The organism is Stenotrophomonas sp. Br8 (assembly GCF_014763005.1).
GTDB classification, from domain to species: domain Bacteria; phylum Pseudomonadota; class Gammaproteobacteria; order Xanthomonadales; family Xanthomonadaceae; genus Stenotrophomonas; species Stenotrophomonas lactitubi.
In genome coordinates, this window is sequence record NZ_JACGTN010000014.1 from 57,532 (window position 1) to 115,202 (window position 57,671).

At 62.3% G+C, this 57,671-nt stretch carries 45 protein-coding genes and 3 pseudogenes (1 of these 48 running past the window's edge); 12 read left to right on the forward strand and 36 right to left on the reverse strand.

Annotation, left to right across the window (positions count from 1 at the left end):
* The first annotated feature begins 93 nt into the window (after nucleotides 1–93).
* Nucleotides 94–801 carry a 2OG-Fe(II) oxygenase gene (locus H3005_RS12470; protein ID WP_100554280.1) on the forward strand — a complete coding sequence of 236 codons (708 nt, stop codon included), beginning with the start codon at nucleotides 94–96 and terminating at the stop codon, nucleotides 799–801.
* Nucleotides 802–861: 60 nt separating this feature from the next.
* On the opposite strand, the gene H3005_RS21070 is transcribed toward H3005_RS12470, so the two are convergent.
* The 28 genes and pseudogenes from H3005_RS21070 to dnaA all read right to left on the reverse strand — a co-directional run bounded on the left by H3005_RS21070 (nucleotide 862) and on the right by dnaA (nucleotide 35,696).
* On the reverse strand, nucleotides 862–996 hold the full coding sequence (locus tag H3005_RS21070; protein WP_263407398.1) for a hypothetical protein: 135 nt from the start codon (nucleotides 994–996) through the stop codon (nucleotides 862–864).
* 57 nt (nucleotides 997–1,053) lie between these two features.
* Nucleotides 1,054–1,383, reverse strand: a complete 330-nt coding sequence (locus H3005_RS12480; protein ID WP_133120124.1) for a hypothetical protein — start codon at nucleotides 1,381–1,383, stop codon at nucleotides 1,054–1,056.
* Nucleotides 1,355–3,562 carry an RHS repeat-associated core domain-containing protein gene (locus H3005_RS12485; protein WP_165781028.1) on the reverse strand — a complete coding sequence of 736 codons (2,208 nt, stop codon included), beginning with the start codon at nucleotides 3,560–3,562 and terminating at the stop codon, nucleotides 1,355–1,357. The genes H3005_RS12480 and H3005_RS12485 overlap by 29 nt, the downstream gene beginning before the upstream one ends.
* Nucleotides 3,563–3,577: 15 nt before the next feature.
* The gene (locus H3005_RS12490) at nucleotides 3,578–6,796 is read right to left on the reverse strand and encodes a DUF6531 domain-containing protein (protein WP_223880222.1); all 3,219 of its coding nucleotides are present in this window, start codon (nucleotides 6,794–6,796) and stop codon (nucleotides 3,578–3,580) included.
* A gap of 193 nt (nucleotides 6,797–6,989) precedes the next feature.
* A pseudogene (locus tag H3005_RS12495) lies at nucleotides 6,990–7,844 on the reverse strand (PA0069 family radical SAM protein); the annotation flags it as partial.
* Nucleotides 7,845–8,560: 716 nt separating this feature from the next.
* A complete protein-coding gene (locus tag H3005_RS12500) occupies nucleotides 8,561–10,189 on the reverse strand; it encodes a DUF2326 domain-containing protein (protein ID WP_191078309.1) in 1,629 nt (542 codons plus the stop codon).
* A 214-nt stretch (nucleotides 10,190–10,403) separates the two neighbouring features.
* The gene (locus tag H3005_RS12505) at nucleotides 10,404–11,165 is read right to left on the reverse strand and encodes an ABC-three component system protein (protein ID WP_191078310.1); all 762 of its coding nucleotides are present in this window, start codon (nucleotides 11,163–11,165) and stop codon (nucleotides 10,404–10,406) included.
* A 292-nt stretch (nucleotides 11,166–11,457) separates the two neighbouring features.
* Nucleotides 11,458–12,957 carry a hypothetical protein gene (locus H3005_RS12510; protein ID WP_191078311.1) on the reverse strand — a complete coding sequence of 500 codons (1,500 nt, stop codon included), beginning with the start codon at nucleotides 12,955–12,957 and terminating at the stop codon, nucleotides 11,458–11,460.
* Nucleotides 12,958–13,337: 380 nt separating this feature from the next.
* The gene (locus tag H3005_RS12515) at nucleotides 13,338–13,733 is read right to left on the reverse strand and encodes a hypothetical protein (RefSeq protein ID WP_191078312.1); all 396 of its coding nucleotides are present in this window, start codon (nucleotides 13,731–13,733) and stop codon (nucleotides 13,338–13,340) included.
* A 236-nt stretch (nucleotides 13,734–13,969) separates the two neighbouring features.
* Entirely contained in the window at nucleotides 13,970–14,245 is a 276-nt protein-coding gene (locus tag H3005_RS12520; RefSeq protein WP_191078313.1) for a helix-turn-helix transcriptional regulator, read from the reverse strand.
* Nucleotides 14,246–14,609: 364 nt separating this feature from the next.
* Nucleotides 14,610–15,947, reverse strand: coding sequence for a hypothetical protein (locus H3005_RS12525; protein ID WP_191078314.1), 1,338 nt, complete (start codon nucleotides 15,945–15,947; stop codon nucleotides 14,610–14,612).
* A 253-nt stretch (nucleotides 15,948–16,200) separates the two neighbouring features.
* Nucleotides 16,201–17,184 (reverse strand): site-specific integrase, encoded by a 984-nt coding sequence (locus H3005_RS12530; protein WP_191078315.1) that lies wholly within the window; start codon nucleotides 17,182–17,184, stop codon nucleotides 16,201–16,203.
* Nucleotides 17,185–18,028: 844 nt separating this feature from the next.
* Nucleotides 18,029–19,120 carry a PA0069 family radical SAM protein gene (locus H3005_RS12535; RefSeq protein WP_019658807.1) on the reverse strand — a complete coding sequence of 364 codons (1,092 nt, stop codon included), beginning with the start codon at nucleotides 19,118–19,120 and terminating at the stop codon, nucleotides 18,029–18,031.
* A gap of 321 nt (nucleotides 19,121–19,441) precedes the next feature.
* Nucleotides 19,442–19,699: pseudogene (locus H3005_RS12540) on the reverse strand (hypothetical protein); the annotation flags it as partial.
* Nucleotides 19,700–20,001: 302 nt separating this feature from the next.
* The gene (locus H3005_RS12545; RefSeq protein WP_100554277.1) at nucleotides 20,002–20,745 is read right to left on the reverse strand and encodes a pyridoxine 5'-phosphate synthase; all 744 of its coding nucleotides are present in this window, start codon (nucleotides 20,743–20,745) and stop codon (nucleotides 20,002–20,004) included.
* Nucleotides 20,746–20,754: 9 nt separating this feature from the next.
* Nucleotides 20,755–21,015: a hypothetical protein gene (locus H3005_RS12550; RefSeq protein WP_100554276.1), complete on the reverse strand. Its 261-nt coding sequence runs from the start codon at nucleotides 21,013–21,015 to the stop codon at nucleotides 20,755–20,757.
* 40 nt (nucleotides 21,016–21,055) lie between these two features.
* Nucleotides 21,056–22,516, reverse strand: coding sequence for a cardiolipin synthase (gene cls / locus H3005_RS12555; RefSeq protein WP_100554508.1), 1,461 nt, complete (start codon nucleotides 22,514–22,516; stop codon nucleotides 21,056–21,058).
* Nucleotides 22,517–22,722: 206 nt separating this feature from the next.
* Nucleotides 22,723–23,136 (reverse strand): biopolymer transporter ExbD, encoded by a 414-nt coding sequence (locus H3005_RS12560; protein ID WP_004132666.1) that lies wholly within the window; start codon nucleotides 23,134–23,136, stop codon nucleotides 22,723–22,725.
* Nucleotides 23,137–23,139: 3 nt separating this feature from the next.
* On the reverse strand, nucleotides 23,140–23,565 hold the full coding sequence (locus tag H3005_RS12565; protein ID WP_012509603.1) for a biopolymer transporter ExbD: 426 nt from the start codon (nucleotides 23,563–23,565) through the stop codon (nucleotides 23,140–23,142).
* A 56-nt stretch (nucleotides 23,566–23,621) separates the two neighbouring features.
* Nucleotides 23,622–24,383, reverse strand: coding sequence for a TonB-system energizer ExbB (exbB, locus tag H3005_RS12570; RefSeq protein WP_025875552.1), 762 nt, complete (start codon nucleotides 24,381–24,383; stop codon nucleotides 23,622–23,624).
* 94 nt (nucleotides 24,384–24,477) lie between these two features.
* Nucleotides 24,478–25,035, reverse strand: coding sequence for an energy transducer TonB (locus H3005_RS12575; protein WP_176429902.1), 558 nt, complete (start codon nucleotides 25,033–25,035; stop codon nucleotides 24,478–24,480).
* Nucleotides 25,036–25,289: 254 nt separating this feature from the next.
* Entirely contained in the window at nucleotides 25,290–26,477 is a 1,188-nt protein-coding gene (locus tag H3005_RS12580; RefSeq protein ID WP_099819422.1) for a tetratricopeptide repeat protein, read from the reverse strand.
* Between the two features lie 131 nt (nucleotides 26,478–26,608).
* The gene (locus H3005_RS12585) at nucleotides 26,609–27,415 is read right to left on the reverse strand and encodes a M48 family metallopeptidase (RefSeq protein ID WP_100554275.1); all 807 of its coding nucleotides are present in this window, start codon (nucleotides 27,413–27,415) and stop codon (nucleotides 26,609–26,611) included.
* 71 nt (nucleotides 27,416–27,486) lie between these two features.
* The gene (locus H3005_RS12590) at nucleotides 27,487–28,332 is read right to left on the reverse strand and encodes a CPBP family intramembrane glutamic endopeptidase (protein ID WP_191078317.1); all 846 of its coding nucleotides are present in this window, start codon (nucleotides 28,330–28,332) and stop codon (nucleotides 27,487–27,489) included.
* 67 nt (nucleotides 28,333–28,399) lie between these two features.
* Complete coding sequence (gene gyrB, locus H3005_RS12595) at nucleotides 28,400–30,859, reverse strand: DNA topoisomerase (ATP-hydrolyzing) subunit B (RefSeq protein ID WP_191078318.1); 2,460 nt, start codon at nucleotides 30,857–30,859, stop codon at nucleotides 28,400–28,402.
* Between the two features lie 112 nt (nucleotides 30,860–30,971).
* Nucleotides 30,972–32,066, reverse strand: a complete 1,095-nt coding sequence (gene recF / locus H3005_RS12600) for a DNA replication/repair protein RecF (RefSeq protein ID WP_100554272.1) — start codon at nucleotides 32,064–32,066, stop codon at nucleotides 30,972–30,974.
* A gap of 921 nt (nucleotides 32,067–32,987) precedes the next feature.
* The gene (gene dnaN, locus H3005_RS12605; RefSeq protein WP_100554271.1) at nucleotides 32,988–34,088 is read right to left on the reverse strand and encodes a DNA polymerase III subunit beta; all 1,101 of its coding nucleotides are present in this window, start codon (nucleotides 34,086–34,088) and stop codon (nucleotides 32,988–32,990) included.
* Between the two features lie 276 nt (nucleotides 34,089–34,364).
* Entirely contained in the window at nucleotides 34,365–35,696 is a 1,332-nt protein-coding gene (gene dnaA, locus H3005_RS12610) for a chromosomal replication initiator protein DnaA (protein ID WP_089241915.1), read from the reverse strand.
* A 254-nt stretch (nucleotides 35,697–35,950) separates the two neighbouring features.
* Between dnaA and rpmH the strand changes: the two genes are divergently transcribed.
* From rpmH to H3005_RS12640, 6 genes are all read left to right on the forward strand, one after another.
* The gene (rpmH, locus tag H3005_RS12615) at nucleotides 35,951–36,091 is read left to right on the forward strand and encodes a 50S ribosomal protein L34 (RefSeq protein WP_006404565.1); all 141 of its coding nucleotides are present in this window, start codon (nucleotides 35,951–35,953) and stop codon (nucleotides 36,089–36,091) included.
* Between the two features lie 5 nt (nucleotides 36,092–36,096).
* A complete protein-coding gene (rnpA, locus tag H3005_RS12620) occupies nucleotides 36,097–36,591 on the forward strand; it encodes a ribonuclease P protein component (RefSeq protein ID WP_025875580.1) in 495 nt (164 codons plus the stop codon).
* Entirely contained in the window at nucleotides 36,591–38,306 is a 1,716-nt protein-coding gene (yidC, locus tag H3005_RS12625) for a membrane protein insertase YidC (RefSeq protein ID WP_191078319.1), read from the forward strand. Before rnpA ends, yidC begins: the two co-directional genes overlap by 1 nt.
* Before the next feature lie 130 nt (nucleotides 38,307–38,436).
* A complete protein-coding gene (locus tag H3005_RS12630; RefSeq protein WP_191078320.1) occupies nucleotides 38,437–41,106 on the forward strand; it encodes a polysaccharide deacetylase family protein in 2,670 nt (889 codons plus the stop codon).
* A gap of 3 nt (nucleotides 41,107–41,109) precedes the next feature.
* On the forward strand, nucleotides 41,110–42,459 hold the full coding sequence (gene mnmE, locus H3005_RS12635) for a tRNA uridine-5-carboxymethylaminomethyl(34) synthesis GTPase MnmE (RefSeq protein ID WP_191078321.1): 1,350 nt from the start codon (nucleotides 41,110–41,112) through the stop codon (nucleotides 42,457–42,459).
* A gap of 277 nt (nucleotides 42,460–42,736) precedes the next feature.
* Nucleotides 42,737–43,852, forward strand: a complete 1,116-nt coding sequence (locus H3005_RS12640; protein WP_191078322.1) for a glycerophosphodiester phosphodiesterase — start codon at nucleotides 42,737–42,739, stop codon at nucleotides 43,850–43,852.
* Nucleotides 43,853–44,006: 154 nt separating this feature from the next.
* Here H3005_RS12640 and H3005_RS12645 read toward each other — a convergent pair.
* Both H3005_RS12645 and H3005_RS12650 read right to left on the reverse strand, forming a co-directional pair.
* Nucleotides 44,007–44,771 (reverse strand): annotated as a pseudogene (locus tag H3005_RS12645) (rhomboid family intramembrane serine protease); the annotation flags it as partial.
* Nucleotides 44,772–44,877: 106 nt separating this feature from the next.
* Nucleotides 44,878–45,834, reverse strand: a complete 957-nt coding sequence (locus H3005_RS12650) for a TerC family protein (RefSeq protein ID WP_025875596.1) — start codon at nucleotides 45,832–45,834, stop codon at nucleotides 44,878–44,880.
* Between the two features lie 352 nt (nucleotides 45,835–46,186).
* Here H3005_RS12650 and H3005_RS12655 point away from each other — a divergent pair, with 352 nt between their 5' ends.
* Together H3005_RS12655 and H3005_RS12660 are read left to right on the forward strand one after the other, a co-directional pair.
* Nucleotides 46,187–47,356 (forward strand): class I SAM-dependent rRNA methyltransferase, encoded by a 1,170-nt coding sequence (locus H3005_RS12655; RefSeq protein WP_180164790.1) that lies wholly within the window; start codon nucleotides 46,187–46,189, stop codon nucleotides 47,354–47,356.
* Nucleotides 47,357–47,478: 122 nt separating this feature from the next.
* A complete protein-coding gene (locus tag H3005_RS12660; RefSeq protein ID WP_191078323.1) occupies nucleotides 47,479–48,720 on the forward strand; it encodes a dipeptidase in 1,242 nt (413 codons plus the stop codon).
* 70 nt (nucleotides 48,721–48,790) lie between these two features.
* On the opposite strand, the gene H3005_RS12665 is transcribed toward H3005_RS12660, so the two are convergent.
* Both H3005_RS12665 and H3005_RS12670 read right to left on the reverse strand, forming a co-directional pair.
* On the reverse strand, nucleotides 48,791–50,218 hold the full coding sequence (locus H3005_RS12665) for an amino acid permease (protein ID WP_100554265.1): 1,428 nt from the start codon (nucleotides 50,216–50,218) through the stop codon (nucleotides 48,791–48,793).
* 175 nt (nucleotides 50,219–50,393) lie between these two features.
* Nucleotides 50,394–51,389: an aldo/keto reductase gene (locus H3005_RS12670; RefSeq protein WP_100554264.1), complete on the reverse strand. Its 996-nt coding sequence runs from the start codon at nucleotides 51,387–51,389 to the stop codon at nucleotides 50,394–50,396.
* A gap of 103 nt (nucleotides 51,390–51,492) precedes the next feature.
* Between H3005_RS12670 and H3005_RS12675 the strand changes: the two genes are divergently transcribed.
* A complete protein-coding gene (locus tag H3005_RS12675; RefSeq protein ID WP_223880224.1) occupies nucleotides 51,493–52,422 on the forward strand; it encodes a LysR family transcriptional regulator in 930 nt (309 codons plus the stop codon).
* Nucleotides 52,423–52,455: 33 nt separating this feature from the next.
* Here H3005_RS12675 and H3005_RS12680 read toward each other — a convergent pair whose 3' ends face one another.
* The 3 genes from H3005_RS12680 to H3005_RS12690 are packed head-to-tail and all read right to left on the reverse strand — an operon-like array spanning nucleotide 52,456 to nucleotide 54,515.
* Nucleotides 52,456–52,863, reverse strand: a complete 408-nt coding sequence (locus H3005_RS12680) for a hypothetical protein (protein ID WP_165781027.1) — start codon at nucleotides 52,861–52,863, stop codon at nucleotides 52,456–52,458.
* A 35-nt stretch (nucleotides 52,864–52,898) separates the two neighbouring features.
* Complete coding sequence (leuE, locus tag H3005_RS12685) at nucleotides 52,899–53,528, reverse strand: leucine efflux protein LeuE (protein WP_089241943.1); 630 nt, start codon at nucleotides 53,526–53,528, stop codon at nucleotides 52,899–52,901.
* 12 nt (nucleotides 53,529–53,540) lie between these two features.
* The gene (locus tag H3005_RS12690; protein ID WP_100554261.1) at nucleotides 53,541–54,515 is read right to left on the reverse strand and encodes a LysR family transcriptional regulator; all 975 of its coding nucleotides are present in this window, start codon (nucleotides 54,513–54,515) and stop codon (nucleotides 53,541–53,543) included.
* A gap of 89 nt (nucleotides 54,516–54,604) precedes the next feature.
* Between H3005_RS12690 and H3005_RS12695 the strand changes: the two genes are divergently transcribed.
* The gene (locus H3005_RS12695) at nucleotides 54,605–55,612 is read left to right on the forward strand and encodes a zinc-binding alcohol dehydrogenase family protein (RefSeq protein WP_100554260.1); all 1,008 of its coding nucleotides are present in this window, start codon (nucleotides 54,605–54,607) and stop codon (nucleotides 55,610–55,612) included.
* 276 nt (nucleotides 55,613–55,888) lie between these two features.
* Here the strand turns inward: H3005_RS12695 and H3005_RS12700 are convergent, their stop codons facing one another.
* On the reverse strand, nucleotides 55,889–56,494 hold the full coding sequence (locus tag H3005_RS12700; RefSeq protein WP_100554259.1) for a glutathione S-transferase N-terminal domain-containing protein: 606 nt from the start codon (nucleotides 56,492–56,494) through the stop codon (nucleotides 55,889–55,891).
* A gap of 55 nt (nucleotides 56,495–56,549) precedes the next feature.
* On the opposite strand from H3005_RS12700, the gene rmuC reads away from it, so the two are divergent.
* Nucleotides 56,550–57,671: the 5' portion of a DNA recombination protein RmuC gene (gene rmuC, locus H3005_RS12705; protein ID WP_100554258.1), read on the forward strand. The gene runs 447 nt beyond the window's last position; the window shows 1,122 of its 1,569 coding nt (coding positions 1–1,122); its start codon is at nucleotides 56,550–56,552; its stop codon lies beyond the right edge, outside the window.

The following is a 57,671-nucleotide window of genomic DNA, read 5'->3' on the forward strand; positions in this document are numbered from 1 at the left end:
CAGCGGTCATGGCAGATTGATGACATGACCGCAGGGTGACAGCAGCGGCTGCAAACGGCACCATCAAGCCCTTGCCGTCGAAGGAATGCACGCATGCACGAGCCGGGCCCTGTCGATTTCATCGAGGTCATCCACAACGCCGTCCCCAGCGACGTGTGCGCTGCGATCGTCGCCCGCATGCGTGCAAGTCAGGGCCTGAAACCCGGTGCAGTGGGCAGCGGCGTGTTCCCGGAACTCAAGCACAGCAAGGATCTGCGGATCAGCGGCCTGGACGGATGGCAGGATGTCGACCAGCAGCTGCAGCAGGCGGTTTTTGCCGGTCTGCAGACTTATCTACGCCGTTATCCACAGGCATTGATCGCGCCGCTGATGTTGCAGATCCAGGACAGCAACGGCCAGCCGCGACGTCTGTCGGCCGAGGATTTTCCCGACATGGCACCGGAGCAGCTTGCGGATCTGGCGCGCACCTGCCTGCGCCCGGGCGCGATCAACCTGCAGTGGTACGCAGCGGGCGAGGGCGGCTACCCGTACTGGCACTGCGAGCTGTACCCGAAGGATGCGCAGGCCGACACGCTGCACCGCCACCTGCTGTGGACGCTGTACCTCAACGACGACTTCGAAGAAGGCGAAACCGAGTTCCTGTTCCAGGGCCGGAAGATCGCGCCGCGCACCGGCAGCCTGTTGATCGCACCGACGGCGTTCACCCATACCCATCGCGGCAACCGCCCGCAGGGCGGCGACAAATTCATCGCCACCAGCTGGATTTTGTTCCAGAGTGCGCAGAAGTTGTTTGGGGGGTAGCGTCCTCGTAGAGTCGAGCTTGCTCGACTTCGCTCCAGGTTCCGTCGAGCAAGCTCGACGCTATCGAGGGCGGCGGCGATAGAGAATCCCGCCCGCCAAAGCGCCGAACACCGCCACACCGAAGCCAACGAGCTCTTCTTCTCCAAGCGCGTCGCCCGACATCAGCTTGCCGGCCGTCAGCAGCAGAACGTTCAATGGAAGCATCCACAGGAACGCGATGCGCAGCCAGTAGATGATCTTCAGGTCACGTGCTCACTGGTCCGGATACATCGACTTGAACCAGTAGGCGGATCTGTTCCGCATCCAAGTGCTGAACTCTTTCGTCTCGAGCTCCCGCAACTGGTGCATATCGATTCCATAGCGTTGGAACAGCGAAATCAGCTCTCTCATACCGTCCTCATCCACAGCCGACGGATCAACAGAGACGTTGATCGTTCTGAGAAAGCCCTCAACAGACACCACGCCCGATGTTTTACTCAACCTGGAGAAGAACGCATCCTCGTCCAGTCGTGAATAGAACCTCAAGGATTCAATTTCCAGCTTCAGCATAGAATCAGCGCCTTCTTCCACCAGGGTAGACATTGATGTAGTCCCCATTGGGGGATTGAACGTCCCAATGAGGTCCACCATGGGCACCCCCTCCTTGGCCAGAGGGAACCCAAACATCTCCGGATTTGTCGAGCCATCCACTCCCTCTGCCATTCGGGCTCTTAACCCACTGAGGCCCCTTCTTGGGTGCACAGTATCCCTCAACCTCGCCAGGGAGACCCGGAGCCTTCGCACCGTTGGGATCTGTTGCGTCGGCTGGTGGCTTGTTGTAGAGCGCTCTCGCAAGCTGAGGGAGTGAAGGAGAAACAAGCACGATAGTTCCGAAGATGCCAAAACTCCCAGCATCCAATCGAGGACCACCGTACTCTTCAGAACCACCTGTGGCGTAGTTGCCTGGATAGTAGGTCGGACGCAGTGCGCGAGCCTGAAGCCCGAGGGGGTCAACCGAATTGATTGGGTTGCCGCCAACATAGGCGTACGTATTGGTTCCTCCGACCAACCCGATCGGATCACTCTGCACATACCGGCCAATGCTTGCGTCATAGTCACGGAAGCCGTTGTACCAAAGCCCGCTTTCTGCATCGTAGTACTGGCCCGGGAAGCCAATGTTCAACCCACCGATTTCATCCTTCTGCACGCTGCGCCCATAGGCGTAGTTGTATGCCTTCCAGACAGTGTGCTGGTCCGGGCTGGTCACGAACTCCGGGCGTCCGAGATGATCGGTATGCACGTAATTGTGCTGACCACTGCGCGCCAGCCCCACCAGTTCACCTTCGAACCAGAAGTAGTTGGTCCACACGCCGTTGTTCAGCTCGGTCATGAGCTGGTTCTGACCGGCGTAGAAGTAGCGGCTGTTGGTGCTCTGGTTGATCTTCGCAACGCGCTGTCCCTGCGCATTCAGCACGTAGTCGGTCGTTGCGCCTCCGATGTTGCTGCGGCTCATGCGATTGAAGGCGTCGTACTCGAAGGTGCTGATCCGGCTGCCCGCAGTCTCGCTGATACGATTTCCCAGTGCGTCGTACTGGTACTGGCGGCTGCCGTCCTGGTTGGTGTAGTTCAGCACCCGATTGCTCCCCGGGTCGATGCTGTACTGGGTCAACTGATTGCCGGCCTGATAGCGGTCGTGATTGCCGCCGGCGTCGTAGGAAAGCGTGTTGGTGACGCCAAAGCGTGTCAGCTGGGTCAGGCGACTCAGCGAGTCATAACCGATCATCTGGGTCATGTTCGGGTCGACAGCGTCGACGATGGCGGTGATTTCTCCATCGCCACTGTACTGGTAGTCCCAATAGCTGACCTTGCTGCTGTTGGGTCCCCAGACCGACATTGCCGTCAGCCGTCCCTCCTGATCGTGGTTATAGCCACGGACGAGGCCATTGCCATAGGCCAGCTGCTCATGCGCTCCGGTGACCTTCCAGTTGGCCTGCGAGATGATTGAGCGCTGAGTACCGTCGACGGTTGCCATCAACGCGCTTGGCTTTCCCTGGGAACCATAGGTGTAGGTCGCCTTGTCACCATTGGGATAGGTGATCTGGCTCAGGCGATTGATGCTATCGTAGCCATACGTCGTGCTGTGATCCGTCTTCTGACCAGACAGATCTGTGAAGTCGCGGCGTATCTGCAGTTCGCCGTTCGGCGTGTAGGCGAAATGTGTCGCTGTTCCCGGCCCCGAGGTGCCGCACAACAGTCCCTTGCCATTACCGCACCAATCGTAGCTGTAGCCCAACGTCTGGTCTTCGGCGCTCGCAGAAGTCATTCGTCCCAGGCCGTCATAGCCGAAGGAAACGACGCTGCCATCTGCACGCGTCGTCGCGGTCCGCAAACCAGCAGCATCATACTGATGCTGCGTCGTTCCCGTATCCGGGCTCACCTGCTTCCACATCTGGCCGAAGCCATCGAATTCATAGGTGGTGACTAGTTTTCGCGGATCGCTCACCTGGATCGGACGATCTGCAAGATCGTAGGCGATCTGGGTCGTGCCCCCGGCAGCGTCGATTGATTGGATCAGGCGCCCACGCGGGTCGTAGTTCATCCGGGTAACCCGATTCTGCGAATCGGTGACCTGGGTGACGCGCCCTTCAGCGTCATAGGCATAGCGCACGTTCTGCACGCCGTTTCCGCGTTCGACAATCACACGTCCCAGTTCGTCGTACTCATATGTATTGACAGAGACAATAGCGTTCAGCCCCATCAGGGCAAGCGTCAGTGCTGGCATTTGGACAGTCCTTTGTTACCGAGGCCGTTCGCAGGTAACGCGGCCACAGCTTCCCTTGTTGTTCTCAACAGACAATGTCGCCCTCCCTTCCGTGCCCCACGCAGCACCACCAGAGGCCATTTGCGCCTTGTAGATGAAGGTGACGTTGCCATTGCCGGTGTTCTTCGGACCAACGCTTCTGGTAAAGGTTGCAACTGCCCCAGGAGGCACCGGTCCAGCCAGGCCCATGCTTTCATTGAGCTGAAGGATTCCGAATGCCAGATAGGTGTCACCAGGGTTCCACACGACGTTGCCGGTATTGCGGAACTGGAACGTCAGATTCGACGAGCCCCCATTGAATATCTGCCGGGGTGATGCCGATGCGCTGACCAGTTCTGCATTGCGGACGACGGCGGGTATGGTGAAGGCTCCTGATCGATTGATCGTCAGATGATCGCCGCCCCATGGCGAGATGCCATGAACATACAGCGCCTTGTCACCATGCGCTGATCGTAGATTGGCATCGAGCGGGATCTTGAACCAGTACGCATTGCCGTGCGCTTGGCAAGCGTTGGCGACGTTGCCGTCCGTTGCCAGGTTGGCACGGCCACTGGCTACGAAGGTGCCCCCCGTCCATGCGGAGCTTCCTGCATAGACGTGCACATCGATCGACGCGTCCACGCCCATCGAGCAAGCCCAACCTTCGACGAAGAAGTTCCAGTTGCCGTCCTGGGTCACCCCACCGATGTCGCCGACGATGTTTGCCGATGGAATCGCGAATGCACCTGAGTTCGCAAGCGGTCGATCCTGATTTCGACCTTGCGGAGACTGGGCATAGATGGAGAACTTGCGTCCGCCCAATTGCTGCCTCTGAGCTAGCGAGATCGGCAACTGATATCGATAAGAACTACCTGAGGCTTGGCAGGCTGCAGCAACCCCTGGCTCACTGGCGAGGTTGGCTTGAGTGCTTCCCAGATAGATGTTGCCATCGGCGTAGCCATCTACCTGGATCGACCCAGCCGATCCAGTGGAGCAGGCCCAGCCACGCACGAACCAGTTCCACTGCCCGTCATGGGTGATCTCGTCAATCGTTCCTGTGACCACCGTATCGATCGGATAGTCGGTGTGCGAGACCTCGGTACGCGTGCGATTGGAAGCGTTGTTGTAACTATGGCGCGTCCACGCCCACTTGCCGTCTCCCATTGAACGGACTTCCTGTATCAGGCGACGTCCGGCATCGTAGCTGTAACGGATGGTCACTCCATCGGGCTGCGTGAGCGAGGCAATATCGCCTGCAGGGGTGTAGCCAATGGTCGTGGTGGCCCAGCCTGTTGCGGAACTGGTTCTGTCGGACACAACACGGCCACGTCCATCGTACGTCAGCTCCCTCACGCCACCGTTCGCATTGACGATGCGTCCCGGTAAGCCCAGTCCGTTGAAGTTGGAGTAGCTGACCGTATGACCGAGTGCGTTGGTGACGCTGGCCAGATCGCCTTGGCTGTTGAAGACGGAGGTAACGTCATCCTGTGCAAGCGGTCCGTCGACCTTGATGGAGGCCTTCAATCCATTGGGATGGTAGGTATAGACGCTCCGGGTCACCCGCGTCTGGCTGGGCACCCCGCGTGCCGTCAAATTGCGCTCGGTTACACTGGCTACGTTTCCACGATCGTCATAGGTGTAGGCAGCTTCGAGATCACCCACGACCGTTGTCTTGAGCAGTCGGTTCCGCGTGGTATCCCACTCCTGCAGCGTGGTGCGTTCGGCAGAGCTGCCAACAGCTTCCACCCGCTTGAGCAGGTAGCCCTGTGCGCTGTAGTCAAAGTTGGTCAGATTGTCCTGGAAGTCATGAACCAGGTCGGGGTAACCGTTCGCGTCATAGCTCTGCTCCTTGTAGCTTGCCGGGCAGTTCGGCGATGGATCGCCCTTAGTCGACACCATCTTTCCGTCCTTGAACGTGTAGGTGGTGCTACGGCCGAGGGGATTGACCACGGTGACGTCAATGTCCACCGGACGCGTCAGGCCAGGCGATGCGGCGGCCGTCATACCCAGAGCACTCTCCATCGGCAGCGAATCGACAGGCAGCGAGCGTGGCTGGTAGCAGATGCGTGAGCCTCCGGGGCGCTGTTCGCACCATCCACGCTCTTCGTCGGTGCGGAAACCACCTGGCCGAGTCGGTGCGGGGGGCGGAAGCACCGGTTCGGTGCTGCGAACCGCGTAGCTGAAGCGGAACCGTTCAACGCCACCATTGTGCTCCGTGCTGATGGCGCGCCGCTCCGCATCGTAGGCAAAAGTGGAATAGCGCACGCCATCAAAAGACTTGCCGGTCAGGGCTCCCGGGAAGCGGGCATCTTCGTAGTGGTAGCTGATCGTCGTTGCAGGTGTGCCTGGCAGCGTCGAGCTGGCGAGCCGGCCACGTCCGTTCCCGAACACACTGGGGGTATAGGTGTAGCGATAGATGTTGCCGGCCGGATCGGTCACCTGGGTAACCTGCCCGTTGGCCCAGCCAAAGCTGATGCTACGTCCAGAGGAGTGGGTCACCTTCTGCAGGTAGCGGTCAACATAGGAGAATGTCCAGCTCACACCCTGCTCATTGCTGAGTCGGGTGATGTAGCCCTCGGCGTTGTAGGTCTCCGCCCCATTGTTTTCGTTTCGAAGCGTAAACGTGCCATCGCCGTTCGCGGAGAGGTACGCGATGGGCTGGGCCTTGTCCTCATACCAACGACCGCTGGCCGCATCCTTGAGGTACTTGATGCGGCGACCGTCGGGCCGTTGCACCCACGCCAGCTGATTTGCATCGGTGAATGCGAGCGAATAGTCGAAGTTGCTCAGCCAGTGATTGCCGAACAGTCCAGTCGCGCTCCAGTAATGATTGTAATTGCGCTGCAGGAACAGGCCCATTTCGCCCTGACTGGCGAAATCGAGTTCCGGCTCGACCTTGTTACCGCTGTAGAGAACGACAGGATTGCCCTTGCGACCATTGCAGTCCTTCTCTTTGTCATCGGTCGGCTGCTCCTTCGCGGTTTCGGTCGGAATCGCACCGCCGCCGCCATTGTCCATCTGTGATTCGGACAGGTGGACGCCACTGCCGCCACCAAATCCAAAACCGCCTACACCGCCACCTCCAGCAGGGCGCGTGGCGACGACTTGAACGGTTTCGAGAGTGTTTGCCGCGGTTGCCAACGTCATCGGCAGGGAAAGCAGCGGCAAAAGAAGAAGACGGGACTGCAGGGTGTTCCTTGTTGCAACGTGCGTCATGCGCTTGCCTAGCTCCTCATCCGAGACCGACTCATTCAGTCATCGGGAATTCATGTTTGTAACGAGTGTATGACGGCGTGATGCAACGGTGCAATGGACACAGGTAATGTTTTTTCATGCATTGCCCATCAACCAGCTGAGCACAGCACGGCGCGACGGACCGCTGATGCATTCGACAGCAGATGTACACGCCTTAGAAGAGCGAACCCTGCGGCGTATCCACCTTCGGTGGCAGCGGCTTCTCGAACCGGCTGCGATCCAGTTTCGGCCAGTGGCTGTTCTGCGCGTTGAAGCCCAGGCGCTTGCGCGCCAGCTTGAAGCGGTTGCTCAACAGCTCCGCATATACGCCCTGGCCACGCATGCGCGTGCCGAACTGGCTGTCGTAATCCTTGCCGCCACGCAGCTGCTGGATCGTGCTCATCACATGCGCGGCACGATCCGGATGATGGGTATCCAGCCAATCGCGGAACAGCGGCGCCACTTCCAGCGGCAAGCGCAGCAGTACGTAGCCTGCGGTGCTGGCGCCGGCATCGTGCGCAGCCTCCAGAACGGCTTCCAGTTCGCTGTCGTTGATCCAGGGAATCACCGGCGCCACCATCACACCGACGGGAATGCCCGCTTCATGCAGGCGCTTCATCGCACGCAGGCGCGCATGGGGTGCCGAGGCACGCGGCTCCAGTTTTGCCGACAGGTGCGGATCCAACGATGTCACCGAGAAATGCACGCTGACCAGGTTCTCCGCCGCCAGTGGTGCGAGCAGATCGATGTCGCGCTCGACCAGCGCGTTCTTGGTGATCAGCGAGAACGGGTGTTTGGTTTCGAGCATCACCTCGATCAGCTGACGGGTCAGCTTGAACTTGCGCTCGATCGGCTGGTACGCGTCGGTGTTGATGCCCAGCGCGATCGGTTGCGGCACGTAGCCCGGCTTCGACAGTTCCTTGCGCAGCAGCTGCGGCGCGTTGGTCTTGGCAAACAGCTTGGTCTCGAAGTCGAGCCCGGGCGACAGGTTCAGATAGGCATGCGAGGGGCGCGCGAAGCAGTACGAGCAGCAGCACTATATGTGCTTGAAACAAAGTGCTCACTTAGCCCTTCATTTCGCTCAAAGACTAAAGACTACGTGACTCCACCACGAAGCGGGCACTCCAACCGACTGCCTAGACTGGTCGGTTAGCCACTCAGCAGCCACGTGGCCTCGTGGAGGTCGGATGCTTGCGCGCTCTGCTTTGGCTCTCCACACCTGCGATCGCCCCATACTGGCCATCCGCCCCACTACGGCATCTCGGATGTCCGCAACTAGAGGCGTCGAACCATTCGCAGAATAGGCACCTACGCGGCACTGAGTCACCATCTCACTCCTTCAACTATCGAAGAAACTCTACCGGCGCAGGAAAATCCTCATAGCCGGCATACATCACATATCCGGCATAGTTAACGTATGGCACGCGACTCATGCTTCTGGCCCGAGGTGTGAACGAACTCCACCGCCGCCCCTTCTTTGCAAGCGATGTAATTAAGCGATTTTCATTCTTAATCTCACCCAGATATCTTCCGTCGGCCGCATAGATCTCGGCGCCATGAATAATTCCAGCGTGAACTCCATCATGCGTTATAAGGTGGTCGTTCTCGATCCAACCAAAAGACTTGCCGCTCCAAGTCCATACCCATTTCATAAGATGCCCCTTTTTAAGGATGCTTCAGCTTTTTCATAGACTATATGGCGGCCTGGAGGGAGTTTCATGACCGCACTGATTAGACGTATTTCCGTCAGTTCAGGATGGTACTTCCAGTAGGCCGCCAATCTTTAATGTAAAGGACTGACATATCTGAAAGCTGTAGCACTGAGAGCTCTCGCAGGAGCTTGGCCGCATCTGCGCCATACCTATCAACATCATCTAAAGCAATGAACGATTGCTTGGAAACGAGCGTATATTGCCGTATCAATTTTGCAACCGTATCGTTTGAGATGTTCTTGAAAAGCACGGAATCATGTGCAATGACCGGAAGCTTCGTGCTCTCAAAGACGGAAAGATCAAAAAGAATCATTCCAAGGTAGGCAGTTCCCGTCCCCGTGTCTTCAAAGGTCTCGAATTTGTAGCCTGTCTCGCTTAGCCAGAGTTCCGGAGCCCTTCTGGTCTCACCCAGGGCCGCAGCTGTCAGCCGTAGCATCCCCGCGTTGACTATTTTTTGTACATCCCACACGATTCCCTGTTTAACGCTCGTAAGGTTCTCTCTGGCCAGCTGTACAGCTTCCTTCGTGGTGGTCGCCAGTTCATATGACTGCCTGCTGGCTTTCGCCTCCTCCAATGACCTTGCCACGCCATAGATGTGCTCAACGAGCGCTTCTGGCTGGTCCACTGTGCGCATAGCGTCTGAGACCTTGCTGTCTATTTCTTTGACCTCAGCATCGATGGCATCAACCTCCTGCCGTAACCCTTCCATCGATTGCAGCAGCTGCTCCTGGAGGATTCCTGCGACTCCATCGTGAAAATGCTCGACTTCAGCCAGACGTTCCACGTTGACCTCCGGGAAGTACCTCTGCAAATCTCGGAAGTTGTGGGCCCCCAATCTACGACGTCCGGCTATATTCAGCTCAAGTCTCTGAAGCCTTCCTGCCAGTATTGTTCTCCGGGCAAGAAGGATCTCCTTTCGCTTTCGGAGGTCCAGGACTTCTCTATTAACTATCGTCTCAAGGCTTACAGCATAGCTTGCTAGACTTTCGCGAACGCTCGCGAGGTCCCGTTCCAAGTTGGCGACGGCAATGCCTGCCTGTTTGTAGGCTGTTTTGGTCAGCTTTGGAATTAATTCATCAGCCTGCGCCGCTCTGAGAGTCTTCAGCTGCTTTTCGGCCTTCTTGGACTCCGCATCACTTTGCTCAATAGGCTCGAACATGCCATAGGTTTTGATCAAGTTGTCAACGCAGTCCCGGCCACTGCTATTTGGTGACGCATGCAATGGCAGGTCGGGAATCAGGTTGTCTTTGCCCCAAACACGCAGGTGTAGTCCAACGGCCGACCGGAACGACTGTTTTGGAGAAGGCAACTCATAGAGTTTCTTGAGACGAGCATTGAACTCTGAGAGAGAGAGCGAAGTCGTTGGATCATAGTTTTGATCGCATGCATATACGCTATCAGGAGTGAGAGTCTCGCGTCTGAATCGATACTCCAACCCATCAAACTCAAACATAAAATCGTAATGGTGATGCCCCAGCTCCCTAACAACATCCTTGTTCCAGGTGAGGAAAGTGCTTCCTCCAAAAACGAAGTCAACTACCATCAGAAGCGTTGACTTCCCGATAGAATTAGTGGCCTTGTCGTCCCCTAGGACAACATTCAGCCCTGAGTGGAACCTCACCACTTCTTTTCGGAAAATTTTGCAGCGAATCTCACGAAGCAAGAGAGATCTCCCCGGTGCCAAAGTCAACATTTATTCGGCCTAACACGTAAAGAACGTCGATAGCCAGAAGGAACTGATCAATGCTCTCGAAGCTCCCCTCTACGTCTCGCAGTAGATCAGCCAATGACCGCTTGATCTGGATGCGGTCAATGATGGTCGCTAGATGCGCGAGCGCCGACTCTTGATACGGAACAACTTTGTTAGGTGTAATCACTCAGAACACCTCACAGTTCTGGATGAAGAATGATGCGACAGCCTCTGCGGACTCGAGTGACTCAGCGTTCGAACGGAGTGATATCCAATGAACCAGCCCCTGAAAGATCTTCGCCTGCGACCACTGCTGCTTCTTCATTGTTAGGTAGTACGACCTAACCTGTGCAAGGATTTGATCTGAGCTACCTGGATCAGTCCGCTCGATTTCCAGAAGTGCGGTTTGTACGTAGCCGAAGTAGTCCTCGACTGCGTACCTGACCTTGTTTCTCGTCACCCTGGGTAAGGCAGAGTCCAGCTTCTGGTCAAGAGTTTTCGGGTCGTAGGAGAGACGTACCCCCGTCTCTTCACTTGCCGGTAGATTGTGCAGTCTTCCCACAATCTTTGAGATATGACTTTCGAGCGGATACTTTGAGGCTATCTCGCGGCTACGTTCGAGCTGAATAGCCTCCTTCTTTACCGCGTAGAGCTCTTGGTACTCGGATTCGGTCCTAGGATGGTCGAACCTTCGATGACATCGCTCGCAGAGCGGGATCATATTGTCTACATGATTGTCATCATCAGAGAGTCGCTCTACGGAAGCTAACTCCACCCTCTCTGCAGGTGTTGGGTTCAGAGGATATATGTGGGCGAGATCGTAGGATTTGTGGAGTCTTCCATTCTTTTCGTTGAAAAGACTTTGGTGGCAGACAGGGCATCGGCTACCGACCTGGGTTAGCAGGGCAGCGGTCTCCGCGTCGTTATACTTACGCCTATCCTTTGCCACTAAGCGCCCCCTTTCTCCATTTGCGCTTGGTCCTCTGGTTCAGGCCAGCGCCATACGCAATTCTAGACTGAAACCGGTCCCCAGCGCTCTAAGCGTCTACACCCCAAGCTGGCTGATTGAAGCGCACGTGAAGCGAGGCAGGAGCCCGGAAATCTCAGATTTTTGAGTGCACCGCACTAACCAGACGTTGGCTACTAATTTTGACTAACTGGATCTTGGCATCGAAATAAATTTTCTGAAATTTCGGCGCGATGTCAATCTTTAAAGAAACGGGTGACGGTCCGACAATTGGTCAACTTGCCGCTTGGGGTAAAAAGTGCTGCTCAAATGTCTTCAGCAGCGGTGCATCGTTTAGCTCCTTAACGCGCGCGCGCAGATCGCCGGCCTCAAGCACTCTGAGCTCGAACTTGCTTGCGTTCGCATTCTTCGTTTTCTCAACTCGAGTTCTGGCTTCTTCTGATAAGGTTCCGCTGGTCCAAAGCTCGAACTTCGGGAGAGGCCCAGGCCAACCGATCTGCTCAAGATGGTGGCGGACTCGCTTGATTCTAGTAGTAAGCCAAAGGCCAACCTCTTCGTCGTCCACTTTTGTTCCTGGCGCGATTCCTTTGCATTCAATCATTATGGCCTCTACACCTTCATTGGCAGTGTAGACGTCTACTTCGGCAATACCATCTTCACCTTTGCAGATTTTGTTAAGTTTTACCTGAGCTCCTGCCTTCCTTCTCACGACCTCAGCTACCAGCAACTCGAAGAGGGCTCCTCTCATGTTGCCAACAGCCCCTTCGAGCTTGCCCAGCTTCGAGAACAGCTGATCAAATTTCTCTGGATCAACGACACCCTTAGCTGCCTTCTGCAGTGTATGGGCTAATTCTCGGAATCCTTCGGCAGCATCTTTGCCGAAGAGAGAGGCAGGGGTGGCGGGAATGATCCCAGCCCCACGCAATGCCTTGAATGCATCTGCCTCATAGCCATGGGCCACAAGCATGTACATCGTACGTCCGATGTTCTTTAGAGCTTCGGTTGATTGAACCTTATGCAAGAATGGTTCGATGTGGGCAGCTTGAACCCTTTCGATCAACAGAACATCGCAGACCATCCAACCGGGCCTTACTCCCTTATCCTTCTGCCTCATGATCGTTGACGTCAGATAGCTCGGCGCTGCTAGATCCCACGCAAACGTTCCTACACGAGGCATCTGCGGTCCCCTAGTGTGCACCTTGTTGTAGCTGACCAGGGCGAGTCTGCGTAGCCACTCCTTGACGCTTTCGAGGAGAATTCCTTCGGCAACCAAGCGCGCCTGGACCTCTGCGGCTAGATCATCGAAGCTCCGATGTTGATGCAGTTCGTACGTCTTCTTCGACATTACGCACATGCCTAGGCCTGGCACCTTGGCTATTGCCAGAACATTCGCGTCGATCAGACGCCGTAGTAGCGTCGTGGCTGATATGTGCTTCTTCTGAGCAAGTGGCGCTCCACACACGGCCTGGAACTGGGCCTCCGGCACCAGCTCGCGTGCCTGAACAGCGCCCAGCGCTCGCGCGTACGGGCCGTTCGCAGCGTGGATGGCATCGTAGAGTCGCTCCCAGTATCGTGGGGAGGCGTAGTCGTCCTGATGATAGACAAAGCGCGCTTTCCGCGCGAACGGCAAGTGAGCCAACCGCTTAACTTTAGGATCGCCTCGGCTTACACGTTGACGAGCTGCGCCCGGCGTCATGCCACGCTTGCTGACGAGGAACTCGGTGAGCTCAGTGCTCAAACAAGGACCAATGGCCTTAACGAGGTCGGCTAACACGCTGGAGCACTCCTGTCACAGAGCGCTATTTATAACATTCCACTACGTGGCCGGGCCCTTTTTCTCGCGGCCTCGCATTATTCCTTTACAATCAAATGCTTACGTAAGCTTTTTTCTGAGAATTAGCGCTCTTGTCACAGTGGTGTTGTCACTGGACCGTGGACGTAGCCTTCCAGCACCTGTCGTAGAGCCTGTTCGACAGACAGACTGCCGATTGCGAATTGCGTGAGCGCGCTGCGGCGCTCCAAGCGATCAAGCTAGTCGTCACCGGTGTCCGGACACTTCACACGTTCTCAATGATCTGGAATCTATGCGGCCCCCATCATTTCGATTGTCGCTTGTAGGGCAGTGGTTAGTTTGCAGCAAAGCTTGAAGGGCGCTCACTGGAGGGACTGCTGGAACAAGCCGTCAACATGAGGTTGCGAGATTTGAAATAGCTCAAGATCAGCTGGTAGACGTCCGTAGTTCTGATCTACTACATCACGAGGCACAAGGAATATATCTGACTGATCTAGCAGCACATCGCCATCGATAACCTCCAGATACACCAGCGCGACGATGTGGTAGTGAGCCGGCAAGCATACCCGGCTAATGCGCGTACCTGTCGTTGTCTTGACCTGGACCCCTCGAAATGCTTCCCCCTTGACCGCAATCAGATCATTGCCGGAGTCCCTGATCGGCGGAGCTGCCTGAACGCCATACTGAAGCAGACGGGTTTGGACGAGCAGTTCGCCCATAGTCCCAATGATCACGCGATCCGTCAGCACGTTGCCCATGGCGCTCCATTAGTCATGTCTTTGGTCTCGACTGTGGATACTTGACTGAGGTGATCATTGGGCGGAGGACCCAGTTCCATCAGACGGAACGACCAAGTCTCCTGCGCGCCACTAAACCATATCCACCTCAACTCCAGGACCGATGTTTTTGCCGGCCTAGGTAAGCTGTCCAGCTAAGCTAGACCCTATCAATCATAGGATTTTTTTTATTCCCTGCGACGACTGCGCGCTACCTACTACTTGTCCTTAATCTGGCTGGCGCGGACATTCTTCACTAGCTTCGATACTTGCTCAGAGACCTCAGTTGAGGAGAACCCCAAGGCAGATGCGATGAGACAGAACTCCAGAACATCCAAGCGCCTTGCGCCGGACTCAACCGAAGAAATTCTCTGCTGGGGCCATCCCAGATGGGAAGCCAGCTTGGCTTGACTGACCCCCAGCGACTCACGTCGCTCGCGAAGCTGGCTGACCAACCGAAGGTACGCACTTTGGTAGATCGTTTTAGTAGCCATCGGGTCCGCCTGTAGGGGCGGAATGGAATCTATGGCCGAGGCAGCGGATACATGAAAATTGTGTAGACGGGTTCCCGGCAGCTTGCTAGCATCGGAGCTGGTTGAAGTGCCGGGGATCGAGTGATCTATGGACGTGACCAACAGACCCTCATCTCCCCGTGGCCAGACCTCGATGCGCTACTGGTATCGCTTGGGCCGTTCTACGCATGCGCGTGGTGTGCGCTTGAGCGCTCAACTTCGATCTCCGCACCTGTAGCCGCTGACCCAGCTACTGCGCAGCACCTGCTGCTATTCCTTAAGGCAGCGGGTGTTCTGGCTGAGACGGGCTCGTCAAACGGTTCTACAAGGCGCTCTCTTTACGACCCTATAAGCTGGAGCTATCGGGAAAGCAGTCGGCTGCCAGGCGATCTGGGTGCTTCACTAACCCATGCACTGAGAGCCTGGTGCCCCTCGCTTGGAGCACACGACCGTCAGTGGCTTTGGCGTCAGCTCTCCGACCGAGAAGTTGCCGCCTATCTCGTGTCACTGCTTCGCAAGCATCGAATCGGGATTCAGCACGCCGAGGAGATCTTACGCGTGCAGGAAGAAGGCTGGCTTCAGCTGAGCTTGGGACGCAAGCGATATGTGCTTTGGTCATCAATTCGAGGAGCCGCCAGTCACTTCTTGAGCACCGGCGGCGACGAATCCGCGGCAGTCCGCGACGATTGTTCTTCCCACCCTCAGAGGTGACGTGCATGAACAGGTCATCTTGGATCTGAGGAATTGCGAAGCCTCGAATTCGAGCAGTCCAATCTCTCACGAACTGGATAAGGCGTTCGGGTGCCAACTCGTAGTCGCTGGCAGGAATGGCGCGCCTTTGCGGGGCGCCAATCTGGCTTGGGCCGGCCCTTCTTTTGGACGATTTGATTAGAAGCCTGGCTTCTCCGAGGAACTCGATGGGGACAATCCCACTCAACGTCAGCTCTCGCAGAGTCTGCTCATTGAATCCCGTGTGCATGCTCAACAGCAGAAAGAATGGCACTAGGTCAATGCCGATGGGATGGGCGATTCGGCGTAGCTCGAAGTACTCATCCTCCTTCATGTCCCTCAGGCCCGGCAGGGTTCTGACTGTCTTGAGCAGCGGATAGTTGCCGCCGAATTCATCGAGTATCCAGGCTACCTTCGCTTCGGGACCGGAAGTTCTCGGCTTTCCACCGTCCATCAGCGCCGCTAGCTCCTCATGCAGCCTGGGTAGGGATGACCAGACATCATCCATGGTCTCCTTCGCCTGTTTGGCAGCTGCGGTCATCACCACCCCAAGCCTTTCGGTCGGGTCTTCCTTGGGCATGCTGACGGCCGGTTTCCCGGCAAACGGCTGGTGAGCTACTGATAGGCGTTTCCAAGCCGAGTCCAGCTTGTGTAGCGCCTCAGCCACTTTCTTGTAGGTCTTGTGATAGTTCAGCTGTGTGTTGATCGAGAACCGCTTTTTGCCTTCCTCGGTTGCATCGAGGAATTCGACGAAGGCGTTTCCGATGCCCTCGGGAACGTCGCCTGGGGAGTTGATCTCTATTTGATTCTCCCGCGCAAATTTCACGAAGCCGCTGATGAAGTTGTTTGCTGAACTACTTCTGGTAGACCTAGCGTCGTATCGAAAGGCGAGGCAGTAGGCTTGGGCAAAGATTGGCGCTGCGGCGCCGATTTGCTTCCAGCGGGTGAGGTTCACGATGTTCGGCTCTAGGCCGGCTTCTCTATCGAAAACCGCCACCATCTTCTGATCGGTAGTATCAACCCTCCACCCATACTCAGTTGTGCTCTGAGCATCCTGCTGTGGTGAGGCTTGGCGCTTGCAATCTTGCTGCGGAGTGTGCCTTGCGTGAGAGATTCGTTTACCAGCCATAGATCTCAGTTGGTTCAGCGATAGGAGTGTCCACTCGTACTCTGAGTGGCGGTACTGCACGGAGGGCTTAGGCCTGTGTTCATTTCATGCTGGCGTTGATTCTTTGCAGGATCTCGCTCTCCAGCTCGCTGTAGTGGGCCTCGCAGCTTCGGAGGTAGATGGACTCAGTGGTCTGACGCATGGCGTGACCGAGAACCAGCTGGATGTACTTGATGGGGTCTGGATCGCCAGCTATCTGTCGCGCCACATAGGTGTGTAGGGCGAACGTGTGCCGGAGCGCGTGGACCGTGATTCGCTCGCGGGATGCACGCTCATAAGCTACATCGTCTTCGCTTGCTAGTTTCTTCAGATACCCGTCTCGCGCTCTGGCGAAAACGCGATTGAGTGTTTCGGGAGTGACTGGTTCGCCTTTGTAGCGCGAGCTCTTGGTCCTTTGAACGAAGAGGAAGCCGTGATCCATTCCGCGCCTGGCTGTCCTCGCCCCAAGCAGGCGAGCTCTCTCCTCCACGGCATATCTTTTGAGCGCGTTGAGCAGCCAAACGGGAACTGGCACCTTCCGCTTCTTCGATCCCTTACCCATTACCTGGATGGCGACTTGAACAAAGTTGTCCTTTCCATTCGTGATCGCGTTCAGGACTGTCTGAGCTTTCAGATCGCAGACTTCTGCTCTTCTAAGTCCAGCATGCCTGCAGAGCTCTGCCATGAGGCGTGGGCCGGTCAGGCCATCGCTGATGATGAGTTCCCCGTCCTCCACATGGGTGGGAGTAGGGCCAAGCTGGTCGAACACACCATTGAGTGTGTCTATGTGCAGCGCGGTAACGTGTTCGTCCGCCTCATTGAGACCCGGAAGCTTCACTCCAACGTCGAGGTTGAGAGCCGTGCCCTGTGGCGTCTGCACCTCCACGATAGCGAAGCGGTTTTTCAGGTAGCCACGGCTCTGGCAGAACCGGATGGCCTTGGTCAATGTTGACCAGCGGCGACGTATCGTACTTGCCGCAAACTTTCTAAAGGTCACAGGCGAGATGCTGTTGTTTAGATCGTATGCATAGCGGTATGCCGTCATCTCCGGATCGTTTTGAATGTGTGCGCTTCCCAGCGCATTGATCCTTTGCTTTGGGTGCTTTTACGCGCCGGATTTCAGCGTCATAGATCGTCATGGCGCGAGAACATAGTCGCACCATTGTTCCGAGTTCAAGGCTGGAAAAATTCTTGTCGGAGATCGCTCGGACAGCCTCAATCTTCGAACAGTTAGTTGTGGGAACTCAATGCGTTACGCTCAGAGGGAAGGATGCGCTGCAGTTCTTAGACCGATTTCACAGAACGAAGTTTGTGCGACTCACGTCGCATTTTCTCCAAGGCCAGTGCGCAGCTTGTGCGCTCGCTGCGGAGCTGACTCGGTGCTGCAGCATGCAACGCTTCAAATTTTTTGCCTGTAGGCAACCATGTCCGAGGTCCTTTGACCTCTACCTACCGTTAGTGGTAGTGGCGCTCATTTGCATGCTTGCCGCAAGCCATACATGTGCGATGCAAGCTGTATCGGCCTTGTTTCTCGGGACCAAGGGGGCCGCCACAGTAGGGGCAGATAGGACCATGTCCGAGTTCAGCTTGCCTGAAGCGATAGGTTGTCCAAGCGCCGAGAATAAAGGCACAAACCATTCCGGCCACTGGGAGCCAGATCATCGCCTGATAGAACCCTCTGATCATGCTATTGCCGCTTAGCGAGGACACTATGAGCGCGCAGATCAAGGACAAGAAAGCGGCCAGCAGGGCAGGGAAGTACAAGCGCAGTAGCTTCAGCCAGTTCATAGGTTTGCTCTCCGTCGTCGTGGGAAGGCTAGGCTCAGCCTGTCTCACGGCGTGAGACCGTTTCGTTCCTAGTTGCCTGCAGCGATCGCTCTTTTTCGGCGTTAGAAGAGTTGGCCTTGTGGGGAGTACTCCCTAGGAGGCTGGAATAGTTCTGTGTTTAGAGGCGGGAGCTTTGTGAAGCCAAGCTGCCGGTGTGCCTTCTTGAAACGCTGCGCCAGGAGGTCTGCGAAGGGCCCGGTACCACGCATGCGCGTTCCGAAAGTGGAGTCGTATTCCTTCCCACCATGCAGTTGGCGCATCAGGCTCAGCACATGTTCCGCTCGATCCGGATAGTGCAGCTCCAGCCATTCTTTCCAGATTTCCTTGATCTCGTTGGGTAGACGCAGCAACACATACCCTGCAGCCCGCGCTCCATGGGCATGAGCTGCTTCGAGGATCGCCTCGAGCTCGTTGTCAGTGATGCGGGGAATTACTGGGGCAACCAGTACTCCGACCGGAACGCCGGCTCTATGCAGTGCATCCATCGCCCTCAGTCTCGCATGCGGTGCCGCTGCCCTGGGCTCGAGCTTGGCTGACAGCTTTCGATCAAGTGTGGTCACGGAGAAGTAGACCGTGACCAGACGATCCTTCGCCATCGCTGCGAGCAGGTTGATGTCGCGGGTGATCAGCGCACTCTTGGTGACGAAGCTCACAGGGTGGCGCGTCTCGGCCAGGAGCTCAAGGCATTGGCGGGTAATCTGATAACTCCTTTCGATAGGCTGGTAACCATCCGTGTTGATGCCTAGCGCGATTGCTGCACATTTGTAACTCGGACGGCTTAGCTCACTACGCAATCGCTCTGCGGCATTCGTCTTGGCAAAGAGCTTCGTCTCAAAGTCCAAACCCGGCGATAGGCTCAGGTAAGCGTGCGAGGGTCTGGCGAAGCAGTAGACACATCCATGTTCACATCCCCTGTAGGGATTGACCGATGCGCTGAAGCCAACATCAGGTGAAGTGTTCCGGCTGATCACACTCCTCGCCCGCTCTTCAGTTACCTCGGTCCTCAGCGGGGGCATCTCGCGAAGATCTTCATAGACTGATTCCCAGCCATCATCGATTCCGACTGTCGCTGTCGTATCGAACCTGCTCGGTACGCGTGAGGCGGAGCCTCGGCCTTTGATTGGCGCCTGGACCTTGCGGGCGTCTTGTTCCATATCTCCCCCAAGCCCTTCAGCGAGCAATTAGTATTATTGCTAACCACAGGCAGTGCAACTGGCGGGGATTCATGTAGCTGTAGGGACTGAGCTGAATTCGACGTCCCACTGCCCCCAGAGTTATCCACACCTTCAATGGTAGGCGCCGTTGAGCCTGGCGGCTCGGTTGGGTTCTTCGAAGTACGGGCACGAACCAGGAGTCGTTCCATTGGCCCTGGCAGAGAGGCGCGGGCTGCATTCCGTGTGCAAAGTGCTCATCAGAACTCGTGTATGTAATTGTTTTATATAAATAATTGCCGTGAGCACTTACGGCACGTTCGCACCGTGCTCGCAGCCTCGATACGGATTCACCGACTGGCTGAAGCCAACGTCCGGCGAGTTGTTGCGGCTGATGATGCTGCGCGCGGTCTCGGCACGCACTTCGGTGCGCAGGCGAGGGGCGAGGAATTCTTCGCTCTCGTCCATCGCCCAGCCGTCGTCCACCGCCTCGCTGACGGTGCTTTCGAAGCGCCCGGCAAGGTGGGACGTGGAACCTCGGCCCTTGATGGCGGCCTGGGCGTTGCGAGGGGGGTGCTGCATGTTGCCCTCCGGCCGTTACGAGATATTAGTGTTATTGCTAACCACAGGCGGCGCAAGCGGGCAGGATTCACGTAGCTGTAGGGGCGGAGGCGTATGGGACCGCACGTTGACCCCAGACTTGTCCACAGGGTTGCGTGGCTTGCGACCGGGCGCGCGCCATCGCCGCGGCAGGCCAGCATGGGCCACGGGTGTCTCAACAGCTGCGATGGGAAGATCGGCTACAGGGACGCACGCCAGGCCGGAATACGGCGACCTGCCGCACGTCCTCCGGCTTCAATCTGCCGGGGAAGTCCCATGCACTGCTACAGCAGTGCCAGGTAACCCTTCACCGTGGCATCCAGGCCGTCGTACAGCGCCTCGCCGATCAGCGCGTGGCCGATCGAGACCTCCAGCACCTCCGGCACATCGGCCAGGAAGTCACGCAGGTTGTCCTGCGACAGGTCGTGTCCGGCATTCACACCCAGGCCGACGGCCTGTGCACGGCGTGCGGCGGTGGCAAACAGTTCAAGCATTGCCCGTACGTCGCCAGCAGCATGGGCCTCGGCATACGGGCCGGTGTACAGCTCGATGCGGTCGGCGCCGACCTCGGCCGCCTGTTCCAGCAGCGGGTTGCCGGCATCCACGAACAGGCTCACCCGGCAGCCCATCGCCTTCAGTTCGGCCACCAGCGGGCGCAGTCGCTGCGCGTCGCGCTCGAAGTCGAAACCATGGTCGGAGGTGATCTGGCCATCGCCATCGGGAACCAGCGTGGCCTGTGCCGGGCGCGTCTGCGCGCACAGCGGCAGCAGCCCGGGGTAGCCCTCACGCGGCGGCGCGAACGGGTTGCCTTCGATGTTGAACTCGACGCCCCGCGCACGGGTCAGCGCCGACAGTGCCAGCACGTCCTCGGCGGTGATGTGGCGGCGGTCCGGCCGCGGGTGCACGGTGATGCCATGCGCGCCTGCATCCAGGCAGGCCTGGGCGGCACGCACCACGTCCGGTTCGGCACCGCCACGCGAGTTGCGCAGGACGGCGATCTTGTTGACGTTGACGCTGAGCTGGGTCATGGAACGGGACTACGGGGAGTAAGAGGGAGGGTCGCTGCCGTCGGCCGGAGTCACCTTGGCCTGTTCGCGCAGACGCCGCAGTTCGTCGCTGTCCACCAGTGTCGCCGGATCGCGCTGAAGGTCGCCAAAGCGTGCGACGTAACGGCCACGCACCCACGCCAGCAGGAAGGCGAGGGCGCCCAGCAGGGCCAGTGACATCAGCCCCATGTTCGGTGTTTTCAACGCAAAGGCGAAGCAGCCCAGCGCCAGCAGCAGGTACAGCCAGTACATTGTCAGTCTCCCCGGGCCACCGCCGCAGTGTAGCGCTGCCTCACAGCAGCGGCGAGGCCAATCGCGCGAAGGCCTCGGGCAACCGATGCAGCCACAGCGAGCGTCCTGCCTGGTCGTGTACGCGGGTGGCACGCTCGAACTCGGACTGCAGCAACAGGGACAGTTCCGCCACCCGGCCACGGTCGCTGATCATCATCGACAGCTCGAAGTTCAGGCGGAAGCTGCGGTGGTCGAAGTTGGCGCTGCCAACGATGCAGACATCATCGTCGGCGATGAAGGCCTTGGTATGCAGCATGCGCGGACCGTACTCGTAGATCTTCACTCCCGCATGCAGCAGTTCGTCGAAGTACGAGCGGGCGGCCTGGGTGACGAACCAGGAGTCGCTCATCTTCGGCACCAGCAGGCGCACGTCCAGGCCGCCGAGTGCCGCCGACGTCAGCGCCATCCGCGCCGCCTCGCCAGGTACGAAGTAAGGCGTCACCAGCCAGACCCGCTCACGTGCTTCCTGGATGGCGGCCACATGCAGTCTGTGGATCGTCTCCCATCCCGAATCCGGGCCGGAGACCAGCACCTGCGCGTCGATCGCGCCGTCGCCGCGCAGGGCCATATCGCTCGGCCACAGCCGGGCGATGTCGAACCGCGAGTGATCCTGGCCACTGGCGTACAACCAGTCCTCGGCAAACACCAACTGCAGGCTGCGCACCACGTGCCCGCGCAGGCGCATGTGCAGATCGCGATAGGCATTCGGGTTGCGACTTTCGTCTTCGTCGTCGGTGATATTGATGCCGCCGGTGAACGCCAGCCGGCCATCGACGATCACCAGCTTGCGGTGCGTGCGCAGGTTCAACCAGGGGCGTTTGAACGGCTTCAGCAGCTGCCGCGGATGGAACCAGACCACGTCCGCGCCGGCATCCAGCAGGGGCTGCAGGAAGCGCTGGCGCACGGCGGAGGAGCCCACCGCGTCCAGCAGCAGCCGTACCTGCACACCGGCGCTCGCCCGTTCCAGCAAGGCATCCCGCAACGCGGTGCCGGCGCGGTCGGGATTGAAGATGTAGTACTCCAGATGCACATGGTCACGGGCCTGCGCCACCGCTTCCAGCAGCGCAGCATAGGTGGCTGCGCCGTCGACCAGCCAGGTCACTTCGGTGGCGGTGCTTGGCGCCAGCCCAGTCGTCGCCTGCGCGATCTTGGCCAGCTCGGTGCAGTCGGCATCGGGTGGGCAGACATCGCTGTAGTGCTCCATGCCCGAGCGCGCGCGACCGCGTCGCAGCCGTTGCCGCTTCACCTTCTGCGGCCCCAGCAGGTAGTAGATGAAGAGGCCGAGGTAGGGCAGCAGCGCCAGCGACAGGATCCAGCTCAGCGTGGCCACCGGCTCGCGCTTCTGCAGCATGATCCAGCCGGTCAGGGCGAGCAGGTACAGCAGATAGGCCACCGCCAGGATCGTTCCCAGGTGGGCGATGCCATCAAGCCAATGGCGCACGGAATCGAAGAGGGCGAGCATCCGCCGATCATAGCGGGCACACGCACCGGTCAGCGGCATTTGTTCCCAGACGCGTTCCCGGCAAGACGCATCCACGCATGGCGTGGATCCACGTGTCGACCAAGGTCGACACCTACCAAGAGCAGGCATGTCATTCAAAAAAAGACGCCCCTGTTTCCAGGGGCGTCTGCAGTCGCGTCATGACTGATGTATTGCGGTGTAGCGATTTACTGCTGCACGAAGCCGATCTTCTTCATCTGAGCATTCTTCGCGGCGGCCAGAACCTTGGCCATCACGTCGTACTCCGAATCCGGGCTGGCATCGATCCGCAGTTCCGGCTGGTTGGTCGGGTCACGCTGGACCTCCTGCTCCATCCGCTGCTGCAGTTCGCTTGCGTTGATCGGGCTGTTGTTCCACGAGACCTGGTTGCTGGCGTCGATCTTCAACTCGATCGGCGGCGGCGGTTCGACCAGCTGCGGCGGTGGGTTGAGCACGCGCTGCGGCAGGTCCACGGCGATCGGGTACGTCATGATCGGCGCGGTGACGATGAAGATGATCAGCAGCACCAGCATCACGTCCACGAGGGGCGTGACGTTGATGTCTGCCATGGGGCCTTTGCCACCACCACTACTGAATGCCATGGCTTATTGCCCCTTCTCTTTGGTCGCCACGAAGCCGACGTCCAGCATGCCCTGTTCCTGCGCGATCTTGGTCATCTCGTTGATGACACGCATCTTGGTGGTGCGGTCACCACGCAGGTTCAACGGCGGCTGCGGGGTCTGCTGGGCGGCGGTCGCCAAGCGCGACTCGAGAGTCTGCTTGTTGATCTCTTCGTCGTTCCAGTAGATCGAACCGTCTTCCTTGACTGCCAGGGTGATGGGACCCTTGCGGTCGTTGGTGTCGTCCGGCTTCTGGACCAGATTGGCCTCCGGCAGATCCACCTTGACCTTGTGGGACATCAGCGGCGCCGTGATGATGAAGATGATCAGCAGCACCAGCATCACGTCCACGAGGGGCGTAACGTTGATGTCGGCCATGGGGCCGCCGCTGTTACCACTACTGAAAGCCATAACGGGCTCCGTCTAGATCTTGGTGACTACGTTCTCGCGGGTACAGCGCGTCGCAATTAGCGGACGCGCGAACCGGTGGCGAAGAAGTCGTGCAGGTCGTGCGCGAAGGTATCGAACTTGCTGATGGTCGCGCTGTTGATCTTGCTGAAGAAGTTGAAGGCGAACACGGCCGGGATCGCGACGAACAGACCGATGGCGGTCATGATCAGTGCTTCACCCACCGGGCCGGCAACGGCGTCGATCGAAGCGGAGCCGGTGGCACCGATCTTGATCAGCGCGCCGTAGATGCCCCACACGGTACCCAGCAGACCGACGAACGGAGCGGTTGCACCGACGGTGGCCAGCAGGGTCATGCCCGACTGCAGCTTGTTGCTTTCGCGGGTCACGGCCTGGCGCAGAGCGCGGTCGACGAACTCCGAACGGCTCAGGTTCTCACCCACGCCGCCGACGGCGCCGCCTTCAGCACGCTGGTGGTGCGCAGCAGCCTGGGCAGCGTCCAGAGCGATCTTCGAGAACGGCTCCGAAGCCGGCTGCTCTTCCATTGCACGGATGGCGTCCTGCGCGTTCGGGGTATCCCAGAACAGGCTGACGACGCGATCAGCGGCGCTCTTCAGGCGGGTAGCACGGAAGATGTTGATGACGGTCCAGTACCAGGACATGGCGGACATGACGACCAGGGTCAGCAGCACGACCCAGGAAACCGCGAAATCACCCGGCTTGGTGGTCATTTCGTGGATCAGATGCTCGAAGCCCATCTGCGACAGGGCGTTGGACGGATTGCCCCCGGCAGCAGCGGCGATGAAAATTTCCTGCAGCATGACGCTTACCTTTGTTGTGTGTGGTGATAAAGGGTGTAGCTAAGCTAAACAATCGAACTGGAGGCGAGGGTGGCCAGGCGGCCACCCGGGCGCATCAGTTCAGCGCAAAGTTGACCGGGACGCGGACGCGGCCAGCAGCCTTCTTACCGCCAGCTTCGGCGGCGTTGAAACGCCACTTGCGGGCAGCTTCCATCGCAGCACGGTCCAGATCGCGGTTACGGCTGGACTTTTCCACCGTGACATTGGTGACGTTGCCCTGGGCATCGACATCAATGATCAGGATCACTTCGCCCTGGATACCAGCGCGGAAGGCGGCCGGCGGATAGCGCGGCGGATTCATGGCCTTCGACGAGATGTCCACGCTGGCCTCGATCGAGGTCGGCGGTGCCGGCGGCGACGGCGGCGACGGCGGGGTGACGATATCGTTCGCGCGCGGTTCCGGCACGTCGACGACCGGCGCCTGCGGCGGCGGCGGGACGGGCGACGGCTTCGGCGGCGACAGATTCTTCACCGGCGGCGGCGGGGTGTCCTGCGGCGGCGGCGGCGGCGGCGGTGGCGGCGGCGGCGGCGGTGCGTCGACGATGGTCACCATGACGTTGCGCTCCTTCTCCGTCACGGCCTTGGGAGCCACGGCGGGAATCAGGAGCATCATGAAGGCCGCCAGATGCAGGGCGATTACAAACGCGATACCGACGATGCGAGGCCAGCTCAGCCCCGAGTCATCGGGTTGTTCGTACCGGTGAACGACTAGTTGTTCCGTCATGCGCCAAGAGCTCAATAGTGGGGCCGGAATCCCGGGGGCGGGATCCCTGATCAGCGGTGCATGACACCGCAGGAACCTCCAAGCTTATACCAATCCTGAGCGCTTGCGCATCAACTGGGCAGGCGTTCAGGCGTTATTCCTACTTACTTCAGGTTGATGATTTTCTTGGCATCAGCCTGGTTCTTCACGCCCTTCGCCAGCGCCTGCTGGGCGGCCTGCTTGGCCTCCGGGACACGACCTTCACTGTGCAAAACACGTGCCAGATTCAGGTAGGTCTCACCGTCCTTGGAGAGCGGGGCGGCCTTCTGCCACGCATCGATCGCCTGCGGCACCTGGTCGGAGTAGTAGTAGGACTGGGCCAGTGCCAGGTAGACCTGGTAATCCGGCTTCAGGATGCCCTTCTGCAACCCTTCGTTGATGACCGCGATGACGTCCTTTTCCTTGTTCTCGGTGTTGGCATAGATCGAGTACAGCTGCTTGTACTCGCGCTCTTCGGTGAGCTGACCGCTGCTGCGCAGCTTGTCCATCACCGCGGCGGCCTTCGGCATCTGGTCGGCCTGCATGTACATGTTGGCCAGGTTCAGCTGCGCTTTCTTGTCATTCGGGTTCTTGGCGGCCAGTGCTTCGGCAGCCTGCACGGCCTCACCGGTCTGGCCGGCTTCGGCCAGCGCGGCCATCAGCAGCTGGTTCCAGTTGTCCTTCGGCTCGGCAGCGCCGGCGATGGCCTGCTTCAGCACCGGGATCGCTTCCTGGTAGCGCTCCAGCTGGTACAGCGCCTGGCCCTTGATGATCAGCTCTTCCGGCTTGGTCGACTTGCTCTCGGCGAAGTACTTGTCCAGGGTCGCCAGGCCTTCAGCGGTCTTGTCTTCCTGGATCTGCAGCTGGCCGAGCATCAGCATCGACTGGAAGTGGCCGTTGTTGTCCAGGCCGTTGAACTGCAGCACCTGCTTCAGGTAGGCGATGGCGGCTGCGGTGTCGTCGGTCTGGTAGGCCGCCTGGGAGGCGAGCTGCGCGGCCAGCGACTTGTCGTACTCGTTGGCGCCTTCGTTGGCCAGGATCTCGTCGGCCAGCGTGCGGGTCTCCGGGAACTTTTCCTTGTTGTAGCTGTCAATCATCTTCTGCAGCTTGCTGCCCAGCTTGGCCGACGACTTCGCTGCCGGTTCCTGGCGGGTCGCGTTCGGGAACAGCACTTCGGCCTTGGCCTGCTTGCCGCCACGGTTGCCACGCTCGGACGAACGCGAGGACTGCGCGAACGCATCGGTGACCACGGCGCCGGTCAGGGCAGTGGCGATGAGGACGGAAAGCACAGCTTTGTGGTTACGGAAAATCATCGTTCACCTCGATCGAACCGCCGGTAGCGGCAAAGTCGGACTGTCAGAAAAATCTGAGCCGCCAAACGTATCAGAAACAGATGGCGTGAGAAATCGTTTTATGTGCTGCAATACAGCATGAATCTGCGCACTCAGCCACACTTTGGACGGCGTCCGGCCGCCTGGGCCTGCTGGTAGACGGGGCCGAGCGCCGGTACATCACGCTGCAACTCCCTGATCCGATTGGCTGGATCGGGATGGGTGGACAACCATTGCGGGCTGCGACCGCCACTGGCGGCCATCATGTTCTGCCACAGATCGACCGCCTGGGCAGGGTTGAATCCGGCCTCGGCCATCAACCGCTGACCGATCACATCGGCCTCGCTCTCTTGGGTGCGTGAGCCGGGCAACAGGAACGCGGTCTGCGCCCCCATCCCGCCGAGCTGGTTGACCGTGCTGGCCGCGCCTTCGCCACCATACGCGCCCGCGAGTGCCCCGAGCACCGCCAATCCGGTCTGCGCGCCCATCTGCCGGGTGATGCGCTCTTCATGGTGGCGGGCGATCACGTGGCCGATCTCATGGCCGATCACTGCGGCCAGCTGATCCTGGTTCTTGGCGACGGTGAAGATGCCGGTGTTGACCCCGACCTTGCCGCCGGGCAGGGCGAAGGCGTTGGGTTCCTTGTCGACGAACACCGCCGTCTCCCACCGTACGCCACGGTACTGAGGCGGCAGCTGTGCGACGAGCGCATTGACCACGCATTGCACGTAGCCGTTCTGGCGGCCGTCGCTGCTGATCTTCTCTTTCTGCTTGGTCTCAGCGAATGCCTGCGCACCCAGCTGATCCAGCTGTGCCTGCGACACGCCGCCCACCATCTGCCGACGCCCGGTGGGCGAGGTGGTGGTCGCGCAGGCGCTGACCAGAGTGGTGATGACGATGGCCAACAGCAGTTGTTTCATGGACCCACCCCCGTGTTCAGAAGCCCAGTGTGTAACGGGTCTGCTTAATCTTTCGTCAAGCGGACAGAGCCTTACGTTGCCCCGAAAAACACCAGGGCTGCAAGCGCCACGGCGTTGTTCAGTGCATGTGCGGCGATCGCCGCCCACAAGGTGCCAGTGCGGCGGTACAGCCAGCAGAATGCAGCGCCCATGCCGCCATAGACCAGCCACAGCTGTGCGATCTCGGCCGGGCCATTGGCGCTGGTACCGGGAATTTCATGGATGAGCGCGAACGCCAGGCTGCTCAGGATCATCCCCAGCCACGGCCGTCCGGCCTGCCACAGACGCCCGAACAGGACACGGCGGAACAGCAGTTCTTCGTAGGCGGGTGCAAGCACCACGGCAAACAACGTCAGGAACAGCGGAAAACGGGCAACCGCGTTCTGCATCAGTTCGAGGTTTGTCGGCACCGGCTCGATGCCCATCTGCTTGGCCACGAAGGCGATACCGTTGCTGCCGATCACGATCGCGCTGGCAACCAGCAGCGTCCAGCCCCAGGTGGAGGGGCGACGGAGTGCGTCCCGCGAACGCTGGCGTTCGGCAGCGTTGGCCGGTCGGCGCCAGAAATACACCAGCAGCGCTGCGCCGCCGGTAGCGACCAGTGCCATCAGGATCTGCCCGAGCGCACCGGGTTGGCCGAGCTGCTGGGCGACCGCTGCCGTATCAGGCATGCCGCCGCCGGATTTGGCGCTGGCATAACCCACCACGATGCCGCGGTAGAGCCCCCAGACCAGACCACTCACCAGGCTCAACCCGAACAGGGTGACGGCGGCGATGCCCAGATCAATGAAAAAACCTGCCAGCGGCGAGGAGGCGCGGGCGGCTGCGGTTGCCGGCGGGACCGGCGGCGGAGCGGAAACCGGGGCGGAAGCGGACATCGATTACCTGCGATCAAGGGACAAAAGCCGGCGCACCTCCCCGCGCGCCGGCCACGATCCGATTGTGTCAGATATCCAGGTTGGCGACCTTCAACGCGTTGTCTTCGATGAAGTCACGACGCGGCTCGACCACATCCCCCATCAGGGTGCTGAAGATCTGGTCAGCGGCCACCGCGTCTTCGATACGTACCTGCAGCAGGCGACGGGTATCGGGATTCACGGTGGTATCCCACAGCTGTTCCGGATTCATTTCACCCAGACCCTTGAATCGCTGGATCTGACGGCCGCGCTTGGCTTCGTCCAGCAGCCAGTTGCGGGCCTGCGCGAACGAGTCGATCTCGATCGACTTGGCGCCACGGGTGATGACCGCGCCTTCGCGGACCAGACCGTGCAGCAGCTGCGCTGCCTGGTGGATGCCGCGCAGTTCGCCGCTTTCCAGCGCAGACAGCGGCAGCACCTGGATGTGCTGTTCGCCCATGTGGCTGCGCGTGACCAGCACTGCAGCCGGACGCTGCTCGTTGGGTTCCTGCAGTTCCAGGGTGAAACGGGCGCTGCCGAGGTTGCCTTGGTTGAGGTGCTTGGCCAGCGCGTCCAGGCCTTCGCCAGGACCTGCATTGCGCAGGTTTTCCAGCTCCAACGGCATGAAGTCGACCAGCGCTTCGAGCAGGTTGCGATCGTAACGGTGGGTATTGCGGTTGATCGTGTCCTGCGCGGCAGCGTAGGCAAGCAGCAGCTTTTCCAGCGCCACGCCATCGATCGGCGGCTCGCCGCCGGCCGGCACCAGCCCAGCGTTTTCCACCGCGCTGCTGGCCAGATAGCTGTCCAGCGCCGGATCGTCCTTCAGGTACAGCTCCTGCTTGCCCTGCTTGATCTTGTACAGCGGCGGCAGGCCGATATAGACATAACCGCGCTCGATCAGCTCCGGCATCTGACGGTAGAAGAACGTCAGCAGCAGGGTGCGGATGTGCGCGCCGTCGACGTCGGCGTCGGTCATGATGATGATCTTGTGGTAACGCAGCTTGTCCGGGTTGTACTCGTCGCGACCGATACCGGTGCCCAGCGCGGTGATCAGCGTACCCACCTGGTCGGACGCCAGCATGCGGTCGAAGCGTGCACGTTCCACGTTGAGGATCTTGCCGCGCAGCGGCAGCACGGCCTGGTTCTTGCGGTTGCGGCCCTGCTTGGCCGAACCACCTGCAGAGTCACCCTCGACGATGAACAGTTCGGACAGCGCCGGATCCTTTTCCTGGCAGTCGGCCAGCTTGCCCGGCAGGCCGGCGATATCCAGCGCACCCTTGCGGCGGGTCAGGTCACGCGCCTTGCGCGCGGCTTCGCGGGCACGGGCAGCGTCGACGATCTTGCCGGCGATGGCCTTGGCTTCGTTCGGGTTTTCCTGCAGGAACTCTTCCAGGCGCTGGCCGAACGCGCTTTCCACGGCCGGGCGCACATCCGAGCTGACGAGCTTTTCCTTGGTCTGGCTGGAGAAGCTCGGGTCCGGCACCTTCACCGACAATACCGCGATCATGCCTTCGCGCATGTCATCGCCGGTCAGGTTGATCTTGGCCTGCTTGGCGATGCCGTTCTGCTCGATGTAGTTGTTGAGCACGCGGGTCAAGGCGCCGCGGAAGCCGGCCAGGTGGGTACCGCCGTCCTTCTGCGGAATGTTGTTGGTGAAGCAGTACATCGTCTCCTGGTAGGAGTCGGTCCACTGCAACGCCACCTCCACGGTGATGCCGTTGGATTCGCCGCTTACCGAGATCACGTTCGGATGCAACGGCGTCTTCAGCTGCGCCAGATGCTCCACGAAGCTGCGGATGCCACCCTCGTAATGGAAGTCGTCGCGGCGGCCATCACCACGCTCGTCCACCAGCACGATCTTGACGCCGGAATTGAGGAAGGACAGTTCGCGCAGGCGACGGGCCAGGATGTCGTAGTGGAATTCCACGTTGTCGTGGAAAGCCTTTACCGAGGGCCAGAAGCGCAGGGTCGTACCGCGCTTGGTGCTGGGACCGACCTGCTTGAGCGGATGCAGTGCTGCGCCGTCGGCGTATTCCTGCTGGTAGTGGAAACCGCCCTGGTAGATATCCAGGACCAGCTTCTGCGACAGCGCGTTGACCACGCTGACGCCCACGCCGTGCAGGCCGCCGGAAACCTTGTAGCTGTTGTCGTCGAACTTGCCGCCTGCGTGCAGGACCGTCATCACGACTTCGGCAGCAGACACGTCGCGGTCGAGCTTTTTGCTCATCTGCTCGTGCTTGCCCGTCGGAATGCCGCGACCGTTGTCGGACACTCCAACCGAGCCGTCGGCATGGATCGTCACCGAGACGTGGTCGGCATGGCCGGCGAGGGCTTCGTCGATCGAGTTGTCGACGACCTCGAACACCATGTGATGCAGGCCGGTGCCGTCATGTACATCGCCGATGTACATGCCTGGGCGCTTGCGGACAGCCTCCAGGCCTTCCAGGGCCGTAATGCTGTTGGCGTCGTAGTTGCCGTTGTTTGCCGGGGTGTTCTGTTCGTCGGTCATTGCGCTTGCCGTAGGCTCCGCAGGTCGGACACCGCTTTGAGCGATGTGCCGAGAATGAAGGGATAGCAGCCTGAATTATACCAGCCGGGGCTGAGCGGCCTTGCCGTGCCCACTATGGCACAGCCACGATCTGTGCATGTTCCACGTGGAACCGGGCGATGTTGCTCAGGGTCTCCAGGGCCGCAGGCGTTTCTGTTGCGGTGATGAAGATCTGCGCCGGCGCCGCCAACAAACGGTGCAGTACCCGGCTCTGGTGGGTGCGATCCAGCTCCGAGGCCAGATCGTCCAGCGCAATGACGGGCCACTCGCCACGCTGCTCGGCGTAATCCTCCGCCTGAGCCAGCAGACAGGCGAGGGCGGTGAGCTTGGCCTGGCCGCGCGAGAGCGCATCGCGACCTGGAATGCTGTGAAACGCCACGCTCCAGTCTGCGCGGTGCGGGCCCAGCGAGGTGTAACCCGCCTGACGGTCGCGTTCGCGTGCCAGCAACAGTGCATCGGCCAGTGGAACCTCACTTCGGCGCCAGCCGGGGCTCAGGTTCATGCCCACAATTCCCAGCTGAGGAGCCAATGCCTCGGCCAAGGCGATCGTCCGGGACTGCAGCCGCTCCAGGTAGTGCTGCCGACGACTGGTCAGCGGCTCTCCCGCCTCGGCCAGCTCGTGATCCCAGGTATCGAGCATCCGAGACGGCCCGCCTTGCTTGAGCAGGGCGTTGCGCTGCTTCAGAGCCCGCGAATAGCGCCGCCACAGGGAAAGGAAGTCTGGTTCCACGTGGAACAGGCCCCAATCCAGGAAACGCCGACGCGGTTCACCACCACCACTCACCAAGGCATGGCTGCCTGGTTCAAAGGTGACCACCGCCAGAGCGGCACACAGGTTGCCGAGCTGGGCCACGTCTTCGCCATCCAGACGGCCCTTCCACTCCTGCCCACTGTGCCGCAGCCCTGCTTTTCGCCGCTGCGGGGGCAGATCACCGCGTTGCTCGTCCCATTCCACGAAGACGTCCAGGGCTTCATGGCCCTGACGGACCAGGCCATCGCGTACCCGCCCGCGGAAACTCCGCCCATAGGCCATCAAATGCAACGCTTCAAGGACGCTGGTCTTGCCAGCGCCGTTGTCACCGGTAAGCAGATTCACCCCTGGCTGGGGCGACAGCTCCACCGCATCGAAACGACGCAACTGGTGGAGGGCAAGACGACGAATCTGCATGGGATGTGACAGACCATCCGCACGTGGCGGTAGAGGGGCGGGGAATCATCCAGCTTACTGCATTGGTCAAGCCAGCCGTCATGGCGGGACACGGTCCGGCATCAGCGAGCCCTGTCGACGTTGGAGAACATGTGTTCCACGTGGCGGGGGCGTGACTGCCGGCGACAGGCGACCGGACAGCGGCCGAGATCGTTCAAATCCAGCAGCTGGCCAAGGCTTGAGGAGCCCAGATTTCAACAATCCGGAGACTGTTACACGCACACAAGGCCTGGGAGTGCGCTGGGCTGGCAGTCAATACTCCAAAAATTTCTTGAAATCTGGGGGCGGTGGTCCTGCCAGGTTCCACAGATTTCAAGAAATTCAAAGCATCCGTTCCACGCCATCCACAGGGGGCCTGTATGACTTATACACAAGGTGTGGGCGAACTGTGGATAAAAAAGGCCTTTTTCCTTGGCTGCAAAACTATCCACAGGTTCCCCCCCAGGCTTGATGGCCTATATACAGGGGGTTTCAGCCCTATAAAATTGTTTTAAATCAAAAACATAGCCTACTTCTACATGAAATCTGGCCCTACCATCACCACCAAGCTTTTGATTTATACCCAGATTTAGAAGCTAGGGAGGGCCCGAAATTCCGCGAACGGGAGCTGTGGACAGTGCAGTCAGCACGGCCAGGCAAAGAGCTGGACGAGCGATCGCTGTTTGACGGCGTCAAGGAATTTTCAACCTACGTCGTGCGTGAGACGGCTTGCGAGTTCAATGCCTCCCGGTTCTGATGCACCTTCGTCAGAACCAGGATTGAAATCAGGTTCGCCCAACAGGCAACAGGGGCGGGTACCCGTACCGATGCTCCACGTGGAACAAAAAAAAACGCCCGGGAATTCCCGGGCGTCCATGTGTTCCACGTGGAACGGCGCAGCTGTCAGAGACGCAGCGGCATCACCACATGACGCGACTTCTCACTGCTCGATTCACGCACCAGCGCCGAGGAGTTGGAGTCGCGAAGCTGGATGATCACTTCTTCGTCGCGCAGGGCGGAGAGGGCATCCAGCAGGTAGTTCACGTTGAAGCCGATGGCCAGATCGCTGACCGAGGTGTCGGCTTCGATTTCTTCCTGGGCCTCCTCCTGCTCCGGGTTGTGCGCGCTGATCTTCAGGTTGCCCGGCGAGACTTCGACGCGGATGCCGCGGTACTTCTCGTTGGACAGGATCGCGGCACGCTGCAGCGAGGCGCGGAGTGCTTCGCGATCAACCTTCACTTCGCGGTCGGCGCCGATCGGAATCACTGCCTCGTAATCCGGGAAGCGACCATCGATCAGCTTGGAGGTGAAGGTGACATCGTCGCGCTTCACACGAACGTGGCTGCGGCCAACTTCCAGCTCGATCTCGCGATCGCCGCTTTCCAGCAGGCGCTGCAGTTCGGTCACGCCCTTGCGCGGCACGATGATCTGGCGCTTGGAACCGCTGGGCTTGGCCAGATCGGTTTCGCACAGGGCCAGGCGATGACCATCGGTAGCGACGGTGCGCAGGGCATCGCCGCGCAGGTCGAACAGCAGGCCGTTGAGGTAATAGCGCACATCCTGCTGGGCCATCGCGAACGCCGTGCGCTCGATCAGCTCCTTCAGGGTGGCTTCGCCGATCGCAACGCGCTCGGTGGCTTCCACTTCGTCCACCGACGGGAAGTCGTTGGAGGGCAGGGTGGCCAGGGTGAAGCGGCTGCGTCCTGCCTGCACGGTGATCTTGTCACCGGTCTGCGAGACGGTGATCCGGCTGCCATCAGGCAGGGCGCGGATGATCTCGAACAGCTTGCGGGCGGGAATGGTGGTTTCGCCGTCCTGGGCATCTTCAACCGCGATCCGCGACACCATCTCCACTTCCAGGTCGGTACCGGTCAGCGACAGCTGGCCGTTCTGCACCTGCACCAGGAAATTGGCCAGAACCGGAAGGGTCTGGCGGCGTTCGACCACGTTGACGACCTGTGCCAACGGCTTGAGAAAGGCTTCGCGCTGCAGTGTGAAACGCATGTGGTTCCGTGCCCCTATGCTTTAAAAAAATGTGGAATAAATCAAAAGCTTGGTGGTGCTGGTAGAGCCAGAATCGCTGGAAAACACAGCTAAGTCTTTGTAAACAAAAGGGTTTCAGGCTTCGAAACCCTCTGCATTACCAGCCCCCAAGGGGTGGGGAAAGCTGTGGATAAATCTTCCGCGAAATCCAACGGCATTTTTATCCACACCCTGTCCCGCGCTTGCTACCGGATTCTGCACCGTTTTATGCGGTGACGCCTCATCGGCGTACGTGCATCATTCGCTCAGCTTCCGGATCAGCTTGTCCCAGTCCTCGCGGAGCTTGCCGTCGGCTTCCATCAGGGTGCGGATCTGCCGGCAGGCATGCAGCACCGTGGTGTGATCACGACCGGCAAAGGCGTCGCCGATTTCGGGCAGGCTGTGTTCGGTCAGTTCCTTGGTCAGCGCCATGGCAACCTGACGCGGACGGGCCAGCGACCGGGTCCGACGCTTGGACAGCAGATCCTTGATCTGCAGCCCGTAGTAGTCGGCAACGGTTTTCTGGATGTTGGGAATGCTGATCGCCTGCTGCTGGGCGCGCAGCAGGTCGCGCAGGGTTTCCTGGGCGAATTCGGTGGTGATCGCACGGCCAGTGAAGTTGGCGCGGGCGGTCAGGGTATTCAGCGCGCCCTCGAGGTCGCGCACATTGGAGCGCATTTTCTTGGCAATCAGGAACGCAACGTCATCGGGAATCTCGGCACCACGCTCGCGGGCTTTGGCCAGCACGATCGCAGCGCGGGTCTCGAAGTCCGGCGGCTCGATCGCGACCGACAGGCCCCAGGCAAGCCGCGACTTCAGGCGCGCTTCCAGGCCTTCGACTTCGCGCGGATAGCGGTCGCAGGTCAGGATGATCTGCTGCTTGCCATCGAACAACGCGTTGAAGGTGTGGAAGAACTCTTCCTGGGTGCGGTCCTTGCCTGCGAAGAACTGGATGTCATCGATCAGCAGCGCGTCGACCTGCTGGAACTGGCGCTTGAACTGATCCATGGTCTTTTCCTGCAAGGCCCGGATCATGGCGCTGAAGAACTGTTCCGAACGCAGGTACAACACCTTGGCGCCCGGATTGGCCTGGCGCATCGCGTTGCCGGCAGCGAACATCAGGTGGGTCTTGCCCAGGCCGGTGCCCCCGTACAACAGCAGCGGATTGTGCGCCCGGTCGCCCGGCTTCTGTGCCGCCTGGAATGCTGCGGCCAGACCCAGCTGGTTGCTGCGGCCTTCGACGAAGTTGGCGAAGGTGTAGTGGTTGTCCAGGTTGCCGGCGAACGGGACCTGCGGCTGCACCGGCGCCTGCGCCGAATGGCTGGAAACCGGCGCGATCTGCGCGTCCACGGGACGCGGACGCGAGCCGATTTCAAGAAAAACGTCGCCGAAACCGGCAAAGTGGGTGACCAGCTCGCGGATCCGCGGCAGGTACAGCTCGCGCACCTGATCGACAATGAAGGCATTCGGTGCATACAGCACCAGGCTGTCAGCGCGCAGATCGGCCTGCAGCGGCTTCAACCAGGTGTGAACATCCTCGGGCGGGAACTCCGCCTCGAGTCGCTCGAGACTACGTGACCAGGCATCCATCAGCAATAATTGTCCGGTGGCCGATGCATAGGCGCGAAAAGGCGCCCAAACACAGGCCTGAAAGGGGGGAAATGGATGGCTCAGCCTACCACCGAGCGCCCGCCTTCGGAATGCTTGTCCCCTACTTATTCACAAAAAGATCCACAGCTATTGCACAGCCCGGTGAATTGGCGTAGCAGACAGGGGTTGACGGGAGGGGGGATACCTCTCTAAAATTTCCGGTTCTTTCCGTCCCATTCATACGAGAGGCCCACATGGCCACCAAGCGCACCTTCCAGCCCAGCAACCTCAAGCGTAAGCGCGACCACGGCTTCCGTGCCCGTATGAAGACCGCTGACGGCCGCAAGATCCTGTCGCGTCGCCGCGCCAAGGGCCGCAAAGTCCTGAGCGCCTGATTGCCATGCCGCATCCAGCGGCAGACGCAATCCATTCGACAGTGAATACTGCAGACCCGCGCAAGCGATTCCCTCGCTCTGCGCGGGTTCGCACGCGTGCCGAATATTCAACGGTCTTCAACGGCGCCCGCCGTGTGTCCGATCCGCTGATGACCCTGCACTGGCTACCGGCTGACCGGCCGGCCAGGCTGGGTCTGGCGGTTTCCCGCAAGGTCGATCCTCACGCCGTTGGGCGTAACCGGATCAAGCGCGTCCTGCGCGACGCCTTGCGTCAGACACGAACCGACATACAGCCAGGCGACTTCGTCGTCGTGGCTCGTACTGCTGCGCGTCACGCCAGCAACGAAGATATCCGCCAGGCCTTCCTGCGCCTGTTGCGGCGCCTGCGCGCATTGCCCGCGCCGGGCGTGGACGGCACAATGCCGCCGCCTGATGGCATTGCCATTTCCTCCGTCACCGAGCCGGCACCGCGTCCCGGCCCCGCTGAGCCTGCCTGCTGATGAACCAGACCCGTGTTTTCCTGATCTTTGCCTGGCTGATGGTGGCCGTGCTGCTGTGGATGGAGTGGAGCCGTGAGAAGTCCGCCCCGACCCCGGCGCCGACGACCAGCTCGGCCCCGGCCGCCGCACAGAGCGTTCCGGGTGCAACCCCGGGCAGCATCCCCAGCGCACAGGTTCCCGGTGCCCCGGGCCAGGCCGCTGTACAGGCCCAGGCCAGCGCCACCCCGTCCGCACAGCGCGTGACCATCACCACCGACGTGCTGCGCCTGGTGCTCGATGGTGGCCGCGTGCTCGATGCCGAACTGCTGCAGTTCCCGCAGAGCAAGGACGAAGGCAGCCCGCCGGTACGCCTGCTGACCGAAGATCCCGCACATCCGTACAGCGCGATCAGCGGCTGGGCGAGCGAAGACAAGAACACCCCGGTGCCGGGCGTCGACGGCTTCAAGCTGGTCGGTGATACCCGCGACTTCGTGCTGGCCAATGGCCAGAACGAACTGCAGGTCCCGTTCGTGTGGACCGCCGACAACGGCGTGACCATCAAGCGCACCCTGATCGTGGGCCGCAACGAGTATGCGATCCGCTTCAAGGACGAAGTCAGCAACGCTGGCGCCGCGCCGTGGAACGGCTACGTCTACCGCACCCTGGACCGCACCCCGACCATCCTGTCGCGGAGCATGACCAACCCGGACTCGTTCAGCTTCAACGGTGCCACCTGGTACGACAACGACAAGAAGTACCAGCGTCGTGCGTTCAAGGATTACCTGGACGATGGCGCGCTGAACCAGAACATCACCGGTGGTTGGCTGGCGATGCTGCAGCACCACTTCTTCACCGCCTGGATCCCGCAGAAGGACCAGACCGCACACTACGTGCTGTCGCAGGTGGCCGGTCGTGACCTGATCGAAGCGCGCGGCCCGGCCTTCACCGTGGCCCCCGGCCAGTCCACCAGCACCGAGGCCCGCCTGTGGGTCGGCCCGAAGCTGGTCAACCTGATCGCCAAGGAAGACGTGCCGGGTCTGGACCGTGTGGTCGACTACAGCCGCTTCTCGATGATGGCGGTGATCGGCCAGGGCCTGTTCTGGGTGCTCAACCAGGTGCACAAGCTGGTGGGCAACTGGGGCTGGGCCATCGTTGGCCTGGTGGTGCTGCTGAAGATCGTGCTGTACCCGCTGTCGGCGACGCAGTACAAGAGTGGCGCCAAGATGCGTCGCTTCCAGCCGCGCATCGCGCAGTTGAAGGAACGCTATGGCGATGACCGCCAGAAGTTCCAGACCGCGATGATGGAGCTGTACAAGAAGGAGAAGATCAATCCGATGGGCGGCTGTCTGCCGATCCTCATCCAGATGCCGATCTTCTTCGCCCTGTACTGGGTGCTGGTGGAATCGGTCGAACTGCGCCAGGCGCCCTGGTTCGGCTGGATCCAGGACCTGACCGCACGCGATCCGTACTTCATCCTGCCGGTGATCAACGTGGCGGTGATGTGGTTCACCCAGAAGCTGACGCCGGCACCGGGCATGGACCCGATGCAGCAGAAGATGATGCAGTTCATGCCGCTGGTGTTCGGTGTCATGATGGCCTTCATGCCGTCCGGCCTGGTCCTGTACTGGGTGGTCAACGGTGGCCTGGGCCTGCTGCAGCAGTGGTGGATGACCAAGCGTCACGGCAGCGATCCGGTGCTGGCCACGGCGGCCACCGCCCCGGCCAAGAAAAAGTAAGAGGTAGACGTCGACCTTGGTCGACTGCTTCCCAGGGTCGATCGACCCAGCAAAGGCCCGCCGCAAGGCGGGCTTTTCGCATGCGGCGTTAGAATCGCCGGCACACCATCCCCCTTTGTTCGAGTCCGCCATGCCGCGTGCGCCGTCGTTCCGCCTGTTCCTGCCCAGCCTGCTGCTGACCCTGCTCGTGGCCGGCTGCGGCGACAAGGACGCGCAGGCACCGGCGGCGGTTACCCAGCCGAGCGCACAGGCTGCCGCTGCCGCCGACCCGGCCGCAGCACCGCTGCTGGGCGCATTGCAGAAGCAGCTCGACGGCTATCGCCGGATCATCGTGCTGCTGGCCGATGAGGAAAAGCAGTCCGCGGCCGATCGCACCACCTCCACCCGCATCGGCCAGCAGCTGTTCCACGATGGCCTGGAACAGCGCAGCGCCATTGCCGCGCAGTTCGACACGCTGCTGCGCGGTAGCAGCCCGCAGCGCTTCGCTACCCTGGGCACGGTGCTGGATTACATCGAATCGGCGCCGGAACTGTTCGATGCCGATCGCCTGGCGTTCCGCGAGGTGCTGCGTGATCTGCACGAACGCATCGGCGCCGATTCCTCGTTGCCGGCGGTGAAGCTGCACCAGCGCATCGGCGAAGACCTGGAGGCGCTGGACGAGATCGAGCGCAACTACAACCAGGAACTGACCCGCATCTTCAGCCGCTTCGAGCGCACCCGTGCCATCGAACTGAAGCGCGAGAAGTGGGACGACTACATCGCGCACCTGCACAAGGACTACAGCCGCGAAGCGATCCTGCGCGACTACGGCGTGATCGAGCCGTACCCGATGTCGATGAAGGACAGCGACCGCGAGATCTTCGGCCGCGACCTGCCGCCGAAGACGGTGGTGCTGACCTTCGACGATGGCCCGCACAAGGCATATACCGATGAAGTCGTGGCCATCCTCAAGCGCTACGACGTACCGGGCGTGTTCTTCGAGGTCGGCCGCAACCTCGGCAAGGTCGAGACCGACGGCAAGGTCAGCCTCGGGCCGATGGCGAAGATCAGCCGCAACCTGATGGAAGAGGGCTACGCCGTCGGCAACCACAGCCTGACCCATGCGCAGCTGTCGCGTACCACCGGCGATGCGCTACGCCAGCAGGTGCTGGACACCGACACCCTGCTGAAGGACGTCGACAGCAAGCGCGCGCCGCTGTTCCGCTTCCCGTATGGCGCGCGCAACGCCGAAGGCCTGCAGCTGCTGAACGAAGCGGGTCTGAAGTCGATCATGTGGAACATCGATTCGATGGACTGGGCCGACCCGGTGCCTGAGTCGATCGTGCAGCGCGTGCTCGACCAGGTGAACAAGGAACAGCGCGGCATCATCCTGTTCCACGATATCCACGACCGCGCGGTGAAGGCACTGCCGCAGATCCTGGATCGGCTGATCGCCGACGGCTACCAGTTCGCTGGCTGGAATGGCCGCGACTTCAGCGTCGCCCGCCCGCGCAAGGGCAGCGACCGCGATGCCACCGTCACCACCGGCTATGAAAAATCGTGGGCGATCGTGGTCGGCATCGACAACTACGCCAAGTGGCCGAAGCTGGAGTACGCCAGCCACGACGCGCAGGCGGTGGCCGATACGCTGACCGGGCAGTTCGGCTTCCCGTCCTCGCAGGTGATCGTGCTGAAGAACGAACAGGCCACCCGCAACAACATCCTGGCCGCCTTCCACGACCGGTTGTCCGATGACCGCACCGGCAGGAATGATCGCGTGTTCGTGTTCTTCGCCGGCCATGGCGCGACGCGCCAGCTCGCCTCTGGTCGTGACCTCGGCTACATCATCCCGGTCGATTCGGACCCGAAGGAATTCGCCACCGACGCCATCGCGATGACCGACATCCAGAACATCGCCGAGAGCATGCAGGCCAAGCATGTGATGTTCGTGATGGATGCCTGCTACAGCGGCCTCGGCCTGACCCGCGGCGGTCCGTCCTCGTCGTCGTTCCTGCGCGAGAACGCGCGCCGCAGCGCGCGGCAGATGCTGACCGCCGGCGGCGCCGACCAGCAGGTGGCCGATGCCGGCCCGAACGGACACTCGGTGTTTACCTGGGTGCTGCTGCAGGCATTGGCCGGCAAGGGCGACCTCAATGGCGATGGCCTGATCACCGGTACCGAGCTGGCCGCCTATGTGGCGCCGGCGGTGTCGGCGGTCTCGCACCAGACGCCTGCGTTCGGCAGCCTGCCCGGCTCGCAGGGCGGCGAGTTCGTGTTCCAGGTGCCGGACAGCCAGGAATACCTCAACGCCGACACGCGCCAGCTGACTGCCGATGCGATCGCCCTGAACAACAAGGTTGATGCCGCCCAGGACGCCAAGAACAGTGAGGCGCCAGTGACCGTGGCCGACCTGCAGGGCGGCAAGGCCAAGCTGGTGGTGCCGACGGCCGGACCGGCCTCGGACCGCCAGCGCTCGCAGCAGGCCAACGACCGTGGCCTGCAGCTGTACCGCGAGAAGCGCTACGACGAAGCTGCCGTGCAGTTCGCCGAGGCGTTGAAGCTGCGCCCGGATTTCGCCCAGGCGGCCAACAACCTCGGCTTCGTCTACTACCGCCAGCAACGCTACGCCGAAGCGGCGCGTTGGCTGGAGAACACACTGAAGATCGATCCGTCGCGCGCGGTGGCCCATCTCAACCTGGGCGATGCCTACTTCCACGCGGGCGAGAAGGCCAAGGCGAAGCAGGCCTACACCACCTACCTGGCGCTGCAGCCGCAAGGCAGTGGTGCGGCACAGGCGCGCGCGCAGCTGGAGAAGCTCTGAGCAATGAACGACGCGATCCGTACCGACACCATCGTAGCCATCGCCAGCGCACCCGGTGCGGGAGGCGTCGGCCTGCTGCGCCTGTCAGGCCCGCGCGCCGCAGCCATCGCCAACGCGCTCGGCGCACCGACGCTGCGCCCGCGCCATGCGCACTACGCGCGCCTGCGCGATGCCGACGGTGAGGTAATCGACGATGGCATCGTGCTGTGGTTCCCGGCACCAAACAGCTTCACCGGCGAAGAAGTGGTGGAGCTGCAGGGCCATGGCAGCCCGGTGTTGCTGCAGCAACTGGTTGCACGCTGCATCGCGCTGGGCGCGCGCCAGGCGCGGCCGGGCGAGTTCAGCGAGCGCGCGTTTCTCAACGGCAAGCTCGACCTGGCCCAGGCCGAAGCCATCGCCGATCTGATCGCCGCCGGTGACAACCGCGCCGCACGTGCTGCACGCCGTTCGCTGGATGGTGTGTTCTCGCGTCGTATCGACGCAGTGGTTGAACAGCTGGTGCTGCTGCGCATCCACGTGGAAGCGGCCATCGATTTCGCCGATGAGCCGCTGGACACGCTGGGCGGTGCACAGGTGCGGCGCGGGCTCGAGCAAGCCCGCAGCGACCTGGCCTTGCTGCGTCGTGATGCCGAGCGCGGCCGTCGCCTGCGCGATGGCCTGCATGCCGTGCTGATCGGCCCACCGAATGCCGGCAAGAGTTCACTGTTGAACGCGCTGGCCGGCAGCGAGCGTGCCATCGTCACCGACATCGCCGGCACCACCCGCGACACGCTGCGCGAGACCATCCGACTGGACGGACTTGAACTGACCCTGGTCGACACCGCCGGCCTGCGCGATGGCGGCGATGCCATCGAACGCGAAGGCATGCGCCGCGCTCGCGCCGAGATCGAGCGCACCGATCTGGCCTTGATCGTGCTGGATGCGCGCGACCCGGCGGCGGGCGAAGCAGCCATCGGTGAGGCCGCGCTGGCGGTGCCGCACAAGGTGTTCATCCACAACAAGTCGGATCTGCTGTTGGGAACACCCGAGCAGGACGATCCGGATCGTTTGTTCGTCTCGGCCGCTACCGGCGCGGGACTGGACGACCTGCATGCGCGTCTGCGTTCGATCGCCTCGGCCGGCGCGGGGGAGCAGGTGGACGGTGAGTTCTCCGCGCGTACCCGCCACGTGGATGCCATCGAGCGCGCGCAGGAACATGCGCAGCGGGCGGACGGAGAGCTGGTGCACGAGCACCTGGAGCTGGCAGCGGAAGAGCTGCGGCTGGCGCACGATGCGCTGGGTGAAATCACCGGGCAGATGAGTGCCGATGACCTGCTGGGAAGGATTTTCTCCAGTTTCTGCATCGGCAAATAAGGCCGGGTCAGATCCCCGAAGGGGCTCTGATCCCCGACATCGATCAATCGCACGGCTCACGCTCTGGTAGATGCCAACCTTGGTTGGCACCGGGCATCCGGGGCCATGGAACCCCAAGAGCAGAGCGCCGACCAAGGTCGGCGACTACCGGATCTTGGAGATCCGTATCTGGCAGATTGGGGTCGGAGCCCCTTCAGGGATCCGACCCCGGCTCCCCCAACCTGTCACATTCCCGCCGCATACTGACGCCCATCACAAACCGCTTGGGGAAGTCGCAGTGAAGTCGTGGGGTCGTGCGTTGCTGTTGTCGCTGGCCGTGGCACCATCGGTGGCCATGAGTGCTGAATCCACCCCTCCGGCCGCGCCCAAGGTGTCGGTCTACGGTCATCGCGGCGCAAGCGCGCTGCTGCCCGAGCACACCTTGGCGGCCTATGCGCAGGCCATCGCCGACGGTGCCGATTACATCGAACCGGACCTGGTGATGACCAAGGACGGGGTGATGGTGGCCCGCCACGAGAACGAGATCGGTGGCACCACCGATGTGGCCGAGCACAAGGAATTCGCCAAGCGGAAGACCCGCAAGGTCATCGATGGGCAGACGGTCGAAGGCTGGTTCACCGAAGACTTCACCCTGGCCGAGCTGAAGACCCTGTACGCCCGCGAGCGCCTGCCGGAGTTCCGCAGCACCGCCTATGACGGCCAGTTCCGCATCGCCAGCCTGGACGAGATCCTGGCGTTCCTGGTGCAGCAGGCCGGGCGTGCCAACCGCGGCATTGGCCTGGTGCCGGAGATCAAGCACCCGACCTATTTCCAGTCGATCGGCCTGCCGATGGAAGACAAGGTGCTGGCTGCGCTGCGTGGCAACGCCTATACCAACGTAGGCCCGGTCACCATCCAGTCGTTCGAGACCGCCAACCTGCGTTACCTGCGCGGCAAGATCCCGCGTGGCAGCAACATCCGCCTGCTGCAGCTGCTGTGGAAGGGCGATACCCAGCCGGCCGACATCGCCAAGGCGGGGGGCGCGCTGACCTATGCGCAGATGATGACTCCGGCAGGACTGAAGGACATCGCGGCCTATGCCGATGGCATCGGCCCGGAGCTGCGCTCGATTATCCCGCTGGATGCCAACGGTGCGCTGGGCACGCCGACGTCGCTGGTGCGCGATGCGCACGCGGTGGGCCTGATGGTGATCCCGTATACGTTCCGCCCGGAGAACCACTTCCAGGCCAGCAACCTGCGCAAGGGTGCCGACAACGCGCGCAATGCGGAAGGGTCGATCGCCGAGATGCGCGCCTATCTGGCGACCGGCATCGATGCCTTCTTCACCGATGACCCGGCACTGGGCCGGCAGGCGGTGGATGGAATGGGCGCGGCGGGAAACGCAGCGGATTGATGCGCCGGTGATAGATGCCAACCTTGGTTGGCATGCGGTCGCCGTGGGGTCATGAACGTCGTATGCAGGAGCGCCGACCAAGGTCGGCGGCTACCGGATCGTCGGTGATCGGGGTCAGAGCCCCTTCGGGGATCCGACCCCGCCACCGCTCAACCCGCGGGTCTTCCGGCCGGCGGAACGGGACGACCACATAGTCCTGCCCTTCGCGCGGCTGCCACAGCACCGGCACGCGCTGCGGCGACGGCGGCTCGAGTTCGTCGTCGGCCAGCGGCTCGGCCTCGTCTTCCTCGTCCTCCCAGCCGTAGCGCGGGCGTGGCGGCAGCGGGTCGGCATTGCGGAACAGCAGCGCGGCGATGATGCCGGCGAAGGCACCGCCCATGTGCGATTGCCAGGACACGCCATCCGCGTGCGGCAGCACGGTCATCAGCATGCCGCCGTAGAACAGCATGCCGATCAGCCCGGTGGCGATGGCCGCGCGGTCGCGGCGCAGCAGGCCGAGGCTGGCCAGCAGGAACATCAGGCCGTGGGTGACGCCACTGGCGCCGAGATGGAAGCTGCCGGGGTTGCCCAGCATCCACGCACCGATGCCCGAACCGACCCAGAGCAGGGGCAGGGCACGTAGCGTGGCCTTGGGATAGACGCTGCCGGCGAGGGTGCCGAGGATCAGGATCGCGGCGCTGTTGGCGGCGATGTGTTCGATCGATGCATGCAGCAGCGGTCCGCCGATCAGGCCGAGCAGTCCCTTGGCTTCCAGCGGTGCCACGGCCCAGGGTCGCCAGTCGAAATGGTCCTGCAGGGCGAACACGGCCACCAGCACCAGCACGGCGGCCAGGCTGGCATTGAAGGCGCGCAGGATGCGCGTGCGGTCGTTGCGGTCGGCCGGCGCGTCGCCGGCGGGCAGGGGCGCGTTCGTGTTCATACCCTCAGCAATGGCGGTGGCCGGCGCGAAACCAAGGCCACCGCCGCGGGAGAGTGGGTGCGGCCGGCGGGACAATCCACCGGCCGCATCCTTCAATCCGCCTGGATCAGGCGCCGCCTTCCTTCGGCGGATTCTTCAGGCTCAGCACCACCGTGGCAGCGATGATCACCGCGACCACGCCCAGCGAGATCGGGGTCGGGATCTTGAACAGGTCGATGATCATCATCTTGATGCCGATGAAGGCCAGCACCAGGGCCAGGCCGTACGGCAGCAGGTGGAAGCGGTCGGCCATGCCGGCCAGCAGGAAGAACATCGCACGCAGGCCGAGCACCGCGAACACGTTGGAGGTCAGCACGATGAACGGGTCGGTGGTGATCGCGAAGATCGCCGGGATGCTGTCCACCGCGAAGATCACGTCGGTCACTGCGATCAGGATCAGCACCGCGAACAGCGGGGTGAACCAGCGCACGCCGTCGCGCTTGACGCTCATCGCGTTGCCTTCGTAGTCCGGCAGCAGGCGCAGGTGCTTGCGCATCCAGCGCAGGGCCGGATTGGCTTCCAGGTCAGGCTCCTGGCCCGCGGCGAACCACATCTTCCAGCCGGTGAAGAGCAGGAAGGCGCCGAATACGTAGAGCAGCCAATGGAACTGGGTGATCAGCACGCTGCCTGCGAAGATCATGATCGTACGCAGCACGATCGCACCCAAGATGCCGATGATCAGCACCTTCTGGCGCTGTTCCTCCGGCACCGCGAAGTAGCTCATGATCATCAGGAAGACAAAGATGTTGTCCACCGCCAGCGCCTTCTCGACCAGGTAGCCGGTCAGGAACTCCAGGCCGACCTTGTTGGCCACGACCTGGCCGGCCGTCTCGTTCAGGTAGAACCAGAGGCCGCCGTTGAAGGCCAGGGCCAGCGCGACCCAGCCGATGGACCACCACAGGGCTTCCTTGAAAGTGACCTTGTGCGGGCCACCATGGCGCATCAATACGAGGTCGACCAGCAGGGCGATGACCACCACCGCTGCGAAGCCGCCCCACAACCACAAATTACCGATCGTCTGCATGGGTTTGTCCGTTGGGAAAATGAAAAATGCCTCAAGCCGGACGGCGAGGATCTGCAACGGAGGATCGGGAGGGGATCCAGGGACAGAGCTTCGCCAGTACGGCGAAGGTCTCGCTCGCAGTTCCGATGGGCCGGAACTGCCGTTGCACCGGAGCCTGCGGGCTCGAATTGACGGCGACAACGTCTGGGAGCTACTCCCCTTCTGCCGCCGATTCTGCGGCCTGGCCGGGCCGGCGTCAAATGCACTGGGGCCGGGGGCCAGCTCTGGTAGGTGCCAACCTTGGTTGGCACACCGGCCCGGGGTCAGAGCCCCTGTGGGGATCTGACCCCGGCGCCCGGTTTACAATAAGTGGATGAATACCCCCCTTCCCGTTGTCCGCCTCAAGAACGCGTGGCGTTCCAGCCACCCGTGGATCTTCCAGAAACTGGTCGAGAAGCCGACCGTCCGGCCCAAGCCCGGCTCCCTCGTCGACGTCGTCGGCGTGGATGGCGAGTTCATCGGCCGTGGCTTCTACAACGGGCATTCGCGTATTGCCGTACGCATCCTCGAAACCGACCCGCAGACCCCGGTGGACGCCGGCTGGTTCTCGCGCAAGATCGCCCAGGCGGTGTCGCTGCGTCGTGAGGTGCTGAAGCTTGATGCGGTGTCCGACGCCTGGCGCGTGGTGCACAGCGAAGGCGACGGCCTGTCCGGCCTGGTGGTGGACCGTTACAACGACCTGGTGGTGGTGGAGTTCTTCGCCGCCGGCATGTTCCGCCACCGCGAGTGGATCTATGACGCCCTGCGCGAACAGTTCCCGGGCTGCCGTTTCCACAGCTTCGCCGACGAACACGTGCAGAAGCAGGAAAGCTTCGACTTCCACGGCAACACCACCACCGAAGCGTCGGTGATCACCGAGTACGGCATCAAGTTCCGCGCCGACCCGGCCGGTGCGCACAAGACCGGTTTCTTCGCCGACCAGCGCGAGAACCGTGAGTGGCTGAGCCAGCAGGTGGAAGGCAAGAGCGTGCTCGACCTGTGCTGCAACACCGGTGGTTTCGCGGTGTATGCGGCCGCGCGTGGTGCATCGGAAGTGGTCGGCATCGACATCGATGAAGACGTCATCCAGATCGCCAAGGGCAATTCGCGTCTGAACAACGTGCGCCCGAAGTTCGTCCAGTCCGACATCTTCCCGTGGCTGCGTGATGCGGCCAACCGCGGCGAGAAGTACGACGTGGTGATCCTGGACCCGGCGAAGATGACCCGCGACCGCGAGCAGGTGATCACCGCGCTGAAGAAGTACCTGGACATGAACAAGCTGGCGCTTGGCGTGGTCAAGCCCGGTGGCCTGTTCGCCACGTTCTCCTGCACCGGCCTGGTGGCCGAGGACCAGTTCCTGGACATGCTGCGTCGTGCGGCGTACTTCTCTGGCCGCACCATCCAGATCCTGAAGGTGGCCGGCGCCGGTCCGGACCATCCGTTCATGGCCCACGTGCAGGAATCGCGTTACCTGAAGGCCGTGTTCTGCCGCGTGGTGGATTGAGCTGGGGAATACATCACGCCGGACACGGGCCGGCAACCTGTAGCGCCGGGCCTACGCTCGGCTCTACTAAAGCGCTGACAGCAGCGCTATGGTCGGGCTCTTCCCTCTGCTGGTGAGAGCCCATGCCTTCGTTGAGTCGCCTGTCCCTGCTGCTCGCCCTGGCGCTGAGTGCGCCGCTGTCCGCCCATGCCATCGACTTCAGCGCGCAGGAACTGGCCCGGGCCAAGGCACTGCAGCAGCGCCTGCTGTCCCTGGACAGCCATCTGGATACGCCGGCCAACTTCGGCCGCGACGGCTTCGACATCGAGCAGCGGCACGACCGCAATGCGCTCTCGCAGGTGGATTACCCGCGCATGGTCGAAGGCGCACTTGATGGCGGGTTCTGGGCGATCTACACCGACCAGGGCGATCGCACTGCCGCTGCGCATCCGGCCGAACGCGATCACGGCCTGCAGCGCTTGCTGGAGATCCGGCAGATGCTGGCCGCCAACCCCGAGCGCTTCGCGTTGGCGCTGACGGCCGATGACGCAGCGCGCATCAAGGCCGCTGGCAAGCGCGTGGTCTACATCAGCATGGAGAACGCCAGCCCGTTGGTGGCCGATCCCAGCCTGCTGTCGTTCTATCACCGTGCGGGCCTGCGCCTGCTCAGCACCGTGCACTTCGCCAACAACGAGTTCGCCGATTCGGCCACCGATCCCAAGGGCGCGGAGTGGAAAGGCCTGAGCCCGGCCGGTAAGGACCTGGTGCGCTCCGCGGTGAAGCTGGGCATCGTCATCGACCAGTCGCACGCCTCCGATGCCGTGTTCGACGATCTGCTGGCGATGATGCCGGTGCCGTTCGTGCTGTCGCACAGCTCGGCCAAGGCGATCTATGACCACCCACGCAACCTCGACGACGCACGCCTGCGCAAGCTGGCCAAGGCGGGCGGCGTGATCCAGGTGAACGCGTATGGCGGCTACCTGATCGACACCGCCAAGTCGCCCGAGCGCAAGCAGGCCGAAGAAGCCCTGAGCAAGCAGTTGGGGGGCTGGGAAGGCATGACCATCGAACAGGGCGTGGCGCTGCAGAAGGCCGAACAGGCACTGGACCACGAACACCCGGTGCGCCACGCCAGCCTGGACGACTTCTTCGCCCACTTCGAACACATCCTCAAGGTCGTCGGTCCCGAGCACGTCGGCATTGGCCTGGACTGGGATGGCGGCGGTGGCCTGAGCGACCTGCCCGATGTCAGCCAGCTGCCGAAGATCACCGCGTGGCTGTTGCGCAAGGGCTACACCGAGCAGCAGATCGCCGCCATCTGGGGCGGCAACCTGCTGCGGGTGATGCGCCAGGCGCAGGACTACGCGGCAAAGCAGGGCGGCTAGCCGCCCTGCGGTAGTGCCGGCCGCTGGCCGGCAATCCCCAAAGACCGCCGGGCATGGCCCGGCGCTACCTTTACCGGCCGATCAGCGCATTGCGGCGGCTGTAGGCGAAGTACAGCACCAGGCCGACCACGTTCCACGCCAGGAAGTACAGCTGGGTGGTGTGCGGCAGGCTGATGAACAGATAGATGCAGCCCAGCGCCGCCAGCGGGCCGACGATGAAGGCGAACGGCGTGCGGAAGGTACGTTCGCGGTTCGGCTCACGCACGCGCAGCACCACCAGGCAGATGCCAACGGCGGTGAACGCAGCCAGGGTGCCGGCATTGGCCAGTGCGGCGATCTCGTCCAGGCGCGCCACACCTGCCAGCGCCGACACCACCACGGCGGTGAACAGCGTGGTCGCCACCGGCGTGCCGGTACGTGCGTTGACCTTGGACAGGCCACGCGGCAGCAGACCATCGCGACTCATCACGAAGAAGATGCGGCTCTGGCCATACAGGAAGGCCAGCAGCACGGTCGGCAGGGCGATGATGGCGATCACGCCGATCAGCATCGCGGCGGTTGGCTGGCCCAGCTGGCGCATGATCAGTGCCAGCGGCTCGGCACTCTGGCCGAACACGGTGTAGCTCATCGCACCGATCGCGGCCAGCGCCACCAGCACGTACACGATGGTGCAGCCGACCATCGAGCCGATGATGCCGATGGACAGGTCGCGCGCCGGGTTCTTGGTTTCTTCGGCGGCGGTGGAGATCGCATCGAAGCCGTAGAACGCGAAGAAGATGATTGCCGCTGCGGCCATCACGCCGCGCTCGACGCCATCCGGCCCCAGCGTCTTGGCGAAGCCGTAGGGCATGAACGGCTGCAGGTTGTTGGTATCGAACGCCGGCAGGGCCACCGCCACGAAGATGGCCAGCGCGATCAGCTTGAACACGACCAGGATCGCGTTGAGGGTGGCGCTCTCCTTGGTACCGGCCATCAGCATCAGTGCCACCAGCCAGGTGATGACGATGGCGGGCAGGTTGATCATGCCGCCATCGACGTGCGGGCCCGCCGCGAGCATGGCCGGCAGGCGCAGGTCCCAGCCGAACTGGGTATGCACCCATTCCAGGAAGCCGACGAAATAGCCCGACCAGCCGACCGCCACGGTACTCACCACCAGCGAGTATTCCAGGATCAGGCTCCAGCCCACCACCCAGGCGAAGACCTCGCCCAGCGCGCTGTAGCTGTAGGTATAGGCGCTGCCGGCAGCCGGCATCATCGTGGACAGTTCGGCGTAGGCCAATGCAGCGCAGGCACACACCGCGCCGGCGATGGCGAAGGAGATCAGCACAGCGGGGCCGGCGCGGTCGGCACCGACGCCGATCAGGGTGTAGATGCCGGTGCCGACGATGGCGCCGATGCCGAGCGCGATCAGGTGCGGCCAGCTGAGGGTCGGGACCAGGCGCCGGCCGGCTTCATGGACGGTGACGGAATCTAGGGACTTGCGCCGGAGCAGGGACATGCAGGCCTCGGAAGGGGTGACTGAGAACGACAAGTTCCCGAGTGTGACCGAACGCAGCGCAGCATTGCCACTGACGGGGGTCATGCATGGCGTGGCGCGCGCTGCGCCCCGGCCAGGCTGCCGGAATCGGCACAATCCGGCGGCAGCCACCGGTGTGCGTTCGTCCCGGCTGCTCCTACGACTCGATGTTGGCCATGCCACTGACCGAATAGCGTTCACCCGCAGCGGCATGCAGCGGGAAGGCGACATCCAGTGCGTCCAGCGTGGCCGCATCCAGTTCCACTTGCAGCGCACCGAGGTTCTCGTCCAGCCGTGCCAGTCGCGTCGTGCCCGGGATCGGTACGATGTGCTCGCCGCGCGACAGCACCCAGGCCAGCGCCAGCTGCGAGGCGGCGATGCCGCGTTCGGCGGCCAGCGCCTGCACGGTGTCCACCAGCGCCAGGTTGCGCTGGAAGTTTTCGCCTTCGAAGCGGGGCGAGGTACGCCGGTAATCATCGGCGTCGAAGTCATCCGGGCTGCGGATGGCGCCGGTCAGGAAGCCACGGCCCAGCGGCGAATATGGCACGAAGCCGATGCCCAGTTCCGCCGTGGCGGCCAGCACTCCGTTCTGCTCCGGCTCGCGCGACCACAGCGAGTACTCGCTCTGCACCGCAGTGATCGGGTGCACCGCATGGGCGCGGCGGAGCGTAGCCGCCGAGGCCTCGGACAGGCCCAGCCAGCGCACCTTGCCCTGTTCCACCAGGCGCGCCATCGCACCTACGGTGTCCTCGATCGGCACGGTCGGGTCGACGCGGTGCTGGTAGTACAGGTCGATGTGGTCCACGCCCAGGCGGCGCAGGCTGGCCTCGCAGGCGGCCTGCACATAGTCCGGGCGGCCGTTGACCTGGCGCCCCTTTGGGTCAGCCGGGTCCAGGCCGATACCGAACTTGCTGGCCAGGAACACTTGGTTGCGGCGCCCGGCAATCGCGTGGCCGACCAGCACCTCGTTGGTGTGCGGGCCATACACATCGGCGGTGTCGAGCATGGTTACGCCACGGTCCAGCGCGTGCCGGATGACGGCAATGCCGTCATCGTCACTGCCGCGGCCGCCGTAGTAGGCACTCATGCCCATGCAGCCGAGGCCGAGGGCGGACACGGTGGGGCCGGCGGGGCCGAGAGTACGGGTCTTCATGCGGATCTCCTTGGGGAAGGCGCCACGCCTGGATGGGCAGTGGCGAGGGGCACAGCATCCTCCACGCCATCATGTGGATAAACTGCGTGCCAACGGACTTACCTTGAAGGTTGGCTTCACAAAGGATGCCTCCGCGCCCCTCACTGCCGTGGTCGCCTTTGTCCGCGTGGCCGAACATGCCAGCTTCACCCGCGCCGCCAACGCGCTGGGCGTGTCGACCTCGGCGCTGTCGCAGAGCGTGCGTGCGCTGGAAGCGCGGATGGGCGTGCGCCTGCTGCAGCGGACCACGCGGCGGGTGAGCCTGACCGAACACGGCGCGCGTTTCCTGCAGCGCGTGCGCGGAGGCCTGGACCAGATCGACCAGGCATTTGCCGAACTGGACAGCGCGCGCTCGGTGCCTGCCGGGCGGCTGCGCGTGACCCTGCCGCGCATCGTCGCCGATCGCATGGTGCTGCCGCGGCTGCCCGACTTCCTTGCGCGTTACCCGCAGGTGCAGGTGGAACTGTGCGTCGACCCAGCGCTGACCGATCTGGTGGCCGAGGGCTTCGACGCCGGCATCCGCCTGGGCGAATCACTCGCACAGGGCATGATCGCGGTGCCGGTCGGGCCACCCGAGCGGCAGGTGGTGGTGGCTACGCCGGTCTATTTCGAACGCCATGGCGTGCCGCAGACCCCGCATGACCTGCAGGGCCACGCCTGCATCGTGCACCGCCTGGCCAATGGCCGGCTGATGCCCTGGGAGTTCAGCCGCGAAGGCCACGACCTGGACGTGGAAGTGAGCGGGCGGCTGGCGTTCAACGATGCCGGTGTCGCCCATCACGCCGTGCTGGCGGGGCTGGGCATGGCCCAGGGTTTCGCCTCGCTGATGGCCGACGACATCGCCGCTGGGCGACTGCAGAGTGTGCTGCAGGACTGGCAGCCGCCGTTCCCCGGCTTCCACCTGTACTACCCCGCGCGCGAGCAGATGGCGCCCAAGCTGCGGGTGTTCATCGATCACCTGCGCGAGGGAATGCATGATTCGCAGCCCTGGTAGGCGCCAACCCTGGTTGGCGGCCGTCGCGTCGGCTCAGTCGAGCCCACTCGACGCGACGGTCAGCGGCTCGACGCCCGCCCAATGGCAGCCATCTTCCTGCCACGCCTCGACGTCCTCATTGAACTCGGTGCGTCGCCCGTCGCGGGCGCGCTCGTAGCTGAAACCGTAGACGCGCGCGCCCTGCGTGGTCAGGTAGTAGCGCCCATTGAGGCGGCCACCGATGCGTTCTTCCCAGACGCTGTCGAACTGGTACGGGCGGTCCTCGTCCAGCACCGTCGTTTCCTGCGACGCCCGTTGCACCTGCAGGCGGCCGCGTTGCCCGGCGTACTGCACCTCGGCGCTGCCATCGTCCAGCCAGCGCCACAGCAGGTGGATGCCGTCGTTGCGGCCCCCGGTGAGGCAGCGATGGTCCTGTGCGCTGGCCGCTGCGGTGCCGGCCATGAGCCCGATGAACACCAGCGCCAGCCGCCGCCGGATCACCCGTTCAGGCCCAGGCGGATGCCGAATCCGACCAGGAACAGGCCGGCCACACGCCGCAGCGCATCGCTGACCCGCGGGTGCTGGATCAACCGACGGCGGGCCAGGTTGCCGACCCAGATCAGCAGCGAGCAGTAGGCGATGCTGACCACGAAGATGATTCCGGCCAGCGCCGCGAAGGTGGCCATGCCCTGATGGGCTTTGGGGTCGATGAACAACGGCAGGAACGCCATGTAGAACAGGATCGCCTTCGGATTGAGCAGGCTGACCAGGATCGCCTGGTGGAAGTAGCGGCCTGGCTGCATGCGCACCGGGCCGACCTCGGCACCGTCACCCTTGGGCGTGCGCAGCAGGCTGATGCCTACCCACACCAGGTACGCCGCGCCGAGATACTGCACGGCATGGAACACCGTCGGATTGGCCTTCAGCAGCGCGGCCACGCCGGCCAATGCCAGCCACATCAGGATCTGGTCGCCGACCAGCAGGCCGGCCAGCGCCGTGTAGCCGCCGCGTACACCGCCACGACCAGTGGCGGTCAGCAGGGTGAAGGTGCCCGGCCCGGGCAGGGCCAGAAACACCAGCACAGCGAGCAGGAAGGTCCACAGGTCCTGGATGCCCATCCACGGCATGGCGCGATTCTCTTACAACGGGGGAGCACCATTGTCGGCCAGCGGCGTTGCAGGCGACAGGGGCAGGCCGTCATGGCCGGGCATCGCGGACAGCAGCGGTTGCAGGTACTGGCGCAGCTGCGCGTGCAGTTGCCGCACCGCCGGTGAGAACTGCTTGCGGTGCGGACACACCAGCTGCAGGGGGATGTGGCTGCCGATGCCATCCAGCAGCACCTGCAGGCGTCCACCCAGCACGTCGTCGCGCACGTCCAGCCAGGATTTGTAGGTGATGCCCTCGCCGGCGACCGCCCAACGCCGCACCACGTCAGCGTCGTCGCAGACCAATGGCCCGCGCACCGGGATCACTACGCGGCGCCCCTCCAGCTCGAATGACCAGCGATCGTAGGCACGCCCTCCGAGCTGGTAGACAAGGCAATCGTGTTCACGCAGATCGTCCAGCCGGGTCGGCGTGCCACGCCGCCGCAGGTACTCCGGCGATGCGGCCAGCACGCGCCGGTTGCCTTCCAGCAACGGCAGGGCAACGTAGCTGGCATCGTCGAAGTGGCCAATGCGGATCGCCACGTCGACCGGGTCGCGGAACACGTCGGCCACTTCATCGGACAGGCGCAGGTGCAGGCGCAGCCGTGGATGTGCGGCACGGAACGCGGTCAGCCACGGCAGCAGCAGGTTGCGGCCGAAGTCCGAGGGCGCCGACAACTGCAGGGTGCCATGCAGTTCGGCATCCTCGCCCTGCACCCGCGCCTGGCCTTCGCGCAGGGTGGTCAGAACGTCCTGTGCGTAGGGCAGGTACAGCGCGCCTTCGGCGGTCAGCCGCAGGCTGCGGGTGGTACGCACGAACAGGCGCAGGTCCAGCTCGCGCTCCAGCCGCGCCACCGCCGCGGCCACCTGGCCCGGCAGCAGATCGGCCTCGCGTGCGGCCTGCGAGAAGCTGCCCAGCGCAGCGGTACGGACGAACAGCTGCAGATCGTCGAAACGGACCATTTTCATTGCTGCAGTGAAAGTGTTGACCGATTCTGCGCCTTTCTGCCCCCCTGCGCACGGCGCACGCTGTGGCCTCTCCTCATTGGATCTCCCCCATGCGCGCCATTGCCTACACCCATGCCGGCCTGCCGATCGACGACCCGCAGGCCCTGATCGACCTCGACCTGCCCCTGCCGCAGCCGGGCCCACGCGACCTGCGGGTGGCGGTGCGCGCGGTGGCGGTGAACCCGGTCGACACCAAGGTGCGACGCGGCGCTGCCACCGACGGCCCACGCGTGCTGGGGTGGGACGCGGTTGGTGTGGTCGATGCGATCGGTAGCGAGGTGACCCTGTTCCAGCCCGGCGACGCGGTGTACTACGCCGGTGTGATCGATCGCCCGGGCAGCAATGCCGAATACCAGCTGGTGGACGAGCGCAGCGTTGGCCGCAAGCCGACCAGCCTGGACGATGCCGCGGCGGCGGCGCTGCCGCTGACCGCGATCACCGCGTGGGAACTGTTGTTCGACCGCCTGCGCATCGCCGAAGGCGGTGGTGACGGCCAGACCCTGCTGGTGATCGGGGCAGCGGGCGGCGTGGGTTCGATCCTTGTGCAGTTGGCGCGTCGGCTGACCAAGCTGACGGTGATCGGCACCGCCTCGCGCCCGGAGACCCAGGACTGGGTGCAGGCGATGGGCGCGCACCATGTGATCGACCACACCCGGCCGCTGGCCGAGGGCCTGACCCGGCTGGGCATCACCGAGGTGGACCACGTGGCCAGCCTGACCCACACCGACCAGCACTATGCGCAGATCGTCGAGCTGCTGGCGCCGCAGGGGCAGCTGGGGCTGATCGATGATCCGGGCCAGATCGATGTGATGGCGCTCAAGCGCAAGGCGCTGTCGCTGCACTGGGAATCGATGTTCACCCGGCCGCTGTACAAGACCGCGGACATGCAGCGTCAGCACGAACTACTGAACCGGGTGGCCGAACTGGTCGATGCCGGTGTGCTGCAGACCACGCTGGGTGAGCACTTCGGGCGCATCGACGCGGCCAACCTGCGGCGTGCTCATGCGCTGCTGGAGAGCCATCGGGCGAAGGGAAAGATCGTGTTGGAAGGCTGGTAAGTGTTCGGGCCAACCGGAGACAAGAAACCCGAAGCGATCCTTCTGACCTTCATCCACGCATGGCGTGGATCTACTGCAGATCGCGGAAGTCCGTGAAAGGCGGGGTGGCATGGGTTTGCGGGACCGCAGGCGCCATGGATGGCGCCTACGAGCCCCCATGGATGGGTTTACGGCGTGTCCTGCAAATCCATGCCACCCCGCCATCCCACCGAATGCTGCCTTTCGATGTTGACGTTGCCTCTGCAGGTGCAGGGCGCAGCCCTGCCGGAAACTCCCTTACGCCACGCCGTTGTCCACATGTTTAGCGAAGCCCGGGCGGGGGCGCAGGCGCTCGAACCAGGCTTCCACGTGGGGCAGCGCCGGTTTGTTTCCCGGTGTGCTGCGCCAGCGCTGGGTGGACAGGCCGAGCACGATGTCGGCCAGGGTGAAGGTGTTGCCCACCACGTAGCCATCGGTCGTCGCCAGCTGTGCATCGAGCAGTGTCATCAGATGATTCCAGTGCGTCAGGCTGGCCTCCGCGCGCGCGTCGTCCGCGAAGTCGGGGTGCTGGCGCACGCGGGCCATGAACACGTGGCGCCAGGCGCTGTTGAGGTCGGTGGCCTGCCAGTCCATCCACTGCTCGACCTTGGCGCGGCCCTGTGCCGTGGCGGGCAGCAGGTCATCGCGGCCCTGGCGTGCGGCCAGGTAGCGGCAGATGCTGTTGGACTCCCACAGCACGAAGTCGCCGTCGCGTAGCGCCGGCACCTGCCGGCTCGGATTCAGCGTGGCCAGCAGGTCCGGCGCGGGGGTTGGTTCATGCGTAAGCGGGAGATCGAGTTCGGCGCACAGCCACAGCACTTTGCGCACGTTGATCGAGGTGGGCTTTCCGTAGAGAACAAGCATGGGCGGGTCCGATGTGGTCCGACCAAGGCTAGCGCAGCGGGGCTACACTGGTCGCATGAACATCGAAGTCCTCATGATTGTCGCCGTGGTGCTGCTGCTGGCGACGTTGCTGGTGCTGGTACTGCTGTGGCGTCGGGCATCCAACAGCGCCCCCGCTGCTGAAGCACAGCAGCAGCTGGTTACCGAACGCGAGCAGCATCGCCTGGCCCTGGTTGACGCCGGTCAACTGCGAGGTCGGCTGGAAGCGTTGCTGGCAGAGCTGGAAAGCGAGCGTGGCCGAAGCCTGCAGCACGCCCAGCTCGTCACTACCCTGACCGCACGCGTGGAGCGGGAGGCCGCGTTGGCGTCCAGTCGTGAAGCGATGTTGGCCGAGCGCGAAGCTGCCCTGGCGCAGGTACGGGCCGGTCTGGCCGAGTCCAGCAAGGAGCTGCAACACGCGCAGCAGCGCTACCAGCAGCTGCATGGCGAACATGCTCGCGCGCTGGCCAACCTGCAGCATTCCGAACGCGCCAGTGCCGAGCTGCGCAGCTATCTGGATACTGCCAAGGAAAAGCTCTCCGGCGCCTTCGCCGAACTGGCGGGCAAGGTGTTCGACGAACGCGGACAACAGTTCGAAAAGAACGTGCGCCAGGCAACGGTGCAGTCGCGCGCGGATATCGAAGGGCTGCTCAAACCCTTTGCCGACAGGCTGGGGGATTTCCGCAACCGGGTCGACACGCTGTACGGGGAAGAGGCGAGGCAGCGTGCCAGCCTGCTTGGCGCGGTGGGTGAACTGAAGACGCTCAACCAGGACATGGCTGCACAGGCCTCGGCGCTGACCAATGCGCTGAAAGGCAGCGCCAAGGTGCGCGGTGACTGGGGCGAGCTGATGCTCGACAACGTGCTGCGTGGCTCAGGCCTGGAGGAGGGCGTTCACTACCAGCGGCAGAAGCACGCCGTGGATGATGAGGGCGCGCGCCTGCGGCCGGACGTGGTGGTGCAGTTCCCCGATGAGCGCAGCGTGGTGATCGACAGCAAGGTCAACCTGATCGCCTGGCAGGAGGCGATGAATGCCGCCACGCCGGAACAGTCCGAAGATGCATTGCGCCGCCATGCGGTGGCGCTGCGCCAGCACGTCAAGGATCTGGGCGAAAAGAACTATCCGAAGGCTCTTGGCAGCGAGACCCTGGATATCACC

What these genes read in the sequence shown, in the direction of transcription:
- H3005_RS12470 (WP_100554280.1), top strand. Translation starts at nt 94, where the DNA reads ATGCACGAGCCGGGCCCTGTCGATTTCATCGAGGTCATCCACAACGCC.
- H3005_RS12480 (WP_133120124.1), bottom strand. Translation starts at nt 1,383, where the DNA reads ATGTCTACCCTGGTGGAAGAAGGCGCTGATTCTATGCTGAAGCTGGAA.
- H3005_RS12485 (WP_165781028.1), bottom strand. Translation starts at nt 3,562, where the DNA reads ATGCCAGCACTGACGCTTGCCCTGATGGGGCTGAACGCTATTGTCTCT.
- H3005_RS12490 (WP_223880222.1), bottom strand. Translation starts at nt 6,796, where the DNA reads ATGACGCACGTTGCAACAAGGAACACCCTGCAGTCCCGTCTTCTTCTT.
- H3005_RS12515 (WP_191078312.1), bottom strand. Translation starts at nt 13,733, where the DNA reads ATGGGCAACGTGCTGACGGATCGCGTGATCATTGGGACTATGGGCGAA.
- H3005_RS12520 (WP_191078313.1), bottom strand. Translation starts at nt 14,245, where the DNA reads ATGGCTACTAAAACGATCTACCAAAGTGCGTACCTTCGGTTGGTCAGC.
- H3005_RS12530 (WP_191078315.1), bottom strand. Translation starts at nt 17,184, where the DNA reads ATGACGGCATACCGCTATGCATACGATCTAAACAACAGCATCTCGCCT.
- H3005_RS12535 (WP_019658807.1), bottom strand. Translation starts at nt 19,120, where the DNA reads ATGGAACAAGACGCCCGCAAGGTCCAGGCGCCAATCAAAGGCCGAGGC.
- H3005_RS12545 (WP_100554277.1), bottom strand. Translation starts at nt 20,745, where the DNA reads ATGACCCAGCTCAGCGTCAACGTCAACAAGATCGCCGTCCTGCGCAAC.
- H3005_RS12550 (WP_100554276.1), bottom strand. Translation starts at nt 21,015, where the DNA reads ATGTACTGGCTGTACCTGCTGCTGGCGCTGGGCTGCTTCGCCTTTGCG.
- cls (WP_100554508.1), bottom strand. Translation starts at nt 22,516, where the DNA reads ATGCTCGCCCTCTTCGATTCCGTGCGCCATTGGCTTGATGGCATCGCC.
- H3005_RS12560 (WP_004132666.1), bottom strand. Translation starts at nt 23,136, where the DNA reads ATGGCATTCAGTAGTGGTGGTGGCAAAGGCCCCATGGCAGACATCAAC.
- H3005_RS12565 (WP_012509603.1), bottom strand. Translation starts at nt 23,565, where the DNA reads ATGGCTTTCAGTAGTGGTAACAGCGGCGGCCCCATGGCCGACATCAAC.
- exbB (WP_025875552.1), bottom strand. Translation starts at nt 24,383, where the DNA reads ATGCTGCAGGAAATTTTCATCGCCGCTGCTGCCGGGGGCAATCCGTCC.
- H3005_RS12575 (WP_176429902.1), bottom strand. Translation starts at nt 25,035, where the DNA reads ATGATGCTCCTGATTCCCGCCGTGGCTCCCAAGGCCGTGACGGAGAAG.
- H3005_RS12580 (WP_099819422.1), bottom strand. Translation starts at nt 26,477, where the DNA reads ATGATTTTCCGTAACCACAAAGCTGTGCTTTCCGTCCTCATCGCCACT.
- H3005_RS12585 (WP_100554275.1), bottom strand. Translation starts at nt 27,415, where the DNA reads ATGAAACAACTGCTGTTGGCCATCGTCATCACCACTCTGGTCAGCGCC.
- H3005_RS12590 (WP_191078317.1), bottom strand. Translation starts at nt 28,332, where the DNA reads ATGTCCGCTTCCGCCCCGGTTTCCGCTCCGCCGCCGGTCCCGCCGGCA.
- gyrB (WP_191078318.1), bottom strand. Translation starts at nt 30,859, where the DNA reads ATGACCGACGAACAGAACACCCCGGCAAACAACGGCAACTACGACGCC.
- recF (WP_100554272.1), bottom strand. Translation starts at nt 32,066, where the DNA reads ATGCAGATTCGTCGTCTTGCCCTCCACCAGTTGCGTCGTTTCGATGCG.
- dnaN (WP_100554271.1), bottom strand. Translation starts at nt 34,088, where the DNA reads ATGCGTTTCACACTGCAGCGCGAAGCCTTTCTCAAGCCGTTGGCACAG.
- dnaA (WP_089241915.1), bottom strand. Translation starts at nt 35,696, where the DNA reads ATGGATGCCTGGTCACGTAGTCTCGAGCGACTCGAGGCGGAGTTCCCG.
- rpmH (WP_006404565.1), top strand. Translation starts at nt 35,951, where the DNA reads ATGGCCACCAAGCGCACCTTCCAGCCCAGCAACCTCAAGCGTAAGCGC.
- rnpA (WP_025875580.1), top strand. Translation starts at nt 36,097, where the DNA reads ATGCCGCATCCAGCGGCAGACGCAATCCATTCGACAGTGAATACTGCA.
- yidC (WP_191078319.1), top strand. Translation starts at nt 36,591, where the DNA reads ATGAACCAGACCCGTGTTTTCCTGATCTTTGCCTGGCTGATGGTGGCC.
- H3005_RS12630 (WP_191078320.1), top strand. Translation starts at nt 38,437, where the DNA reads ATGCCGCGTGCGCCGTCGTTCCGCCTGTTCCTGCCCAGCCTGCTGCTG.
- mnmE (WP_191078321.1), top strand. Translation starts at nt 41,110, where the DNA reads ATGAACGACGCGATCCGTACCGACACCATCGTAGCCATCGCCAGCGCA.
- H3005_RS12650 (WP_025875596.1), bottom strand. Translation starts at nt 45,834, where the DNA reads ATGCAGACGATCGGTAATTTGTGGTTGTGGGGCGGCTTCGCAGCGGTG.
- H3005_RS12655 (WP_180164790.1), top strand. Translation starts at nt 46,187, where the DNA reads ATGAATACCCCCCTTCCCGTTGTCCGCCTCAAGAACGCGTGGCGTTCC.
- H3005_RS12660 (WP_191078323.1), top strand. Translation starts at nt 47,479, where the DNA reads ATGCCTTCGTTGAGTCGCCTGTCCCTGCTGCTCGCCCTGGCGCTGAGT.
- H3005_RS12665 (WP_100554265.1), bottom strand. Translation starts at nt 50,218, where the DNA reads ATGTCCCTGCTCCGGCGCAAGTCCCTAGATTCCGTCACCGTCCATGAA.
- H3005_RS12670 (WP_100554264.1), bottom strand. Translation starts at nt 51,389, where the DNA reads ATGAAGACCCGTACTCTCGGCCCCGCCGGCCCCACCGTGTCCGCCCTC.
- H3005_RS12680 (WP_165781027.1), bottom strand. Translation starts at nt 52,863, where the DNA reads ATGGCCGGCACCGCAGCGGCCAGCGCACAGGACCATCGCTGCCTCACC.
- leuE (WP_089241943.1), bottom strand. Translation starts at nt 53,528, where the DNA reads ATGCCGTGGATGGGCATCCAGGACCTGTGGACCTTCCTGCTCGCTGTG.
- H3005_RS12690 (WP_100554261.1), bottom strand. Translation starts at nt 54,515, where the DNA reads ATGAAAATGGTCCGTTTCGACGATCTGCAGCTGTTCGTCCGTACCGCT.
- H3005_RS12695 (WP_100554260.1), top strand. Translation starts at nt 54,605, where the DNA reads ATGCGCGCCATTGCCTACACCCATGCCGGCCTGCCGATCGACGACCCG.
- H3005_RS12700 (WP_100554259.1), bottom strand. Translation starts at nt 56,494, where the DNA reads ATGCTTGTTCTCTACGGAAAGCCCACCTCGATCAACGTGCGCAAAGTG.